Origin of the sequence: Bacillus sp. JJ1562, from assembly GCF_036962705.1 — a bacterium.
Classification (GTDB): domain Bacteria; phylum Bacillota; class Bacilli; order Bacillales; family Bacillaceae_L; genus Ferdinandcohnia.
On sequence record NZ_JBALOQ010000042.1, the window covers coordinates 1 to 57,590 of the forward strand.

A 57,590-nucleotide genomic window follows, 5' to 3' on the forward strand; every position below is an offset into this window, starting at 1 on the left:
GAAGGACTTTCCGATGAGGCTCCGACCGCGTTCGATCCTTCATCACCTCGATGAAGTGGTTTTTGGTGGAGCTCTCTACCCGTTTTCCCCCTCATAACCCCAATGAGGAGGATTTGGCCGAGATCCATAGCCCGTTTCCCCCCTCATAACTCCAATGAAGAGGATTTTGGCCGAGATTCATAGCTCGTTTTCCCCTTCATAACTCTAATGAAGAGGATTTGGCCGAGATTCATAGTCCATTTTCCCCTTCATAACTCCATTAGATATTTTTCATACATTCAAAAAAAAAGATACTAAAGACAATTTTAATAATTGCCCTAGCATCTTCTTCACAACTTCATTTTTCGATAAATCATGGGTGCTCGTTCCTCAACTCGCTTACTATTCGCTTCCTGCACTGCTTTTTCCACAATATGATGGTCTGGCGACAAATAACAGACCGGATCTGTTGCTTCCGCCTCTCCAGTCAGAGCAAACGCCTGGCATCTGCATCCGCCACCGTCTAGATGCAACATGTCACATGACCTGCAGGTTTCCGGCAGCCATTCATCCCCGCGAAAGCGATTAAACGAAACCGATTCATACCAAATTTGATGTAACGACTGCGTCCGTACATTTTCAAAAGAGATTCCTTCAATCATCCCTGCCGTGGGGCATGGAAGGACATCTCCATTCGGTGCCACTGTAAGAGCAATAGCTCCCCAACCGCCCATACACGGTTTAGGAGTTGATTCATAATAATCAGGAATAACCCAAATGATTTCCATTTCTTTGCCGAAGCGCTCTCTTTCTGACTCGAAAGTCTTACTTGCCCGCTCTATCTGCTCTTTACTCGGCAGGAGCCGATCACGATTTAATAAAGCCCAATTATAAAACTGTGTATTAGCTAATTCCAAACGTTCTGCTCCCAATTCATGAGCAAACGCAATAATCTCATCCAATGTATCAATATTTAAACGATGCAACACGACATTTAATGATAAGTGCATTCCCGTACGTTTTACCGCTTCAACAGCCATCCGTTTTTTTTCAAACGCCTTAAATCCACCAATTCGATTAGAAAGCTCTTCTTTCCCTGCTTGGAAGCTGATCTGAACATTTGCTAATCCAGATTCCTTTAGCCGCATAGCCTTTTCCTCTGTTAATCCAATCCCGCTCGTAATCAGATTTGTGTACATTTCTAATGAACTTGCATGTTCGATAAGCTCATCTAGATCTTTCCACAAAAGTGGCTCACCGCCAGAAAAATGAACCTCGACGACCCCAAGATCTGCTGCTTCCGATAAAACTCGACGCCAGTGTTTTGTTGATAATTCCATCTCTTTTAATGTCATTTCAATTGGATTTGAACAGTATGGACAACTTAATGGACAGCGATGTGTTAGCTCGGCAAGTAAAGAGAATGGTGGCTGTACCCTACGTTTCTTTGACTCTAGCATCTTCCATCACCACCCATCCTTCGTCCACCATTTTCAAAATAAACTTCGTGATATCCGCCTTCATCATTTCAAGATCGGGTTTATTCTCAGACTCTAGCGAACTTCTCATTTTTTCGGTGATGGTAAGAATGGATTCATTTCCGTCACAAAGAGCAAGAATCGATGCGGCAGTTTCGTTCAAAACCACCACCTTTTCTGGTAACAAAAGGAGATGCTTTTCTCTTACCTTATCAAATTTCAGTCGCCCCTTTTGTGCGAGTTTTGGAAAGCCACTTGTCAAAATCCCCACCACCAATCCATTACTAGTTAGGAAAAGCCTTTTCGATTGCATCCAGCTGTGCCCATAGAACATCACACTTAAACTGTAATGCCTCAACTGAAAGCTGTTGCTCCTTTAAAGTCTTGCAGGAATCTAGCACAACATTTAAAGCAAATTCTGTATCGCGTGGTGCTTGCGTTAAGCGATTTCTGAAATACCCAAGTCCGCAAACGTCAATCCACGGATACAACCGTTCAAGGATTTTAATTCGCTCTGAAATTAAAATCGGTGAAAATAGTTCTGTTAATGAAGAAGCGACAGCCTCAAGCCACGGTTTTTCCTTCGCAAAATTCACGTAAGCATCAACAGAAAAACGGACAGCCGGTACCACATGTTCCTCACTCAATACTTCTTCGCGCGGTAGTCCCACAACTTCTCCAAGCCTTAACCATGCTTCGATTCCGCCCTCTTGCTCATGGTTACCGTCATGATCAATAATGCGCTGAATCCATTCTTGTCTGAACTCTCTTGTCGGAAGCTTCGATAAAATAACCGCATCCTTAATCGGGACAGACTTCTGATAATAATACCGGTTGGCTACCCAGCCTCTGATTTGTTCCCGACTTAATGTACCTTCGTGCATCGCCACATGAAAGGGGTGTTTGTCATGATAGGAAGAACGTCCGACTTCTATTAATCTTTCTTTGAATTCCTCCCGTGACCATGGCTTTCCCTCTTCATGAGACACCCTCTCTACCCCTTCTTGTTGTGGCATAATCAAACCTCCAATTCCATACCTTCATAGGCAATCTCAATACCGTGTTGTTTTAAGATCCCCGCTTCCTTTGAACCTTTTTTCAAAATAGGATTACTGTTGTTAATGTGGATCAATATTTTTCGCTCAGCAGAAAATGAAGCTAATTTTTCAATAATGCCAGACGGGCCACTAATTGGCAGGTGCCCCATATCTCTTGCATTTCGCTTTGTCGCACCTAACGAAACCAATTCATCCTCAGACCAAAACGTTCCATCTACCAACAAAATATCTGCTTTATGTAAAGCAGACTCAATTTCCAGGGTTATCGTATCTAATGTAGGAAAATAAGCCACACATTTTCCAGACCGTTCATTTTGTAAAAGTAAACCAACCTCCCATATATCCTCATGACCAATATCATTTGACTGAGCATAAAGTGGGGGCTTTCTTGAAACTGGAACAGTCTCGATCAGGATTGATTCCCCAATCCGTTCCCTTACATCTGGCGTAAGTGACTGCCATTCCCAAGAACAGTAGTTTTTTAGCATCGGGAATACTGGAAAAGAGGTGTGTAAACATTCCCTCACTGTTTCCGTACCATAAATCGTTAAGTGGGAACCTTCCCTTAACGACAATAAACCGATCGAGTGATCAAGCTCTGCATCGGTTAAAATCACACCAGCAAGTGGTGTTTCTCTAATTCCAGGGCCCGCATGAAGTGCAGCGAAGGTTTCAATCTGTCTACTTACATCTGGGCCCGCATTGACGAGATACCAGTCCTTTTCATTCGCAGTGATGGCAAGGGAAGATTGTAACATCGGTTTAAGCGCAACATCCCCATCGCGAAGACCGCGACAATTGGGACATGCACAATTCCATTGCGGAAAACCTCCTCCTGCCGCTACTCCTAATACCCTGATTAGAATATTGATTCCATCCCTTCGATCCGACTTAAATGAACTTCCACCTATATCTACTCACGGATGTAGGAATACATTGTTACCTCCGCAGCGGTATTAATCACTTCATACTCAGGAATGATCCACACGCTATTCACCCCCTTTAGTAGCAATGAACGTCCTTTCAAACTATTCTTATGTAGAAAGCCCGCGTAAAATAACCTCGAATTTCGACATAAAGTTGTCCAATTTGCCAAAATTAATAGGATACAAAAAAACATTGCCCCGAAGACTCGTGAGCATTGTTATTAAATAATTATTGTCTTATAGCTGTACCTGTATTGAATAACTCCTTCTTTTTCCATCCTCCCCATTTAAAATAAGAAAAGGAAAAGAGGCTGCTGATGATAAAACTAATTCCGATTCCTAGTGCAATTCCGTTCTGTCCTATTAAATTTGAGCAGAAATAGGTAATCGGATATCGAAGAAGCCAAAAGGACAGGATGTTCAGGATCAATACTTGATACATGGCCCCTGCTCCTCTTACTACTCCATTCAAGATAAAATTAATACCAATGAATGGATAAAAGAATGCGACAATTCTTAAATAGTCCGTACCAAAAGTGACCGCTTCTTTTTCCTGGATAAACAGCCTCGTGAGCCCTTCCGCAAACAAAAATACAACTAATGCAATGGACAACATGATGATTACATTGAATATTGTCCCATATAACGCAATCTGATGAACCCGATCCCATTGGTTGGCTCCAATATTTTGACCTGCCATACTATTTACAGCCGTGCCTATTGCCATCGCCGGAATGATAATTAAACTATCAATTCTTTGCGAAGCACCAAATCCTGCTACCACGGCCCCGTCGAATGAATTGACCACCGATAAAATCGCCGTCACTCCTGCAAAAATCACCATCATCTGGAGCCCAGCAGGAATTCCTAATTTTAATATTAACCAGATGTCCTCTTTACTTGGTAAATAGGGGATTGAATATGGAACAAGCTGGCGTCGTAACGTGTAAACCAATGCCAATAAGAATGCAATTCCTTGCGCAAGCACAGTTGCCCATGCGGCTCCATGCATTCCCCAATCAAAAATGAAAATGAATAATGGGTCCAAAATTGCATTCAACACAACTGCTACAAACACAAACCGCAATGGAGTTTTACTATCACCTAATGCCCTAAGCACAGTACCGATAAAGTTATATCCCATTAAAAACAAAACGCCGAGAAAATTTATTTCTAAATAGGTTTTTGCCTCATTCAACATCTCCGATGGAGTATTCAAAAAGAGTAATAGTGGTTCTGAAAAAAAGTAACCAAACAAACCGACCAAAATAGAAAGAGTGGATAATAAGACAACAAATGCATTTACATATTTTTTTAATCCTTGCTCGTCATTCATCCCTTTTTGTTGAGAAAGAATTGTCAATGTGGCATTGTTAATTCCAAGAATAAACGCCAATACCGTGACCACAACTGTAGAAGAAATCGTAACCGCCCCGAGTGCATTCGCACCTAGTAAATTTCCTACCCACAAACTATCGATAAATTGATAGGATACTTGAAGCAGATTGGTTAACATAATCGGACCTGCAAAGAAAATCAATTGTTTTCGGACTGACCCTTGCGTGAAATCCTGTTGCGTCAATACATATACACTCCTTCTTTTTTCTGAATTATCTGTTCTAGGATACCATAGCTTCTCAAAACTGTCTGATTTGATAGATTTTAACCCTAAATTAAAAAAAGACAAGGTTGAATCCCCTGTCTAAATTGTTACTTTAAATTTAATTTTAAAAATTCACCTGTTCGCTTATAAATATCTTTATATTCATCAAGATGCGTAAATTTACCTAGAAATCCATGTGTCACGCCATCATACCTTTTTAATTCAACAGAAACTTCACATTTTTTTAAATTCGCAGCAAATAGTTCACCTTCATCACGGAATGGGTCATATTCCGCTGTGATCACAAGTGCTGAAGGAAGGTTTTCTAAATTTTCTTCTCGAATTGGTGAAACGAGTGGATTATCTGTATCTACTCCACCTAATAAATAAAAGGAGTTATGTTCTGCTAAACCATCACTTTCTACGAAATAGCCCTTTCCGTTTTCGATTAATGACGGATAACGGAATTCACTGAAATCAAGATCTAGTGATGGATAGAATAATACTTGTTTCGTGATCGCAAATTCTTTTTTGTCACGTGCCAGATAAGTTAGGACGGCAACTAAGTTTCCACCTGAGCTATCGCCAGCAATGGCAAGGTTTTTACCATCCCAATTCAATTCTTCTTGATGCTCGGTTGCCCATTTTGTTACATTGTAGCAATCTTCTAATCCGGCCGGAAAAGGGTGCTCAGGTGCAAGGCGGTATCCAACAGAAATGACCTTATAGCCTGATTCCATACAAATTGGGCGTACGACTTCATCATGACTCTCAATGCTCCCTGAGAAAAAAGCGCCACCATGGAAATACATTAATAGTGGATATGAATCACCTTCATGAGGTGTATAAATTCTCACAGGAATATCTGCTTCTGGTGTCGAAACGATCCTATCTTCAATTTCAAATACCTGTACTCGTTCTTCAACAGGTAATATGGGAGCATCAAAAATCTTTCGATGTTCTTCTGGAATGATTTTGTGTTTCACATCAGTTACTGGAATCGAATCTAATACTTTTTTAATCACAGGATGTACTGGCATCTATGAAACCTCCTCATTTTAAAAGAGGCTGCTAAACAATCAGCCTCCTGTCTTAAACTCTACCAAATTAGTAAAAATCTTTCTCTGTTAATACACTTTCCATCTCTAGTTTTGGGAATACGCGAGATAACTGTTGATAAATCGTTGTAAGTGGCTTTCTTTGGGCCTCATACTTTTGCAATGCTTCCGGAATGGTATCTGATTCACGAATGGCAACGGCTAATGCGCCAGCATCTTGGAGTGCAGCATTTGCACCTTGGCCAATATTGTGAAGCATAGTATGAGCCGCATCCCCAACCAGTGTTACACAATTTGTACTCCAGCGTTCAATTGGATCAATATCATATAACGCGCGACAAGTGAAATCTTCTAAAGTTAGACTTTCTACAATTTTAATCATCGCCGGACTAAAATTCTTTACCGAATCTAAGATCTGTTGTTTTGTTACAACAGGCTTCGGACTGGAATCTGTTGATGGGGCCGTAATATCAAGGGAGACTTGTTTTCGAAGCTGTAATGGCAAGAAATAAACTTGGACATCACCTTCGATTGCAATGCGAAGATTGTTATCTTTCGAAACCCAACCATAGGTTTGTTCTTCACTAACAAGTAGACGATATGCATGGTAGCCAGAATATACAGGCTTACTTTCGCCGAATATTTTATCACGAACAACCGAACGAATCCCATCTGCACCAATGACTAAGTCTGCTTCAACGGAATGGCCGTTTTCAAAATGAACTTCTACATAATCTTCATGGTGTAAAATCTGTGAGCAACGATGGCTCAAATGAACCTGTTCAGGTGGTAATTGGGCAATTAATGTGTCTAATAAGTCTGCTCGATGAACGAATCGTGTATATCGTTCATTTTGATTTTCTGACATAGCTGGCCATCTTTCCTTACTGTGTGTTTCACCTGCACCGGTTAGAATTTCCATATAGTCACTATGTGTTGTTACTTTTTCAAGATCCTCATAAGCCCCCCACTCTTTAAAATAATTGATCGTTGGTGGGCGTAATCCGATACCTGCACCAACCTCTTTTAGCTCTGGTGCTTGCTCATACACATCGGCACGAATTCCTTCCTTTTGTAATGCAACCGCAGCAGCTGCACCACCGATTCCGCCTCCAATAATGACTACTCGTAATTCAGATTTCTCTTTCATATAAATTTCCCTCCTAATTCCGAATTTTTTCTAATAAGTTTTATGCGATTAACGAAAAGAACACCGCTATCATGTTAGAAATACAAATTGAGTTACGAGTATCATTACAAAAGCTTCGATGTAAGCGGTTAAATTTTCGTTCAGTAACAACATCGGTTTAAATGATGCCAATAGATTAATAGAAAGTAAGCGTAATTAAGTCTATTGGCAACATTGAATTTACTTGCAAAGTCCCATTTACCAAAATTATCGATTCACTGTAAAAGAAAACTTATAGTCGTCAGCTATATTTACAGCTTTCCTCCAGCCAACAAGTTGGTTATTTCGTGTATATAATTTCGTTTCCATCACAAGGACAGGGTCTCCAGTGTCAAAACTTAAAATTTTCGCCTCTTCTTTTTTCGCAGCAGATGCATAAATTTGATGATCGCCACGAGAAATAGAGATTCCTAAATCACTTTCTAGTAATTCGAAAACACTCTCTACTTGCTTGAGTTCCCGGATAGTTGGATTAAAATCTTCTGGAACGTCCAAATAGGTTTGTGTCCAAGCAAGAGGTCGCTTGTCTAAAAGAATCAAACGTGAGACTCTTAATACTTTTTCATCTCCATGTAAACGAAGTATCTCGCGTAATTCATCAGTCGGCTCCACTCGATCGATACCTAAAATTTTCGAACGAACATCAGCACCTTGCTGACGAAGATAGTTAACTAATCCTCCTAATTGTAGATTGGGTGGATGAACCGGCAATTCTTGAACAGGAAATGTTCCTTTAGAACGTTCTCGATACACATACCCTTCGTCAGTAAGCTCTTTTAAAGCTTGCCGTACTGGTGCCCGACTTACATGAAATCGGCGAACGAGTTCTCCCTCTGTAATAAAAGGACTCCCTGCCTCACTATCCTGTAGCTCATCAATTAGGATTTCCTTAATTTGTTTGTACAATGGAACTGGCGAATTCCGATCAATCACATTTCTTTTCATAACTTTCCTCATTCTTTTACTCCTAGAATAGTAGATTTTTCCTGATAGGACTCTGATAATTTTAGTGGTGCGCTCGTTTTTTCTTGTACATATTCAAAAGTTACGTCAGGTGCAAGCTCTATAACTTCTAGGCCCTGAACCGTCACATCAATGATTGCTAGATTTGTATAAATACGATTCACACAATTGATCGCTGTAAGTGGATACGTACATTCATCGACAATTTTTGGCTCACCTTTATTTGTCGTATGCTGCATAAAAAGGAAAACACGCTTACTGCCCACTGTTAAATCCATTGCTCCTCCAACACGACCAAGTGGATCTTTTGGAAGTTTCCAGCTCGCGAGATCACCGTACTGAGAAACCTGGAATGCACCAAGGACTGCAGCATCAAGATGCCCGCCACGAATCATTGCAAATGAGTCCGATTGTGAAAAATAGGAGCCACCGGGCTTTAGTGTAATGGGTTCCTTGCCCGCATTTACGAGATCCATATCTTCTTCACCTGGTGCAGGTTTCGGACCTAATCCAAGAAGACCATTCTCACTGTGTAAAATGATTTCCCGACCTTCTGGAATAAAATCCGCGACTAAAGTTGGTAACCCAATACCAAGGTTTACAAACCATCCATCTTCAAGATCAAGGGCTACTCGTGCAGCCAGTTCCGGCATCGACCATCCGATTTTTTTATCATTACTCATTCACTAGTACCCTCCCCTCATGTTGCGGTTCAACTTGGACTAAGCGATGTACGAAAACACTCGGAGTTACAATTGCCTCCGGATCAATTTCGCCTACTTCTACGATTTCACTTACTTCAGCGATTGTAATTTTCGCTGCCGTTGCCATTACCGGGTTAAAGTTACGTTGTGTTTTTCGGTAAACGAGGTTACCCCAACGGTCTGCTTTATCACCTTTAATAAAAGCGAAATCACCTTTAATCGCACGCTCCATTACGTACAAGCGACCATCAAATTCCTGAATTGGTTTCCCTTCTCCAAGTTCAGTATTAACAGCTGTGGCCGTGTAGAAGGCTGGAATACCAGCACCACCAGCACGGATACGCTCTGCTAAAGTACCCTGTGGGGCAATTTCTAGCTCAATTTCTCCTTTTTCAAGGCGTTGAATAAGGTCGTCTGCATGTGGACCGACCGGGAAGGAGCAGATGATCTTTTTCACTTGATTGTTACTTATCAGTGCTGCAACACCGTCGCTAACGGCACCAATATTATTAGAGACAACCGTAAGATTCTTTGCTCCCTGTTCTACAAGCGCTGCGATCAGTTGAGATGGAAGTCCGCTTCCACCAAATCCCCCAACAAGCAAGGTTGCTCCATCATGGATATCGGCAACCGCTTGCTTAAATGTGTCAATTTTTTTCTGAATCACTTAGAATTTCCCCCTTTCTGATACTCAGGTTGTTCTTTCTGATAGCCATTCATCGTCACAAAGAATGCACATGGTAGATTACGAGGGTCACCTGTATAACCAATTTCCTCCGCAATTGATCCGAATGGGCCATATAATCCATCGCTATTTAAAGATTGTCCTTGATTTTCCGATAGGTGACGCTTTACGATTTCTGCTAGCTTCGCATCCATATCTAGGCTTTCTTGGAGTGCAATGGACACCGCATCTCCTTCAAGTTGGGGCATGACAACCTCTGCTTTCGCATTTCTGAAAGGATGCCCTAAATATAAACGCTTCGGACGCACTTCATGAAGAAGATGCTCAACGCTTTTTCGATAAAGCGAAGGGAATTCAATCGTAGGAATTCCACTTCGCTCACCACCGTACATTTGGACCGCATCCGCAGCAAAAGCCCAATCAAGTCTATCTAAAACATAGGTAACTGATCCGATTGAGTGTCCTGGTGTTTCAACGACAGTGATCGATACATCTCCACCTAAAGAAATTTGATTGCCATCTCCGACTTCAAGTGTTGGTTCCAAGTCTTCGCCAATATCACTCAGCATCATTGAGATATGCTTATCATGAAGTTCTGGATCAACAAATTTACCTTGAAGGTTTTTGTAATCTGTAATATGTGCGTTACGGTTACGCAGTAGATTAGCGTCCTTTTTCGGAATAACGATTTCTGCACGTTTTCCTGTCTTTTCCCAAACCGCCCTAGCTCCACCAAGATGATCCACATGTCCATGTGTAAGAAGAATCCAACGAATATCTTCCATCTTCACTCCATGTTCTGCTAGGGCTGGTTCGATTGCATGAACTGCCGATGAAGCAACGCCCGTATCGACTAAAGCAGGTTCTGGGGCGTCAATATAATATGAAAAAGCCGAAATAGGACCGAATTTGCATTCAATTGGAATAACTTTTACCATTTTCCCACCCCTGAAATCATTATTTTATTTGTTTTCTTTAGGGATTACTGGTAAAACAAGTCGTGATGGATGATCTGCATCCCGATAGATTTTATGCATCGTTGCACGACCACTTGGTAAGTGGTAGCTATCTGGTGGTAATAATTTTGCATCTTCTCCATCAAGTGGTTCGTTACATGCAAGCTCTAATTCCACTCGATGTCCTGGTTTAATTAAGAATGAGAATGGATATAAGCGAATCGCATACTCAATAATCTCACCAGGTGGCACTGGAACTGCTCGGTTATGTGGATGCCATGGCTCACCGTATGTTGATTTTTCTTCATCTAATTCACGATGAGATGCTTTTAAATAACCTGATGTCATTAACGTACGTTTGTCACTTGGATCTACATCATAGAGCTTCGCAATGAAGTTCGTATCGTCTGTATCAATTTCTGCAAAAAGATATAATGCACCAGTACCTGTCATTTCTACTGGTTCACGGAATTTATCCGTAGACCATTTCAAGGTTTCCGATTTGGTTGTTACTGTTAAAGGTGCTTGATAGAAGCCATCAGGATGGGCATACTCAGATGTTAATGGTTCTCTTTTCTCACTAATTTTATGGCGAGGACGTAAGTAGAAATCCTTATGTTCAGTATTTGGTAATGGCCATTGTTGCTCTTTACGCCATTTGTAAGAACCTTCTACAGAGAACTGTACAGTTGGTTCATCCATGATTCCTGTGTCAATCCCTTTTAACCAATAATCGTACCAACGGAACATTTCGTCATGGCATTCATGGAATGGTCTTTCTAACATTGGTGGAAGCGCTTGAATTTCAAGTTTCTTCACGCCTTGTACACGGTGGAAGCATTCGATTGTCCCCTCAACATTCCAGCCGCGTCCCCATTTTGCTTGGAAGTAAACAGGAATATCTACTTTATTCGCCACATCGATTGCACTATCTTTTTGCCAGAATGGACCATCCAGTGGATTTAGTAAATAATCCATCCATAGCTCATGCCGGTCCTGATAATGTAAAAGGTGAACAAAATCTGACCAATGTGCAATATCTGGATCATTTAAGCGCTCTTGCGTTATACGTTGTAGCTCTTCTGGTGAATAGACCTTTGAGCTCTTACTTGATACATTATTGAACGCATTTCCACTGTCACCTCCGCGTCCTTCGCGAGATGCACGTGGCATTAACCACATAATTCCTCCGTGATAGCACAGTTCATAAAGGTCGAAGTGACCGCCATTTACAAATATTGCTTTTAAGTGTGGTGGTTTTTCAGCTGCACCTAAAATTTGAACAGATGCAAAGTAAGAAATTCCTATCATTCCTACATTCCCATCACACCAATCTTGCTCGGCCATCCATTCAACAATGTCGTAAATATCTTTACCGTCACCATGTCCACCTGAATTATAGTTACCACACATTTCACCTTCAGAGTGACCAGTACCACGTACGTCAGCGATAATATGTGCATAGCCATTTTCGACAACAGCACGGATATCTCCTGCCTCGATTGCACCATTCCAAAGATGACTTGGACGTGCTTGAGGAGGTAATGTTAACGCTTGTGCTTGAAGTTCTTTACCATATGGGCTAAGAGCAAGTAACGCAGGTACTTTTTCTACACCCTCCGGAAGGTAAATATCCGCTGCAATATGTACACCATCACGCATGGGAATACGTACATTCTTTTTAACTATCATGTTCATTCTCTCCCCTTACGTTTTTTCAGATTTGATTTGATTTATGAAAATTTGATAGATTTTTAGACTTTTAAGCAGGAGTAAAGCATGGAACATAAGGACCTGGATGATCCTGGTCTCCACTTTGCTTGAATACTACTTTTACCCGTTGATCGATGTGGAGTGTATCTAGGTCACAATCGACAAAATTGGTCATGACCCTCGGACCTTCATCAAGTTCAACAAAACCGATAGCATATGGAACACCTCTGCGCATGACACTGTATGTATAGATGGTTCCAGTACCTTTTGCTTCTTTCCATGACGTTTTTTCACTTTGACAATAAGGACATAATAAACGTGGATAAAAATGATATTCGTCACAGTTGTCACACTGTTTGATTACTAATTTTCCTTCTGAGGCGGCATCCCAATATTCTTTCAGTTCAGGCTGAATCTCAGGAATTGCCATCGTTCTAGATTGATACATCGTTGCCATCATCTACACCCTCTCTAAAATAAGAGTTGCACTACCATGACGACTTGCGAGCCCGCCACCTGTTCCGTGAACTAGAGCGATGTCACAGTTTTCCACTTGAACCTTCGGATGTGCTTCTCCACGTAGCTGACGTACAGCCTCTAACACTTTCACGATCCCGCCTCTACCCGCTGGATGGTTGTTATTCAATCCACCACCATCAGTATTGACCGGAAGCTTGCCAATACCTGAAATTAAGTTCCCATCGGCAACAAATTTTCCGCCATCACCTTTTTTACAGAAACCTAAATCCTCAAGCTGCATTAACACCGTAATGGTGAAGCTGTCATAAATGGAAGCATATTTAATATCTAGAGGTGTAACACCCGCCTCCTCGAACGCCTTCGGTCCAGACCATACTGCTCCAGAATAGGTAAGGTCTACTTTGCCACCATTTAATCCTTTCGGTGACTCCCCACTGCCCATCACACGGATAAGAGGACGTTTCAGGCTTTTCGCAATTTCGGGCTTCACAACAACCAAAGCACCACCACCGTCACTTACAACACAGCAATCTAATCGGTGTAAAGGATCGGCAATCATCGGTGATTCGAGCACATCTGCAACTGATACAACATCCCGAAGCATTGCATTTGGATTATATTGTGCATGATGTGAAGCAGCGACTTTAACCCAGGCTAACTGTTCACTCGTCGTTCCGTATTCATGCATATGGCGCATCGCCGCCATCGCGTATTCGTTCACGGCTGTCGGTCCGTAGGGAAGTTCAAACGGTGCATCTGGTACGTTTGCACCGACCACTTTTTGCTTAACACCACTTCTGCCTTCTGAACGCGGACGTCCTGCCATCGTAATCAATGCGACATTGCATTTTCCTGCAGCAATGGCTTGGGCAGCATGTGAGACGTGTGCAATATACGATGAACCCCCTATTTCAGTAGAATCTACATGACGTACATTGAGACCTAAATATTCAGCCATAGACAGAGCGCCACCAGGGGCATCCCCCGCACAAAAGTAGCCGTCAACATCTGCAAATGTAAGTCCTGCATCCTCTAATGCTCCTTTTGCACATTCAGCATGTAAAGCTGCAACAGATTTATCAGGTGCCTTACGGGTTGGGTGCTCAAAAGCCCCCACAATATAAGCCATGCCTTTAATACTCATAATCAATAACCTCCGTTAATTAGCTTTTTTTGATTAACGAGGATCCTGCATCGTTAAAATTTTTGCTGGATTATGAACTAGAAGCTGTTCAAATACTTCTTCACCAACACCAGCTTTACGAAGGTCAGGTAAAAATTCTTCAAACAGGTAATTGACTGAATGTCCTTTCAATCCTGGCCAGCCAAGAGCACAACAGTTGGCGTCAGCAGAAATTAACGCACGATCTACAAAACCTTTTCCTAGGAAACGAAGGAAATGTTCCACACGATCTTGACGAGGACGTGACCAATATGGTGCACCTTCCATCTCACTGTCATAACCGATCGTATCGAAGCCAACCCAACCACCAAGCTCTGCAATCAACGTGTCACGGTTTTCATTAAGATAACCGCCATCGTCGGCATGACCCATAAGGACGCGATCAAGAGGTAGGCCTTCTTCATTGAAAATGGCGATTGCTGTTTCAGCATCTACGCATAAATGTGTAATAATCGGAACACCCGTTTTTAGGGATGCTCGAGCAGCTGCACGATAAATTCGTTTATCAAGCTCGCTTAATTTACCACCACGACTTACACCTACTTTGATAGCCCCAGCCTTTGCGCTCGTACCATCAATTCCAACAGTTACTTCATGTATGAATAAATCTGTTAAATACTCAATGGATTTGTTTCGGAAATAAGGTAGGGCTGAGTCACCTGCAACAAAGCCTGTAACTGCAACAATATGTACACCTGTTTTTCGAGAAAGCACTTGGAAATATTCAAGGTCACGTCCATTTCCAATCCCCGTACAATCTACAAATGTTTTACCACCATGTTCACGGAAGCGACGTAGCTTCTGTACGGTAACTTCAAATGCTTCCTCAGGCGCTTTCCACCATTGAGTATCTAAATCACATCCTGGTAGACCGAACCCAATATGCTCATGCATGGCTACGACCCCTAGATCTTCTGTCGGGATTGTGCCTAAAACTGTATTAACTTTCCCCATTGTTTTGTTCACTCCTTACCTTTAGTTTTGCTCTGTTTGGATAACTGCTTCTTTTTCTATAGTTACTTGAGCATTAACTGTAAGTACACGTTGTGGATTTTCTTCTAATAGAATACGAATTTGTTCGTCTGTTGCACCTGCTTTACGCAAGATTGGTAGGAACGTAGATAGTAAGTATTCGTATGCAAGCTCTTTCGCATCATGGCCTTTAGCAACTCCAACTGCATTTGTTGAAATAAGGACACGGTCTCCATAACCTTCATCGAACAGTTCTAGTATTAACTCAGCACGTCTAGTATCGTTTACAAAGCCTTCTTCTGATGACCAACCAACATGGTCTAAAGCAACATAAGCTCCACGGCTTGCAATAGCGAATGCTTCTTTCTGCCGGTCCGCATCTAGACGGTCAAGTCCTCCGATAATGACTCGGTTAGGAGAAACACCTTCCCCTAATAAAATTTCTAAATCATTTTCAGCATCTTCACCATATTGAACGGATACGGGTACTCCTGTAACGAGAGCCGTTTGTGCTGATCCGCGGAATAGATTCGTTTCTTTTTCAGTAATCCCACTTTGACTAGCGATTGAAGTGACTATGCCTGCGGAACTTGAACGTTCAACACGTGGTACAACAATCCCTTCTATTACCTCTTTTGTAAACAAACTAGAAAATTGTTCAGCTGACCACGGTGTTGGTGGGTTCTTTTGTGGTGTAACAAAATATCCACTTAACATTGGTTCAGGCCCTAAGCCCGTTGACGCAATAATATGTACACCAGTTGATTTAGAAAGAGTTTCATATAGCTTTATATCACGACCGTGGAACATACCACTTCGATCAACGATTGTTTTACCACCTAGTCGACGAAACTCTATAAGTTTACTTTTTATAGTTTCAAAGATTTCACTTTTATCCATCTTAATTTCCGGAGCGAATTCTGCACCTGGTACGACTGATAGAAGTGATTCATGAATGAGTACAACACCCAATTCATCTGCTGGTACTAATCCAAGAACAGTACGAACAACACCTGACTTTTTTTCATTATGTGCCATAATGAACCTCCCATCATTTAACTTGTTCTTCGTAAAAATTGAAAAACAATGATCATTTCTAGTTAATCTAACAACCATTTCAACAACACAACCAACCCTTAAAGGATAGGAGAGTCTACAATTTAATAAGCGGAAACTCCTATTTGTAATCGCTTTCTATAAACTAAATGCCCACTCTTTTGCAGACTCTAATGTTGATATTTAAACATTATAATATTGNNATTGTTATACCAAAGTCAAACGAATTTTTAAATAATTCCGAATATAAGTAATTCTAAAATTATATCATTATTATTTTGATATATTACTAATATCTATTTTAAAAGGGGATTTCATTATAGAATCAAGCATTCTAATAGAAGATAAATGGTTAATAAAGCTTTTCTTTGAATTGCATCTAAATTATATTAAATAAAGCAAAATAATTTCTTTTTACTTCGCCTTTTGGATCATAAATGAATACATTTGCTCTATCCTATGTACTTTTGTCGAAAGTTTTATCCATTAATTTTAAAAATAAGTTTCATATTATTCAGATTCTTTGGTATATTAGTCCTAACAACCAAACCTTAAAGTGTAAACGATTTCAAAAAACTGAATAAATGCCCTTAAAAATAACTTTTAAGGGAGTTGATAACACATCAAATAATCATTTTTTGTTTCTTGTCTCTTCTGTTTTAAAGACATTAAAAAAGGATGTGTTATTAAAAATGGAAAAAAGAAAGTTTTGGAGTTACGAAAATCAATTAACAGTTATCTTCTTCTTTGCAATTGGGTTTGTATTTTTTGATAGACTCGCGATTAACTATTTATACCCATTCATGCAAGGGGACTTTGCGATTTCGAATACAGAAATCGGGTTAGCAAGTGGAGCTCTAGCATTAACATGGTCGATTGCCAGTCCACTTGGAGGCTATTTATCTGATAAAGTAAAAAATCAAAAACTACTTTTAGCAGTCATCGTTATTCTTTTTTCAACAGTATCTTTATTACATGGGTTTATTTCAACTGTCGGGATGCTTTTCTTTTTACGTTTAATGATGGGGATTGCAGAAGGACCAATCATTCCAATTGCACAATCTATTATGGCGATTGAATCCTCTGAAAAACGTCGTGGCTTTAACACGGGGATCACAATGAACACAAGTAATGCGATTCTAGGTGGTTTGTTAGCACCAATCATCGTCGTAGCATTAGCGGAAAAATTCGACTGGCATATGGCATTCTATTTAACAATTATCCCTGGGATTGTTTTAGCATTCTTCATCCTTAAAACAATGAAAAACAAACCAGATTACAAGAATTCAGTTGCCCAAGCACAGGAAAAGGTTAGTTTTAAACAAGTACTTAAAACTCGTAATATTTGGATTGGTGTTATTCTATTCAGTTTATACATGACATCCTTAATGGCATTTCAAATTTACACACCGTCTTTCTTAGTCGGATTTAGAGGATTTACGCCAAGCACAATGAGTATTATCATGGCTTCATTTGGTCTAGGCTACGCGATTTTCGGTATGGTCATTCCTGCTCTATCTGACCGTTTCGGACGTAAATCGGTTATCGCAATATTCTCTTTGTTCATCATTACAATGCCGCTTTTAATTGCAAACTTAACGGCTTTACCAGCGCTCATGCTTGTCGTTTTCTTTTTACCAGCAGGCTTCAGCTTAGGTTCAATATTCATGTCTACTATTCCTGCTGAATCTGTTTCCTTCAAACTAGCAGGTGCTGCGATTGGTATTGTTACAGGTTTAGGAGAATTATTTGGTGGGTTCTTAAGTCCAATTATAACTGGGATAGCAGCGGATCAATTTGGTCTTCAGGCACCGCTATTCATTAGTGCCGGTGCGGGAGTATGTATTTTATTAGTTTCATTCTTACTTATTGAATCTGCTCCATCGAAGGTAAACACAAAACCAGCACAAGACGTGAACAAACAGATTCATGCTTAATTTTTACGTTAACCATTATGAAAAAGTATTAAACTATTAAAAAGCAAAAAATCCTCACAAAATATTGTGGGGATTTTTGCTTTTATATTCGATTCTTTATCTAAAAAAGAACGTGAGGCTTTTCCTGGTTTTTCTTAAAAACGACTAATTGTCAAACATACTTTTTCATCTCAATCGCACGGGAGGGACGACATGGTGTAAGATCCAGTTCAATCTCTTCATCTTGAATCATTAAAGCTGCTAAACTACCAATATATGGACCGAATGTAAGCCCAGAAGCCCCTAATCCAGTAGCAAGTAAAACTCCTTCTAGTGTATCAACAGCTCCTAGAATTGGTAATATATCTGGTCCCATTGGTCGAAATCCGATTCGAACCTCTTCCAAAGTTCCATCCTCTAAACCAGGCGCAACCTCGAGAGCTTCTGTAAGTACCTCATTCACCCCACCGGCAGTCAATCGGTAATCAAATCCTGACCCAGTTTCCCTTGTCGCCCCTGCTACGATTCTACCATCATCAAATGGGACAATATAATGGCTTGCCTGTGGTATAATAATCGGCCAATCAGAAGTATCCTTTTCAGGTAATTTAATATGAGCGATCTGACCACGCTGTGGATTAACGTTTAAATGGATACCAAACGGCTCCAATAATTTGGGAGCCCAGGCCCCTGTAGTGATGAGTACTTTATCAGCAAAAATAGTTTTTTTTCCAACAGTAACTCCAATTACTTTCTCGTGCTCATGAACTAATTCTGCTTCACCTTCTACAAGCTCAGCACCGTTACGTTGTGCAGCGCGTTTTAGAGCATCGCGTAATAAAGAACCATCTACTCTTGCCCCTCCTGAAACATACAAAGCTTCCAGGTCTTTGTTAAGCGGTGGAAATACCTCCCTTGCCTGTTCTCCAGTGAGACGAAGAATATCTCCAATTTCAGGTGCTTGCTTCCGCTTGTTTTTCACTCGCTCTTCAATTTCATCCAATTTACCTGGGTCCGTCGAAACGCATAATGCCCCAACTTTTTTATAGCCAACTTCATCTTCGCCCTCTTTTTGTAAGGCAGAAATTAAATCGGGATAGAAGAGAAAACTTTTCTTGGCGAGGCTATACCAAATCTCATCATCAACCTCTTTTAACCAGGGACAGACAATTCCCGCTCCAGCAGAAGTTGCCTTACCCTCTTGTTTTTTATCTATCATTATGACTTCCAGATTATTTTTGGCCAAGTGATAGGCGGCGCTTGCACCTACAATTCCTGTTCCGATTACAATAACTTTCATTTAATCACTCCCTCTACATAATTAATACCAAATTTATGGACCAACCTTTCAATACCCTATTTCCTATTTACTTGCATGACGGATTGTTTAAATACAGTTACTAATCGTTCCATGCCTATACTTATCTGTTCTGGGCTTGAATGGGTAAAGTTAAGGCGTAGCGTATTTTGCTGTGGGTTCTCAACATAGAATGGACTTCCAGGTACATATGCGACACCATGCTCTAATACCTTTGATAATAATTCTAGTGTATTAATACTCTCATGGACTTTAACCCAGATAAACATTCCACCTTTTGGTTCAACCCAAGTTACAAAATTAGGATCTAATGTTTTTAAATAGTCTTGCATAATGTTCATATGTTGGGCGTAATTTTTTCTCAACATACGGATATGTGCGTCTAAGTCCATATCTTTCATTAAGTAATAAAGAGCTTGCTGGTTAAGGGGACTAGACATAAGATCTGCTGCCTCTTTAATTTGCGATAAATATTTTAGAACATCATCAGGTCCTGTTACCCAGCCGATCCGCAAAGAAGGAACCACTGTCTTTGAAAAAGTGCCTGTATATACGACATGTGATTTCTGATGATCCATAGCTGCAATAGGGATATATTGATCTTTCTCATTGAATTGAATATCTCCATACGGATCATCTTCTAAAATGAGCGTATTATATTTATAAGCGAGTTCCAATAATGCTTTACGGCGTTCTTGACTCCACACTCTACCCTCTGGATTCGAAAATGTAGGGACAACATAGATAAATTTCGGTTTGTATTGAATTAATTTGGATTCTAACTCATTAAGATACATTCCGTCTTCATCACCATTTACGCCAACTACGTTCGCTTCATACGATTCAAATGATTGAACTGCTGCAAAAAATGTTGGATTTTCAGTAAGAACGACATCACCTGGAGATATCATAATACGGCTAAATAAATCGATCGCTTGTTGGGCACCTGTTGTTAATAGGATATTTTCTGGCTCTGATTGTATTCCTTTATTTAATACACGTTGGCTTATAAGCTCTCTTAACGGCATAAACCCAGGAGTCATTCCATATTGCAAACTTCTGTTTCCAGATTCAAACACTTTATCAAATGCTTTCTTGATATCTGCCGAAGGAAAGTAAGGTTCATACGGATTTCCTCCAGCAAATGAAATGACCTCACTTCTTTTTTTTGAATTAGGCCTGCTATTTCACGAATAGGAGAAGACTTAAACCATTTTCGTTCGTTCTGCAAAGCGATTGCTCATATAGATGAGCCTCCCTTCAGTTCTATTTGTAAGTAAATGTTATAACTTTATAACTTTTAAGAAGTAGCGAAACTCTTGCCATTCAGATAATACGCAGATTCCAAAAATGGACTAAAAGCAACCTCTACCTCGGGAATTCCGAGTGCTTGAATTTGTGTGGTTACAATAGTAGCAAATTGGTCTTGGATTTCCTGTCCGCGTTCAAACCACTTTACTTCGATAAATGGATATCCAGGTACTTCCACTCCATCATATACATAGGTAGAATGGACAAGTTCTAAGGTGAAATTGTCCGTTCCACAATCACATAAATTCGCCAATTCTTGTACAAGTGCTGGACTAATTTTTTTTACCTGCTCAGTCGAAACACCTTTAATAATTAAATGTGGCAATTGAATTCCTCCTATTGTTTTATAACTGGACCCAAAGGGCAGGGTGATGCTTAATGTACAAATACTAGTTTTTCGACCCAAATATTTTCCCTATTCCTAATACCCTTTCGATGACAATCATTAATACAAAAGTCAAAAGAATCACAATACTAGAAACGGAGGTAATGATTGGATCGTACTGGTATTGCATGTAGGTATAAATACGTACAGGCAGCGTAACGACATCAGTACTGACTATAAAAAGAGCCACAGTTAAGTCATCAAATGAAGTAATAAATGCAAAGATAGCTCCGGCAATCACACCTGATTTTATAATTGGCAGTGTAATTTGAAAAAACACCCTTATGCTTCCCGCACCCAGATTCATCGCTGCTTGTTCGATTGTGCGATCAAAGCCTACTAAACTAGCAACCACTAAGCGCATGACAAACGGGATTGTTAAGATAATATGACCAATTACTAAAGCCATTGGACTCGCTGCCATACCAATCCAGGAATAAAACTGCAACAATGCTACTCCAAAGACGACAGATGGGATCAAAAGAGGAGAGCCGACTAGCTGCATAATCACTGTTTTCCCTCTAAATTGATACCTGATAACAGCAATTGACGCCATGGTTCCGATAACCGTTGAAACAATTGCCGTTCCAAAAGCAACCCCAATACTGAGCATGAACGACTGCATAAATTCAGGATGATTGACTAATTCGGTATACCACCTTAATGTGATGCCCTTAGGAGGAAACACGATATACTCAGTAGTTGTCAACGAAGATAATAAAACAACAACAATAGGAGCAGCCAGAAAAATGTACACGATCAGACAAAAGAGATTTAAGCCGAATTTAGGTAATCGTTTCTTCATTGAATGGCCACTCCTTTCTTAGAAGTCGTCAACAATTTGCTATAAATTAGGATTGTAATTGTAGCAATTAAGATTAGTAGAAACCCAATCGCAGATCCATAAGGCCAATTCAACATGACGGCAACCTGTTCATATGTAAGGTAAGACATCACTTTTACCTGTGGACCCCCAAGTATCGAAGGAGTAACAAAAGAACTTACTCCTAAGCTAAAAACCATAACGGAACCAGCAAAAATGCCTGGCAATGTCAACGGTAAAACAATGGAGAAGAATGTTCGAAACGGACTAGCACCTAGATTTTGGGAAGCTCGAATAACAGATGTGTCAATTCTTTCCAGAGATCCCATAATACTTAAAACCATATAAGGAAATAGAACGTGAACCATTCCGATAACCACACTAAACTCTGTGTAAAGCAAAGTTAGCGGTTTATCAATTAACCCAAAATTTAGTAATGCATTATTAATAACACCATTATTGTTTAACAAGATAACCCAACCATAGCAGCGAATAACCATACTTATTAACAGTGGCGACAGAACTAACATCGTTAAATAATTTTTTATTCTTCCATTTGCTCTTGAAATTTGATAGGCAACTGGGAACGAAATGACAATGGCAACTAGGGTAGTCAATAAAGCTATTTTTATTGTCCGCCAAATCACCCCAAGATAAGATTTATCGGAAAGAAACTTTATATAGTTCTGAAGAGTCCAGTCATCGCCTATCCCACTAGTTGCATCAAATGTCTTAAAGCTCGTTATAAAAAGGAAAAACAACGGTAGCAAAAAGAAGAATATAAAGATACCAAGGGTCGGGAGTAATAAGAGCATATAATCAAGCTTTTTCTTTGTTAAATTCTTTTTCTTCTGCTTGATTAACAATTCCTGTTCTTGATATGTAGTTTCAGCTTGCATGTATGTCGTCACCTCACTTTTTGGTTGCTAACAAATCCTCTGGGTTCCACTTAATAAATACATTTTTACCCTCTTGGACCTGATCAGGATTTAAAAACGTATTCGAAATATCAGCAATGATATGTTTGTCCTTATGCTGTAAAATGTAGCGCGTTTTTGCTCCTAAAAACATTTTTCTTTCGACCTTTACTTCAAGGCCTTCTGTCTTTTCCACCGAGATTTGAATTTTTTCAGGACGAATATAAAAATCAATAACATCATCCTCTGATAAATACCCTGTTAAAATCTGTTCAAATCCATAAAACGAAACTAAACTTTCCTTATTATTAATGGTCCTAACAACGTTGCCCTGTATCTGGTTTACTTCCCCAATAAACCTGGAAACAAAGTCAGTTTGAGGATGGTTATAGATAGCTACAGGCGTATCAAGCTGCTCAATTCTTCCTTCATACATAACAGCTATCCGATCTGAAATGGCAAGTGCCTCTTCCTGATCATGGGTGACAAAAATAGTCGTGATCCCAACCTTTTTTTGTATTTCCACAATTTCTTCACGCATTTCTTGACGTAACTTCGCATCCAAGTTACTTAAAGGTTCATCAAGCAATAACACTTTCGGTTTGATCACAAGTGCTCTAGCCAAAGAAACACGCTGCTGCTGTCCACCAGAAAGTTCCTTCGGATAGCGTTTTTCATAGCCTGTCAGCCGGACCATCTCTAACGCCTCTGCTACTCGTGTGTTAATCTCACTCTTATTAACCTTACGAAGCCTTAAACCATAGGCGACATTGTCAAACACAGTCATATGGGGAAATAGAGCATAGTTTTGAAAAACCATTCCCATCTCTCTTTTACTCGGGGGAAGCAAGTGGACGGGCTTCCCGTCCACCACGATTTTTCCTCCGTCTACTTCCAGGAACCCGGCAATCATGTTCAGGGTTGTTGTTTTTCCACAGCCTGATGGGCCAAGGAAAGAAACAAGCTCTCCCTGGTTGATTTCAAGGTTCATCTTTTTCACGACTTCTGTTTTATTAAAGGTCTTGACTACATTTTCAAGGCATAAATAGCTCATTTCTTTCACCTCTCTTAGTGGGCTACTTCAATTTCTTTATTGGCTCGTTCTGTCCATTCAGCTCTTTTTTCATTGATATATTCCCAATCCACTTTATACAACTTCGCAATATCTTCTTCACCATACGTCACTTTATTGATGATATCCCCTTCAAGTTTTGCGTTCTTGTTTACTGGTCCGGTAAATAAGGCGTTTGAGAATTCCACTTGTAACTCTTCACTTAACATAAAATTAATAAACTGTTGTGCAAGCTCTTCATGCGGTGCCCCTTTTATAACACTTGTTGTTCCAAGTAGAGCAGGTGCGCCTTCCTCAGGAATCACATACTCGATTGGGAAATCACTATCTTGTAAAAGGTACACCCTGCTACTACTCCAAGCGCTTGCAACAGTTTGACCTTGTAAGAAATAGTTAGAAACATCAGCTGTTTTATCAAATGTCACAGCGTTTTTAGCAATTTCCTTCATTTTTTCAAACCCAGGTTCAATATTTTCTTCGCTTCCCCCATTTGAAACCGCTGCCATAATAAGCATATGCACCCCAAACGTATTGGCAATGGATGGTAAAACTAATTGTCCTTTAAACTTTGAATCGGCTAGGTCATTCCATGATTTAATTGGCTCCCACCCATTTTGTTCAAAGGTTTCTTTGTTATAAGCCAAGCCTGTTGAAAGGATCGAAGTACCAACTCCAATATTGTCCTTATCCTTTGCAAGATCATATACATCCTTCAGGTTCGTCACAATACTTTCATCCAATTCCGCTAATAAGCCAAAGGCCTTTGCCTGCGCTTGTGGTCCATCATCTAAGAATGCAACGTCTATTTGTGGTTTGTCCTTTTGTGCCTGTAGCTTTGCCACGGTATCAACGGAACTTCCAGTAATATAACTTACTTTTGCTCCATACTCCTCTTCGAACATTGGAATGAGAGTTTCTTTCATTTTCTTTTCAAAACTTCCACCGTATCCTGCCACTACTAATGTTTTGTCGCCTTCATTTTTTGACTTTTCGGGTGATGAAGAATTTCCAGTCTCGCTGTTACATGCAGTCATGAATCCAAGCACAAGACAAATAAATAAGATTAAAGACACTTTTCTCTTTTTCAAAATGATTCCTCCCTAATAAAAATATTTTTTTAATATGGACAAAACGAAAACTATACCCTCCATTCCTTGTTCAATTTTTAGGTTTATTTTATACGAATATAATATTTGAATTTTCAGATAATAATCCTTAAAAATATAACATTATAATCTATTAAGTTATAATGTTATAATCTTGTTCTCATCTGAAAACTTTATCTAGTTGTTGACTAAAAAACAATCTCTGCATAATAGGTAACCTTGTCAGGACGTATGTAAAACTTTGAGTATTCTATTACTTTTCCCTGCTTGGTATAAGTAAACCTCTCCCACTCAAACACAGGCGTTCCTGATTCAATTTGAAGTCTCTCCGCCATTTCACCAACAGCAATATATGGCTTAACAAATGAACGAGCCCTTCCTAATGTAATCTGGAATTTATTCTTTAATATGCTGTAGATCAACTCATTATTAATATCGCTAGCTGTCAAATCAGGGCATTTATCAAAAGGCAGATATGAATATTCCAAAGCCACTGGTATGTCATTTTCAATTTTTAAACGCTTGATTTTAATGAACCTTTCATCAGTTTGTAATTCAAATTTACTTGCCACTTCGTCATCCCCATTTTCAATTGAAAAACTAATTAATTCATGTGGATGCTCCCCCTCTACACCTGTTAATGACATCAATTTATTAATATCCTTTTCATTGGTGGTTCCTGCTACAAACGTCCCCTTCCCACTTCTTCGGTAAAGGTACCCTTTGTTCACCAACTCAAGAACAGCACGTTTAACAGTAATTGTACTAACACCAAAGTGGTCAGCTAATTCCTGTTCAGTCGGCAGCTGATAGCCATATTCCCACTGCTTGGAAGTAATTTTTTCTTCTAACACCTCTTCTACTTGACGATATAGAGGTACATGATTATTTTTATCAATCCTCATAGAATCTCACCTAATTTATAATATTATAATCTTATATTGTAAACACTATTACAATCTTTTAAATATTATTACTATTTTCACTATTAATACATAATTTACTGTGTTTGTATCTTGTTGTCAACAATATCTTTTTTAAATTTTCCAAAAAATAAGTTTACTGTAAATTCTAATCGCTCTCAACTGGTGTCTGAATAAACATCTCCCCAGACATTCTCACAAACTCACGGACAGAAAAAGGTAGATAACGAGATTTTTTCCAAATCATCCCCATCTCTAGTTTAAGAGATGTGAGGTGTAGATCTAGGGCGATAATATCCTGTTCTGCAATATTTCGGCATATTTTTCTTGGTAATAAAGCGACCCCTATTTTACCTTTTACCATTTCAATCATAAATTCTTTTTGAGAACTTTCACATACAATATTCGGAGAGAAGCCATGTTTAGAGCACTCCTCGATAATTCGGTCGTATAGGGAGAAATCATTCCTATAAAAAATAAACGACTCATGTTCAAGGTCCGAAATAGATACGTTCTTTTTTTGTGCTAATGGGTTTTCATGATGAACAACTAACATGAGAGGGTCATTTAGTATCTTTATAATGTCAAAATGTTCATTGTCAGAGGGTAAATTACATATTAATCCGATATCGAGTGAACCATCCATCACACCTTGTTTAATATTTTTCGTTCCGAATTCTGACAAGTTTAAATGAATAAAAGGATATGTCGCTTTAAATTGACTAATAATGGTTGAAAAAAAGGTGGCACCTACAATAGGAGGAATTCCAATATGGATTTCTCCTTTTTTAAAGGATGTAATATCTTCTAATTCTGAAGTTAAATTTTTAAATGCTTGTAAAACTTGTCGTGCATTGATTAGAACAGCATGACCGGCATCTGTTAATTCGATATGCTTTGATCCTCGAAAAAATAAAGGAACTCCTAATTCTTCTTCAATATTCTTAATCGCTTTACTTAAAGATGGTTGAGAGACGTGTAAAGTCGCTGCAGCTTTTGTAAAGCTCAGTTGTTTCGCAACCTCTGAAAAGTATACTAAATGTCTGATATCCAAATTAGTTCACCTCCTATAACAAAACTGCATGACACCTATTCAAAATATGTATTTTCATTATACTATTCTTTTAGATAGAATTAATAACAGAAAATATAATTAATTCAAAATAATTAACGTTAATACGCGCAACAAGTGAATATTAGAAGGAGGAAATTGTATGGCAGAGTATGTAAAAGTAGGAAGTCTTCAAGTTGATAGAGTGTTATACCAATTTATCAATGAGGAAGCACTCCCAAAAAGTGGGGTGACAAATGAAGACTTTTGGACTGGTTTTGAGAAGATTATAGATGAATTTACACCTGAAAATCGCTTACTTTTAAGGAAAAGAGACCTATTACAACAAAAAATCAACTACTGGCATAAGGAAAATAAAGATAAGTTTGATTTTACAACCTATAAGTCTTTTTTACAGGAAATTGGCTATTTGGAACCAATTGCAGATGATTTCAAGGTTACAACTGAAAATGTTGATGAAGAAATTACACGTCAAGCCGGACCACAATTAGTTGTACCTGTAAATAATGCCCGCTATGCACTCAATGCTGCGAACGCAAGATGGGGTAGTTTATATGATGCTCTATATGGGACAGATGTTATTAATGAGGAGGAAGGAGCTCAAATTGAGGAAACCTATAATCCCATCCGAGGTGGGAAGGTAATTGCCTTTGCTAAGGATTTTCTTGATCAAGCAGTCCCACTTCAAGGAATCTCTCATAAAGATGTGATTCATTATAGCGTGTCTGAAGGTAGATTATTTGCTATTTTAGCAGATGATCAATCAATCGAACTCAAAGCCCCATCACAATTCATCGGCTATCAAGGAAACGAAGATGAACTGTCTGCAATCTTATTAAAAAATCATGAGCTCCACATTGAAATTCAGATTAATCGGAACCACCCTATCGGTCAGTCTGATCCGGCAGGCGTGAAAGATATACTAATAGAATCAGCAATCACTACGATTATGGACTGTGAAGATTCTGTCGCAGCTGTTGACGCAGAAGATAAAGTACTTGTTTATCGTAATTGGTTAGGTTTAATGAAAGGAGATTTAACAGCATCATTCACAAAAAGTGGGAGGACTATAACAAGGACGCTTAATCCTGATCGAGTCTACAAATCACCTATTGGAGGACACATATCGTTATCTGGACGTTCACTCATGTTAGTCCGAAATGTTGGCCATTTGATGATGACTAACAGTGTATTGGATAAGCATCAGCAGGAGATACCAGAGGGAATTTTAGATGCTATTGTCACGAGCTTAATCGCCAAACATGATCTTTTAAACAATGGCCGGTATAAAAACTCTTCACAGGAGTCTATTTATATTGTAAAGCCTAAAATGCATGGTTCAGAAGAAGTAGCATTTACAAATAAATTATTTAATGCGGTAGAAGACTTGTTAAATCTCAAACGTCATACGCTTAAAATTGGTGTCATGGATGAGGAACGAAGGACGACATTGAATCTTAAAAACTGTATTAAAGAAGTAAAAAATCGGATTGTATTTATTAATACTGGATTTTTAGACCGAACAGGTGATGAAATACATACATCGATGGAAGCAGGTCCAATGATCCGCAAAAATGAAATGAAATCATCTAACTGGCTTCAACATTATGAAAAATCAAATGTCATGGTAGGACTGGAATGCGGTTTACAAGGTCGTGCACAAATTGGAAAAGGTATGTGGGCAATGCCAGACTTGATGGCGGCCATGCTCGAACAAAAAATGAGCCAGCTTGAAGCTGGTGCGAACACAGCATGGGTACCATCCCCCACTGCAGCTACTTTGCATGCACTTCATTATCATCAAACAGATCTTGAAGAGGTTCGTAGCCGGTTATTCACAGAAGACTTTGTTAATCACATTTTAGAAATTCCTGTCGCAAAGGAACCGAATTGGAGCAGTGAAGAAATTCAGGAAGAACTCGATAATAATGCACAAGGAATTTTAGGATATGTTGTACGTTGGGTTGACCATGGAATCGGTTGCTCGAAAGTACCTGATATTAACGACGTCGGTTTAATGGAAGACCGTGCCACTTTACGAATTTCTAGTCAACATATGGCAAACTGGTTGCATCATGGAGTTTGTACGAGCGAGCAAGTCATGGAGACGATGCAACGCATGGCAAAAGTCGTTGATATACAAAATGCGAACGTTCCTGCTTATAAACCGATGGCACCTAATTTTGATCAATCACTCCCATTTCAAGCTGCTCTTGATCTTGTTTTTAAAGGATACGAACAACCAAATGGTTACACAGAACCAATTTTACAGGCAAGACGCTTAGAAGCAAAAGCAATGATTGCTGTAAAGGAATATTTTTAAATTTACATCATTATTTGTGCTGAATAGAAAAAAGGTGAACAGGGTATTAACACGACTCTGTTCCCTTTTTTCCTATTTAAGTTTTAGGGTTCGGATTCAACTCCGTAAGTTGAGATCTTTATGTAATAATCAAAATAGGAGCAAGCTGCAAGTTTTTGAAACAGTTACAGCCGCTCCCCCTTTAAACACATATTAAGTTACAGGCATTTTTACAAAACGGTCATAACGTAAAGGATCTAACGGAATGACTGTATCCTCTTTTTCACAAATTAACTCCTCTACCAATTTTCCGGTAACTGTTGCCAAGCTTATTCCATCACCTTCATGTCCTGCCGCAATAAAAAATCCAGGTACTTTCTCAACTGCTGAGATTATCGGTAAATGGTCTTCTGTCCAAGGTCTAAAACCAGTATATGTTCGAATCATATTAAAATCGTTTATTTTCGGGAAAAATCGGAGTGCTCTTTTGGCCATTGTTTCCACAACATTAATATCGACACGTCCATCATAGCCCACAAATTGACGACTACTACCAAGTAAGAAGTTTTGGCTTTCTGTCGGTTCTAGCACTAATGCGACTCCGTGTTCCTTTGTTTGTGGGTCTACTTGTCGTTCGCGTCCAAATTTATTCATTAAATACCCAAACTCCATCACATTTCTCATCATAATTGGTTGCTGCCTTGCTCCTACTAGAATATGTCCTTTTCTCGGAATAATTGGTATATCGATATCTAGCATTTTACCAATAAAAGGAGCCCAAACCCCAGCAGCATTCACTACTTTTTTTGCAACATATGTTCCACTTGTTGTTTCAATCGAAAAATCTTCTTTCTTAGTAATTGCAGTAACTTCAGAATGCGTACGCAATTTTAATCCATATTGCTTCGCTTTATCAATTAAGGAATAGCAAAATAAAAATGGATTTATCAGTGAGTCTGTTTCACAAACCAATCCTCCAGGTATATCATCAGCAAAAAATGGGGATTCCTGACGTATATCTGTTGGATCAAGAACATTAAATTTCAATCCCGCTTTTCGTTGCGTCTCTACCCACTTTTTTGCAGCATCCATTTCTTCATCATTATCACAAACGAGTATACTCCCTAATGCTCGATATTCAAATGGTAAATCAAGTTCTCGATACAAATCAACAATAAGTTCCTGACTCACCAATGACATTTGGCTATCAAACCCAGGATCTTTATCAACGATTGTGACATTACCATCACACCTTGAAGATGTACCGCTTACGAGATCCCCTTTTTCAATTAACATACAATCTATTCCAGCTTTTGAAACATAGTACGCAATCGCGCAACCAACAATCCCACCACCGATTATGGCTACTTCTGTGTGGTTACTCATATTCATATCTAGGATCCTCCCTGTAGTTATTACTACAAATAATAGAAAAAGAGACAAACACCCTGGACAAATTTTACATTAACTGTTCGTATGCTTGATAAGCTCTTTCCATTTTAGCTCGTCCCTCATTGATTTCTGGATGGAATTGAATGGCTGCATCGCTTCTAGTCGTTTTCACGTTTTCCATAGCTTGAATCACTCTATCGCTTATGTCAGCTACGTCTTTCAATTGTCTCTTAGCGATAGACAGTCCTGCGAGTGCACCCTGTGCACCGGCGACTTTTGCACCTTCGATTCCTGTAATGTTTCCAGCGACAAATAAACCTTCAATCGGAGTTTCCATTTGTTCATTATGAACTGGAACATGTCCACCAAGTTCTTCAATATATTGAAATGGGCAACCGATAACAGAAGCAAGTTCTGCAAGTGGATAGAGGCCACCAGCTATACAAACAAAATCCACATCAATGGTTTCTTCACTCCCTTGTATGCACTCCCCATCAGGAGTAAGTTTGCAGATCGTTACAGATTCAACTTGGTCAGTACCATTTATTTGTACGATTGCTTTACGTATGTTAATGGGCATCCCCCACATTTTCATACCCTGTCTTGGATAAAATTTTACAGCTAAATCACGTACCCAAGTAGCTTTTGCAAATTTACTTCCAAAACGAAGAAAAGCAGAAGGAGCTAGATGTGCTACACGGATTAATCCTTCCATTACCCGCTTGGGATTTCCAGCTTGTTTCGTGACTGAATTAACGGATGGCAAAACCATACTATGAAGCTCAATACCTGCCAATTGCAGTTCTCGTGCGATGGCTACTGACAAAACATTAATCCCCGCGATAATCCCTTTCTTCCCTACACGAACCCGCTGTACATTCGTCATGACTTGTGCTGCACCGATTGACATTACCCCAGGTAAAGTCCACCCCGGTATTGGAGCAGGGGTTTCTGCGGCACCAGTTGCAAGCAGAAGGTTTGCTGCATTAAATCTACCTTTGTTTGTATGTACACAAAAACCAGTACTTGTTTTTTCAATATGGTGAACGGAGACACTACATCTAATATCAGTTTCCAATTCAGTTGCCTTTTGCAGCAGCTTTTTTGTTTCTTCCAATCCATTCCACCATTCTCCATTGGTCTCCTGGTAAAGCTGTCCAAGTAATCTGCCACCTGGTTTTGGGTATTCATCTATGACTAGAACGTGTAAATCCCATTCACGGCAAGCGATAGCTGCTGACAAGCCTGCCGGCCCCGCACCAATGACAACAACATCATACATGTGAACCTTCCTCCTTATTAACTTTGCCTTTTTTAGTGAATTCAGCATATGTTCGAGGCATGTCATCTGCACTAATCGTTTGCGAAAATGGTAGCGGTTGCATTTTTCCGCTTTCAATATTCATATCTTCCTCTAGCTCCGTCAAGCATGCACGCACTCCTGACATTTCATTGACAGTCATTCGACATTCAAAGCAATGGCCTATATTACAATAAATCCCACGTGACGTCCCACTTTGTTCATGTACACGAAGGAGACGAATACCGTTCGCAAGTAGTGCTGAAGCAATAGTATCTCCTTCAATCCCGCGGAGAACTTTCTGATCATATGTAAAAGTAATCGGTTTTTTGTTTTCTAATTCACCTAAAACAGGATGATTTACGATACGGTTATGATTCATGATTGACCTCCTAATGCTGATAATGAAACTGGTCGGACAGGTGGTTTAATATTTAATGGAATTTCATTACCAGGTTTTTCGCCTTTTATCTCATGCAAAACGGCGTCTACTGCAGTCCGGCATACTCGTCCGCCACAATACCCCATCCCGGCTCTTGTTCGCAATTTTACTTCACGGGCAGAGCAATCATATTTAATAACTGTATTTTTGATGTCGTCTAAAGTCACTTCTTCACATCTGCAAATAATTAGGTTATTCATTAGGTTGAAATCCTCCTTTTTCAAAAAGTGGTATGTTTGAAACATCTTCTAATACATGACACTATTTTTCCATAAAGCTATTCATAAACAGCAATAAGTAGAAGAAAGTTAAACGCTTTCTTCTACTCTATAATACTATGATTTAATTATAGTTAAACCCCAATATTTTTATTATCTTTATTGTCCTCCGCTAGAGCTAGAGATTTAACTGGCTCTCCATCACTTCCCACATAAGTCCTTCCCCAGCCAGTTATGACAGAAAAGATCATAACCGCTAACAAAGCCCAACAATAGATAATCCAAATTCCTAGTTGTCCGGTAGATAAGATAGGAACCATCTCTCCATACACACCATTAGCTTCTTCCGATAGAGACTTAACTAAAAATAATGCAGGTGACCAAGGTACGATGAAGCACAAAGTATTTGCAAAAGCATCTAATATATTGGCTATTCGATATTTATAAACTCGATATTTCTCTGCCATGGGCTTTGCATAAGAAACGCCAATCGCAAGTATTGGAGGTGCATTCAGCCCCATCACAGAAGTCAATGCTAAGGTTAGAGCTCCAATAGAAGCTTCTACTCCTCTAGCAGTTGATATGAATTTTTCTGCAATACTCATTAATGCTTTATCACCTTTTCCTACTTTCATAATATTTACACAGGCCATAATCAATAAAGCAAAAATACAAATATCGACCATCCCTGCGACTCCATTTACAAACACCCCTTGTACAGCACCATCCTGGATATAAAATAAATTTGAAAAGCTATTTAAATTAAATAGATGGGCAATGATTATTCCCACTACTGTTCCTATTGTTGTTGCACTAATTAAATGAGCACCTTTAACTGCAAATATGATTGTTATTATTGCAGGTATGATCATCACTAAACCTAATGGGTTCATATGTTTACTTAATTGTTCATAGGGAAGTACCTCTTGTGATGAGCCACCTCCACCGAAAATAGCTATAAGAATTATAGTTATAATGGTTGCAGGAATTACATATTTAATCCTTGATTTCACGACACCACCTACATCTGCATCTTGACTCGCTGCAGATGCAATTGTTGTGTCTGAAATCGGTGCAATATTATCTCCAAAGGCAGCACCACCTACAATTGCACCTGCCAATATAATAGGATCAGCACCTAATAAAATACCCGCTGGATATAAAACGGATATCCCTGCAATAATTGTTCCAAAAGAAGTTCCTGTCGCAGTTGCAAAAAGTGCGCTGGCTACAAAGGCGATAATAACAAAAAATGTACCCGTTGCGCCTATATGATAGGCAGCCCAAAGAATGCCGTCTACTAATCCCGATTCTTTTAATACTTGCGCAAATACTCCAGCAAATATCCAACATACAACTGGAATTATTGCTATCTTATCAGCCATTCCTTCAATAACAGCCATTGAATATTTTTCTTTTTCTTTACTTAGGAAATATGTAACCATAATTCCAACTAAGGCTGCGACCCACATTCCCCTTAAGTCAGGAGCCTTAAGCAAAGAAATGATAATTGCTATAGTAATGAAAATGCCAAAAGGTATTAATGAAACAAACCGACCACCATAAAATTGCACATTAGTAATATCTTTATTCATTAGCTTTACTCCCTCGATTATTTATTTACATTGGCCAAGTCTGTCTCTCCAAGGTGTGATTCCTGATCATATTTCACTTTGGAAATAAACGGTGAAATCATGGCTTTATAGAGAAGCAATCCCGCTTTTATGAGTAAGTTTGTATAATTCATCTTGGATTTTCTTCGTAACTTCACCTATCTCAATCGTTGTTCCATTGACTTTCTGGATCGGTATAATACCTAAAAATGTTACGGATAAAAATGCCTCATCTGCATTTAATAAAAAATCCTTATTAAAAGTCTCTTCAACTACTTCAATATCATTTTTTTCACAAATTTCAAGCACAGTTTGTCTGGTAATACCGTTTAAAATATAGTTATCTGCTGGATGTGTGTAAAGTTTATTCCCTTTTACAACAAACACATTGGATGAACTACCTTCTGTTATCGTTTCACCTCTATGCAGAATAGCTTCAAAACAATCATTTTTAATGGCAGTTTCTTTTGCTAAAACATTAGGTAACAAATTTAAACTCTTGATGTTGCATCTAAGCCATCTAATATCTTCTACAAGCATCGTTTTTACACCATCTGTATAATAGTCTTCTGGTAATCTAGTTGATTCCGTCGTAAACGCGATTAGTTTAGGTGATACCTCTATTTGTGGAAAGTGATGTGTTCTTGGTGCAACTCCTCGGCTTATTTGTAAATAAATAAAGCCAGTAAATAGATGATTCTTTTCAATAAGTTCTAGTAAATTTTTATTTAATTCCTCTAATCCGTATGGAAGGTTTAGTTCAATCTGATCAGCACTGTATTGGAGTCTGGCTAAATGTTTCTCTAATTTAAAGGGTGTTCCATTATAGACGCCAATCACTTCATAAACACCGTCGCCAAATACATATGCTCTGTCTAAGAAATCAATTTTCACATTTTCCCTTAGAGCAATCTGGTCATTATCAAGAACATAACTCATCTTATAACAACTCCCTCAATCAAATTCTTAAATGCAAATAAGACAACTTTTACTTTTTAAAACTATTACTAATATCATGAAAATTAAGATTACTTATCTTGCATTTTTACTATTCACTCATAAGTTATGAACGTTTTTTAATTTGAGGCATCCATTTCAAAAGTGTTACTGCTAGAAAATTTACTTTTTAGGATAAATACAACCAAAACAAGTAGTAGTATTGTCGATAGAAGACCAATAATCACACTGTTAGTAAAGCCTAGGATCATGTAACCAAAAATGGAAACAACTCCACAAATTAATGCATATGGCAATTGCGACATGATGTGATCAATAGCGTGTACACCGCTTCCAATAGAAGAAAGAATAGATGTGTCTGATAACGGAGAGCTATGTTCACCAAATATACAACCTGCAAGAACAGCGCCGAATACTGGTATAACAAATGTAGGGTCTATGATGGCAATGATTTCAGCACCGATAGGTAACATTAAAATTAAAGTACCAAATGTACTTCCCGTCGAAAATGACATAATAGCTGCTAAAACAAAGAAAATAACCGAGAACCATGAAATCGTCGTTGAATCACTAAATAATGTTGCTAAATATGTCCCAACACCTAACTCTCCAATAATTTCAGCTGTAATAAGAGCTAGGAATAAGATTAACACACTTGGTAATGTGGTTTTCAAACCTGAGAACATTGCTGTTGTTACATCTTTTGATGATGTTTTCTTAAAAAATAATTTTATCAAAGATACAATACAAGCTAGTAAACTTCCGTACACAAGACCAGTCGTAATATCCATGTTTGTTAAAATTCCACTACCGGTGATTGGTCCATCAATATTCGAAATACCGATCCAAAGTGCAATCGCTATCGTAGCAACCACAAGAGTGATCACAGGAAGCATTAGGTCAACAACCTTCCCGTCTTTTCTAGCCGGTAATTTATTATCACTTTGTCCTGGTACGACTCCTCTTGAAGTATCAAATAAAACTCCTTCTTCGACTGCACGCTTTTCATCACGACGCATTTGTCCAAGATTAATTCCAAAATAAGCGACCAAAAAGGCCATTAAAAGACATGTAATTGCGTAATAATTGAACGGTATTGTTAGGATAAAAGCTTCAAAAGCTCCATAGCTAGTAATCCCATTGTCGGATAATAGCCCACCCATAATAGCGGCAACTGCAGCCGCCATACCTGATAATGGTATTATTAGGATAATAGGTGCAGAAGTTGAATGAACTAAATACGATAATTTAGAGCGCGAAATTCGATAATTATCAGTGATTGGTCTTACTACGTTTCCACGAAGCAAACAACTAGCAGCATCATCGAAAAAAATGACAAAGCCTAATAAAAGAGTAACCATTTTCGCTTGAAATTTTGTTTTGACCTTATTAATTGCCCATTCTGAAAAAGCTAGAATCCCACCTGAAAGATAGATAAGTGAAGTCATTATTCCTATCAATAAAACAAAGATAAGTATTTTGCTATCTCCTTGAAGTACACCCTTCATAATCTCTAAAATAGTAACAACACTTGCAAAAACATTCCACTGTTCAATGAGTATTGCGCCTAAAACGATACCTGTTCCCAACGATAAGAAAATTCTACGGGTGAAAATAATTAAAGCGATTGTGATAACCGATGGTAGCAGAGAAATGATAGTTCCTTCCATAAATTAACCTCCGTTTCTGTACTTGAAAAATTCACAACCTCTACTTTATTCACAATCTGACATCTAGGAGCAAATATATTCTCGCATCCCCCCTCACACGAAAACGATTACATTTCATTGAACATACAGTCTGTTTATTTACATTTAAAAAGAATGTGCGGATACCCTTACCTATGTCAAGCCTATCCACACATTCGAGTTGTTTTCTTTCTTTGATGGAGTCAACCTCTCTCGGGTGCTCTTAATTATTCAAGCACATTCGTAAGAGTTCCTAAATTTTCTATAGACATTGTAATTTCATCACCAGATTTTAACCATATCTGTTCTTTTTCAGGATAACCCACAATAACTCCAGATGGAGTGCCAGTGAAAATCAGATCACCTGGCTTTAATGTCATGTATTGCGAAGCGTAACTTACGATCTCCGCACAATTAAAAACCATGTCTCTTGTATTCTCTGATTGGCGGATAACGCCATTTACTTTACATTCAATTTTCAAGTTTTGCACATCAGCGATTTCATCAGCTGTAACGAGATAAGGACCTACAGGGGCGTACTTATCACCAGTTTTTCCTAGTAGCCACTGACCGGTACGAAATTGGAAACCACGTTCTGTGAAATCATTCCCAACACTGTAACCAAACACATAATCAAGTGCATCTTCTTCACTTACATTTTTCGCTGTTTTACCTATCACAATTACTAGTTCCACTTCATAATCAAATTTCTCTCCATTTTTCGGGAGCTCAATGATTTCTTTGTGTGCAGCAAGTGCATTATTAAATTTACTAAACAACACAGGAGAAGTAGGAATTGGAAGATTCGCCTCTGCTGCATGTTTTGCATAATTTAAACCTACGCAAATAATCTTCTCAGGATTTGTAACAACTGGTGCATAAGTAAGAGTGGATTCATCCACGTATGAAACAGTAGCATTTTGTATAGCATCTTGAAGCTCTGTGAATGCTTCAGGTCCTTGAGAAATAACTTCTTCCATCGTAATAAGGCTATCAAATATAGTGGTAGTATCAATGATTCCTTCTTCCGTTTTAATTCCTAAGCGAATTTCTCCATCTTGTTTAAAATTTAATAGTTTCATATCTTTTCTCCTTATCAGTAAATTTTTTTTAATACTAGATTCTATTAAAGTAGTTGTTTAACTATAGATGTTCCTACTATCAGTTGGGTATTTCTTCATAAAGAGTCAATCATTCATTTTGAAATAAAGTTGCTCTTTTGTTCGTCTGTAATAGCTCGGGCAAAGTATATTTTATTTAAAATTCATTTATATACTTATCAAAATCTTCCCCATATCGATTCTCTATTTCTTCCTTAAATTCAGACGTCATTCGGTTAACAAGGATGTCATGACGAATATAGTTACTAGTGGTCATCACTGTGGATGGATGGCTTGAGATTACAGCATGAGCGCCGTCTCCATCACTTAAAGTTTTGAAAACAATTGATTTTTCATTGTCAATAACGATACAAAGTTCGCCTGTATGACGGCGTAGCGCACTATCAACTTGATAGTGGGTAATGTTTTTCCAAGGTACCTTCAAATCTGTTTTATCAAATGTTAGAGTAACAATGGCAACACCACGGTTAAACGCATCCTGTAAAGTCTCCATCAAAATCTTTAATTCCTTCGTCCAACCATTCAAAAGAATTTGGGTTTTGGAATTTTCTATTGCAGATTGAATCGCCTCTATGGATGCCGTGTAACCATGTATCGTAAAAAGCTCTGTCCAATTCGTATCACTTATCGTAGAGATTTCTTCAAGAGCCTTTTCTAAAAAGTTCATGTTTTCTGAGAACGCTTTCTTTTTTTGGTCAAGTAGATCTTGATAAGAGGTTGGTATGTACCCGATTTTGTTTCCTTTGTCTCCCCCTGAAACACTACTAACAATTTCACGTTCCTGCATTTTTCTAAGTGTCTCATATACCTTTGGAGCTGGCACACCTGATAGTGTAGCAATGATATTGCCGTTTGATGGATGAGAACGCAAAAGGGCGATATAAACTTTTGCCTCGTACTCTGTAAATCCAAATTCTTTTAAACTATTTATAATTCGTTCAATTTTCAATTAATTCAACTCCTTAAATAGATTTTACTACCCTTGTAGTAAAAGTGTCAATATATATTATTATAACTTTTTAGTATGTAGGAAAAGCCGCTATATTTTAAAGGATTAGAGACCAACTTGAGCTTTTAGAGAGTAAAGAAAAATAACGACGACTCCCCTTGTCGGGAAATCGTCGTTAACTTGACGTTATCAGTTGATCAAACAAAATATCATACACACTTTTTCCATTAGTGTGTGTCCCTATTAATTTACCTCTTCAAGAACTTTCTTGTATCCATGGAATTGGTCTACATACTTGTAATCCTTGTCTGTACGATTCTCTAATATCTTGTCGCGGAGTAATTTTGTGATAGGGTTGGTTGTATGGATAATTTCTCCCCAGTTTCTAGCACTTGTTTGTACATAGGACGTCCGCGGTAGACGTTCTTTTTGGTATTCTATAAATGCTTCGCTAAAATTATCACCATGTTTTCTGACCATATCAGCTAAGTAGCCAGCATCCTCTAATGCCTGACAAGCCCCTTGGGCCAAGTATTGAAGCATCGGATGAGCAGCATCCCCTATCAGGGTAATGTTTCCTTGCGTCCAGTTTTCAATTGGATTACGGTCATACATCGGCCATCTTCTTTGTCTTGAAATATATGAAATAGCCGTCCTTACTCTATCACATTTATCCTTAAAAAACTCGTCCATTTCTTCTGGAGTTCCCCACTGGTCCGTATGCTCGATTTCTTTTCTGTACTGGCTACTCTTAAATACAACGACTTGGTTATATAGCTCTCCACGTCTGACTGGATATTGAACAACATGCATGTTTGGACCAATAAACATATATACATCTTCCGGATCTCCGACATTCGCATTCGCTACTTCTTCCATAGGGATAGCTCCACGATATGCTACATACTCAGAGCAAATTGGCTCATCATCGACGAATAATTTACGTGTCTTCGACCATATCCCATCTGCACCAATAACGGCTGAACCTGTAAAGGATTCACCAGCTGCAGTAAATACTTCTACAGAATCTCCATTATCAGCCGCCGTTTTGATTTCTTGATTGGTAACAAGCTCTACCTTTGGATGTGCTTTACATGCATCAAGAAGAGCCTTATGAAGATCTGTCCGATGCAATACAATATAAGGTGCACCATATCTTTCTAGATACGCTTGATCGATATCAAGTGCGGATAATTCTTTACCTGTATACGCATCCATTAATACTAAACGTTTTGGAAAAACGGCATTTTCACTGATTTTATCCATTACACCTAGTTTTTGTAATACATTCGTTGCATTGGCCGCAAGCTGAATTCCTGCGCCTACTTCTCCAAATTCCGGTGCTTGTTCTAATACTTTTACATATTTATCGGCTTGGGCAAGTCCAAGTGCTGTTGCCAACCCGCCTATTCCTCCGCCCACGACGATAATTGGATTTTGTGTGCTGTTTGTCATATTTGTCCTCTCCAATCTAGTGAAATACGTAGGGAAAACAACATGATTGTTTCCCCCTGTAAAATGAACTTATCTAAAGTCAAGCTTGAATTCTCCGGTGACTGTTTGATGTCCATTGTTTTTCTCGTATTGTTCTTCTCTTTCTAGTTCAAAGCGGTCCATAATTGGAAGATCATTAACTGAGAATAGATAAGAATCCTCCGCAGAAACATGTTCATACCATGCCCAGTTTGGTACAACGAAGTAATCCCCTGCTTTCCAATCATAGCGGACACCATTAATAACCGTATAACCAGATCCTTTATATGCATGATAAATGGTTGAATGTGTATGACGAAGTGCTTTCGTGTTGAACGCTTTTGGAAGGAACTGCATCCGTGTACCCATTGTTGGATTTGCAGACTTCCCAGTAGTTGGATTAATATAGTCGACAGCAAAGCCATGGTTAGGATTTGGATCAAATTCCATTAACCCTTTAATCGCATCAACAGTACGACTCCATTTATAGTTTGCTAATGGTGCAACATCATATTTTTCATCACCAACTGGACGTACCATTCCACCTCTGTATCGTTTTTCGGAGAAGTTGTCAGGAACATTCGGTTGTTGTAAACCATCTGCATATGGCTCAAAGAATGTGCCACCAAGATTGTAAATCGTCGGGATATCAAGCGCATCCATCCATATCATACGTTTATCACCAAGATGGCCATGTCCATGCCATAGATTTTTTGGCGTGATGAGGAAATCTCCTTCTTCCATAAAGATTCGTTCCCCTTGAACAATCGTATAAGCGCCTTCCCCTTCTGTAATAAAACGAAGCGCACTTTGTGTATGGCGATGAGATGGTGCTTGTTCCCCAGGTAAAAGAAGCTGAACGGCCGCATATAAAGTTTGTGTAGTTGAAACATGACCCCATGGCTGACGGTATGTTAACCCAGGATTTTGAAAATAGATGGCGCGACGTTCTCCACCACGTTCAGGAGTAAAAATTTCTGTTGCTTCCATTAACTTCTTATCTAGCAATTCCCCAGTCCATAAATAAGCTTGTGCATGAGGTTCTGGAGTTTTGTTCATTACTTCCGGAATCGCTTCCCATAATGGTCCAAGATTGTACTGCTGAATATCCTTCGTAAAATCCTTAACATCTTGATCTTTAAGGTAGCTTGCTTTTTCAGCCATATTAATCCTCTCCTCTTTTTAATTTATTTTGAACTTTTACTACTTAACTTGGAAAGATTGCGCTGGATCTGACCTTCATGTTTGTTCACATGCTGATCAATTAAATGCTCAATAATAAATGACAACGGTTTCGTTCCGAAGTTTGGATTTACGCTTGTCGCTACTGCTGCCAGCTGTTCCTCGGTCAAATTTTCTATTCCGGCTTGAACCGTTTGTTTTACCTTTTCAAGCTCCTTCACCATTTCGATTACAGAAATTGCTTCAACTGTTTCAGGCTTAACAGCCTCCAAGCGCCCCTCATGCAGATGGTTTCTCCCCCACTCTTTTCCTGGTGCTTCAACAAGCTGCTCGATTTCTTCTACCCAATAAGGCAATGCTTCAACAATATGGGCGATAATTTGCATAATCGACCACTCATCTTGTGTTGGTTGCCAACGAATTGTTTCTTCAGATAAACCATTCACTGTTTCTATGATTCTATCAATCGATTCATTTACAGAAGTAATATTTTTTTGCGTCATGTTTCCTATTCCTCCCTCGTTTTTCTAACTGTGTTTTCTAACACACCTACTTGCTCGATTTCCACACGTACAACATCGCCGTCCTTTAACCAGACTTGTGGCTCCATTGCTTGAATAACACCTCCAGGAGTTCCGGTAATCACAATATCACCCGGCTCTAGAGTTACTAGTTGAGATAAAAAGGATACTAAACGTTTTACTGTAAACACTTGGTTAGCTGTGTTCGTTCGTTGACGCTCTTCACCGTTAACGGTTAAAACCATTTCTAATGTTTGCGGATCCTTGATTTCATCTGCAGTAACTAGCCATGGACCAAGCGGTAAACTACCATCTACTGTTTTACCTTGAAGCCATTGTAGGGTGCGTCGTTGAATATCACGATACGTAACATCATTTGCGACTGAATATCCTGCAACATAATCAAGTGCATCTTCTTCCGATACGTTTTTCGCACGTTTTCCGATGACAAATGCGTATTCCGCTTCATAATCCAGTTGTTCTGAAATCGGATGGAATGGAATATCATCCTCTGGACCAATAATGGTATTCGCGAACTTTGCAAACAAGACTGGATGTGTCGGAAGCTGACGCCCCATCTCTAAAATATGTTCACGGTAGTTATGTCCAACCGCAAAAATTTTCCCTGGCTTCGTTAATGGTGCTTCGATTCTAACGTCTTCCTTGTTATAAATGAGTTGATGTGTATATGTATCTGGATTCTCTAATGCGTATTTCACTGCATTCCTTGCAATTTCAATACTTTCTTTACCACCTTGTAAAAACGCTTCCATTGTAGATGGTACAAAAGCCTCTGCGATTTCCTTAAAGCGATATTTTCCTTCACTTTGTAATTGAGCTTGATATGCATAATTTAGATCGATTATTTTATTGTCGTCAGTGATTGCTCCAATTCTTGAAAAACCGCCTGTAGTAAAAGTAATAAGTTTCATCGTATTCTCCCTTTTGTTAAATTTTTTTGCTGAAATAAACATTTACACGCTAATTATGATGAAAATTGTTCAGCACTTTTTACAGTAAGATCACCCACCTCAAAAATTCAATTCCACTATTGTGATAATGAGTTATACTATATATAATAATTATATGTCAGAATTTTTCATAAAGTCAATGTCAAAATAATTTAAATTTTTTCAACAGTGCTGAAAAAATTTAAAGCCTCCGGCGGATGCCACAGATTTTCAGAGGAAACTTTTCGAGCTCACTCGAAAAAATCTGAGCGCAAATACGCTATGGCGTATTTGATATTTACTGATAAATAAGGAGAAGTGTAATGGAAACTAAAAAAAGTAGAGACACCATTCAATCATTAAGCATTGGAATTTCAATTTTAGATGTGATTGCGAAAGCGAAGAGACCGCTCTCGATTCCAGAAATACAAGAAGAGACAAACATTACAAAAAGCAATTTATATAAATATATCAATACCCTCGTCCAGGATGATTTAATTTTTCGAGATCAGAATAGTGGATTGTATCACTTAGGTTCAAAATTAATCCAATATGGAATGACAGCCATGGGGAATCAAGATGTCCTAGCGATCATTTCGCCTTATTTACATTCGATAAGTGAACATACAAACAATACAGCATTATTTTCTGTACCGACATTTAACGGACCTGTGATTGCAAAAATCACCCGCTCCAATCAAGTCTTAAACATTGGTGCAGAGATTGGAACGCTCCTTCCTCCATATTCTGCGGGTGGAAAGATTTTCAACCTATTTGCAGAGCAGCATAAAACAATGAATTGGAAAAAAAACTACGATTCTACCATCATGGATGATCTAGATGAAGTCGAAACCATTCGGAAGGAAAAAATTGCTTTTGCAAAGGAACCTTTAATAGCTGAAGTGTCATCCGTCGCTCTACCTGTTCTGAACTATATCAATGAACTAATCGGGATTATTACAATTGTTGGTTTTTCTTCCGATATACCTGACACAATTGAAGACCCACAAAGTAAATTCCTACAAAAAATGCAGATAGAAATATCAAAGAATTTTTAAAAAAACGCACCCAAAAAACACCTTTACACAATTGTTAAAGGGTTTACTTCAGAGGTGTATTATTTAAATCGTCCTTTTGTTAATACTATGCAAAATAACAGGAACATAGGAGGTTTGAAATTTGAGGATCCAAAGAATAGATCATGTTGGTGTAATCGTAAATGATCTCTCTGCAGCTAAAGTGTTTTTTCTCGATTTTGGACTTGAGGTGAAAGGGGAATGGGAAATGGAAGGAGAGTTGATGGGTTATGCAATTGGGCTTAATGACGTTAAGGTAGCATGTGTAGGATTGGGAACGCCAGACGGTCAGACATGGATAGAGCTAATCAAATTTTTTACACCCTCAAATGAAAAAGATATTCAGCAACCCTTTGCAAATACACTGGGTATCCGACATATTGCATTTACTGTTGAAGATATCGAAGCTGTTGTTGCCAAATTGAAAAAGAAGGGTACGGAAATCTTTAGTGAGATACAGCAATATGAAGAAAGGTATAAATTATGCTACGTTCGTGGTCCAGAGGGAATTATTTTGGAGTTGGCTGAGGAAATCAAATAAGTAATATTAATTAAAATTGTACGACTCCTTGTTACTTTCTATTTTTTTAGTTTGTGAAAAAATGTACTTAAACAAATGGGTGCAATAACTAAAGTTGAGATCGCCGCTGCGGTTGCATTTATGCAAACAACGGTGACAATATTAAGTCACTAAGCATAAAAATTATGAAATGAACTCAATAAATAAAAAAGCGATTCATTTTAGGAGAATCTTCCAAAATGAAACGCTAAAATCTGTCTTTAATTAAAGGGCAGCAATACGTTCACGATCGTTAGCTGTTAGTTGAAAGTCAAAAATATCTAAACTTTGTGCTTGACGATCTTTATTATGAGACTTAGGAATGACGATAACATCACGTTCAATTTGGTAACGTAATACAACTTGTGCGTATGTCTTTCCGTACCGGTTACCAATTTCTTCTAGAACCTGCTTAGCATTTTCATCGATACCGCCTAATGGAGACCATGCTACAGTTGCGATATCATTACCTTTATTATATGCTATTAATTCTTCATTCCATTTTCCAACGTGGGATTCAATCTGGTTAACAGCTGGTTTAATTTTGCCATTTTTAAGAATTAAATCAAGATATTCTTTTTCAAAGTTCGAAACACCAATTGATCTAAACACACCTCGGTTATAGTAGTCTTCTAAAACATTCCAAGCTTCCAAAATTTCATCATTATTATCCCATGGGAAATGGATTAGGAACAAATCGAAATAGTTAGTTTGTAATTTCTCTAAACTTTTTTCAATTTCAGCATGCGCCCATTCTGCACCACCGAATCCTTCATATGTATTTAACTTAGTAGTGATAAAGAAATCTTCACGTGGTAGAGAGGATTTTTTTAACCCTTTTCCGACAACTTCTTCATTGTGATAAATTTGAGCAGAGTCAAAATGACGGTAGCCATTTTCAATTGCCCAGTCGATCTCTTGAGTGTCTCCTCTTAAGGCACCTGAGAATTGGTTTCCCTCTTTACCGTAAGTATTTGCACCGCTACCAACAATAGGAATTTCAACGTCATTGTTTAATTTAATATTTTTCATCTTAATTCCTCCTATGCTATATAACCTAGGTGATCCTTTTACGATTACCTAGGCCCTAATGTAAGTACATTGCTATTTTCGAGTCTAAAGGCTCTCCATTAAGCAAAATTATTTGTCAAAAACTTTTACTTGAACGTCTGCATCGATATGTTCTTTTACGCCAACTTCTTGTTCAACTGAGCCAAATGGCATTTGTGCAAGCATCTCGTATGATTCTGGTAGATTGAACATTTCTTTCGTTCCTTTATCGAAACCTTGTTCATAGCCAACATTAAAGTGTTGTAAGCTTGCGCCTAAGTCCATTTCTGTTAAAGCTAACCAAACAGCGTATTGTGCGTTCGCATTGTTGTTTTGTTTATAAGCTTCTTGACGGATTCCTCTTGCAGGCATTTCTTTAACTGCATCCATATCTTCAAAGAATAGAACTGTACCAATCCCATTTTTTGCACCTGTCATAATTCCTGACATCATATCCCACATTTCACCTTCAAGAACTTCTTTTTGAACATTATAAATGTGATCCCAGAATTTAACGTTCGCTTCATCAAATAATACAACAACACGTGTTGTTTGGCTGTTGAAAGCTGAAGGTACTTGTTTAACGACCTCGCGAATTCTATCCGAAATTTCCTTTTTTGAATACTGGAAATTAGTTCCTAATGCGTAAATCGAACGGCGTTTTTCTACTAAATCTACAAATGTTGACATAATCAATCTCCTTTAATTTGAAATATTTATTTGTCTTTTCTTTTCCTTCTTTGACTTACAATGTCATAACCTCTTTCTTTGAGTCGTTGAAGCTTATAATTAGAATCAAAGTAAAAGCTGCGCATCTTAGCCTCACTTATAGTGTAGAATAATTAAAACTGGATATCAAAATTAGTCTATCTAGTTTCACTATGTGGAACTAGATGATCCAAAATTCTTATTAATGTCCAAAATTAAAGGTGTTTTTAAAATGTTATTTATATGGAGTTAAGTATACAGGTTTCATATGTCTCATTAATAATTAGGTAGCTATTCTTTTGGAAATCTATACATTAAAATGAATTTTGTTCGTTATTTCTTTATTGAACTATCGGGACGTTAGTGAAATAAGTAAATATAAAAAAAGGCATAGAGAATTTATTCTCTATGCCTTTTTAATGTGATTTATACTGCGAAACCAGTTGCAAAAATCGTGTGAATTACCTTGTGAGCTACGGTAGGAATTATCATTTTGCACCTCACAAGTAAACCCGTTACACAATTGTATAGGTGTTTTTGGTTTAGACCGTTTCTTTATCCTTAAATCGATAGGACATTGGGGATAGCCCATAATACTTTTTAAATGTCTTTAGAAAATAGCTTTTACTTTCGAAGCCTAACTCAAATGCGATATCAACGACTGACTTTGTTGAATGGTCCAGCAATTCCATCGCTTTTACCATTTTCATTTTTGTGACATATTCAACAAAGCCTTCTCCTGTCTCCTTTTTATACATCCTACTAAAATAACTTGGATTTAAATGTAAATGCTCTGCGACATCCGTCAATGAAATCTTTTCACTAAGATGGATTTGTACATATTTTTGTGCTTTTAAAATATCTTCATTTCTAGTCGTCAAATTAATGGATTGGATTTGTTTGCGTAACGAATTAAATATATCTTCTAATACACTTTCTAAATGTTCAAATGTCTCGACATCTTGAATGGCAGCAGCTATTTTTTCATTTGATTGTGCTTCAAAATACTTTAAGGCGTTTACGTATAATTTAACATCAGTAATGAGTTTCATGACCCAGTCTTTAATGACTTGTGGAGAATAATTCTTTTCTCTTTTAAGATTAAGTTGCTCGGAAAGAAACGCGACTAATTGAGCTTTCTCATCCTTTAAGATCAACTCTTTTATTTTCTGTGAAACCTCGATATAATCTTTAAAAATAGAATCACTTGTATAAAGGACCGGACGATAATATTGAATACTATCATATTGATAATATAAGCGATGCTCTTTAGCATTTAGTAACACTCTCATGTTTTCGATTAATTCTTGGCCCTGCACATTCTGTTCTCCTAAACACGAGGTAATCGAAATTTTTAATAAAGTTCGTATTTTATTATGTATTTCCTTTATGATGGATTCTATAGTACGTTGTTTGTCCATCGTTTTATTCGTTTGAAAAAGCATAAAAAATTCACCTTGCATAAAGAAAATCTGTACCTCTGGCAGCATTTCCACAAGTACTTCTTCTAGCAGATTATTTAAACCAAATTGAAGCAAGGTTTCATTTTCATAATACTGGATGGTGTCTTGATATTGATCGATAAAGCATAGGACTGGTGTATATTGTTCGATTGAAAAGTCCATTCCCAAGAGTTCCTCTTGCTCCTTGAACCAGACCGTTTTTTCTACATTTTGCTCTTTCATGAGCTTTTCGATGAACTTTGATTTTAATGTTAAATGATTCTTTTCTAAGAAATGGGTCATGATTAAGTGCTGATTATTTGTAAAATGCTCCTGATCGAGCTTTTCCTTTAATCTTTCCAGTAAAGCAATGATATTCGACTCTTCCATTGTTTCTTTTAAAATATAATCATAGACTTCTAATTTTAAAGCTTGTTGTGCATAGTGAAACTCATCATGACAGGAGAGGATAATATTAGGTGAGTTAATTTTTGATTCTTTCAGTTGCTCGATTAATTCAATTCCATTTAATTTTGGCATCCCAATATCAGTAATCAATACATCATATGCATTTTTCGTGAGATAGGCAAGCGCAAGACTACTATCCTGAAAATGGCCAACCACTTTAAAACCATAGTCCTCCCATGGAATGAATCTCTTCAAAAACTCAATCACAATTACATCATCATCTACCAAAACAACTTCATACACGCTACTCACTCCCTATTTACCGGAATTTGAAAGTTGACCGTAGTCCCTTCTCCTTCTCTACTGTCGATGCTCATATGAAAATCTTCCCCATAAATCAACTTCATCCTTTGGTAGACATTTTGCAATCCGATTCCGTTAAATGATTGATTATTTTTCACATTGTCATGACTAGTTGTTTGATAGATTTTCTCTTGCAATTGTTCTAATGTGGGCTTATCCATACCTCTACCATTATCAGAAATGATTAATTGTAAGTGAGCCCCTGTTTGTTCGACGGCATTTATTTCAATCGTTTCGTTTCGATCCGTATTACCATGTATGATAGCGTTTTCGATTACTGGTTGCAAGAAAAACCTTGGTACTTTTATACTAGAGGTTGCAGCGCTGACATGAATCTTCAAGTCTACATCGTGCCGGTGACGAAAATTCATTAAATCAACATAATGCTTCACAATCGATATTTCTTCTTCCAATGGAATAAACGCATTGTTCCGATTGATCGTCATCCTAAGTAAAGCAGATAAAGAATAAATCAGTGAAGCACTTGCATGATCGCCCCCCATTTTTATTTTTAAGCGAATTGCATTTAATACATTAAATAAAAAATGTGGGTTAATTTGAGCTTGAAGCATGTCCAATTCCGCATTTCGCTTCGCTTCTTCTTGTAGCTTGACCTGCTCGATCATGTGCTCAATGGTATCTAGCATATGATTAAAGGAACGGCCTAACTCTGCAACATCATTATTTCCTGATATCTGTGTCCTTGCTGATAAGTCTCCCTGATTGATGGCTTTTGTCACATGATTTAAGCGGCTGATTGGTTTCGTGAATTCACGTACAAGCATAATAAGTCCAATTAAAAAAAGAACTAAGAACCCACCTTGAATTAAGATAGTCGTTTTCGTCACCTTATTGATCGACCCAATTGTATCTTCATAAGGAACAAGGCTAGCCAATCTCCAATTCGAATAGGAAACGGGATAGGAAACTAATAAATGCTTCTCATCCTCATAGTCTACAATTTGATAATGAGAGTCCGTTACTCCATAGGGTAATTTCGTGCCTATTTCATCCGAATTCAAACTTGAATAGACGTCCCCATTCGTGTTGGTCAAATAAAATTTTGCGCGGCTGTCACTTTGATATTGATCTAAAAGTCGCTTAATCTCCTGTTCTCTTAAACTAATAATTAAATAAATATTGGAGGAATTCGCTTTTTGTATCCTTCTACCAATTGTAATCAGATAGGGGTAGGAATTGTTTTCTTCTTGGATGTAGGTAGGATCTGCCCCTAGCCAAAAGGTTTCGTAAAAACTTAAGTTAATCAATTCCTCAAACCATGGTTTCTCTTTAAATTGTAAAGGATTAAAATCGACTAGAGAGTAATTGGTGTAATAGAGATCATTATCAAACAAGATTGTTATATACATCGGCATGAGTAAATCAGTAATACTAACCAATTCATTTGATATATGAATATAGTGAAGAGCCGTTTCTTGTTTTACGTTTGGAGAATTAGAATCAATTAACTCATGTGATTTTAGTAGCTGACTCATTTTTGAATTAAACTGAATATAATTAGAGGTATACATTACATCATCTAAAATATTCTTGATTCCTAATTCAATCATTCGTAAATCATCTTCTGATTGTTCGGCAGCTCGTTGTTCCAATACATCCTTTGTAAAATAGTTTGAAACGATATAAGTACTTACCCATGGAAATAGAATACAAAGAATAACGGAAATGATTAATCGTGTTCTTAGTGACATTTGTTTGATCTTTTTCCATAACAGCTTCATTGATGTTCACCACTTCATATTGAAAAGTATGATTTCTAAAAATAAAAATAGAGAGAAAACAAGTGTCTTCTCTCTATTATATCATTGATGTATGAATATTCTAATTACTTATTCGCATCTACAATAGCTTGTACTTTTTCTTCAATATTTTTCATTGTTTTATCAAGATCCTGCTCACCAAGAAGATATAATTCTGCCTCAGCGGCAAATTCATTATTTGCTTCAGACATATATCCTGGTGGTGCATATACTTTAACAGAACTAACAGATGTAAGCGTGTGTTTCAAAGACTCCAAATGAACGGCTTCTGGTTTTGCAGTTGCATTTACAACGGATTCTAATGATTTACTCATGTCGGCTTCCTTCCATGCAGGAGTCCAGATTCCTTGTTCAACAATCCCTTCTGTCGTGATCCAACGCATGAAGTCATAAGCTTCTTGTTTATGCTTTGAGTTTTTTGCAATGGTAATTAAATCGCCACTCATTGGTGCAAGTGCCTCATCGCTCGTATTACTTTTCGGATATGGTGCCCAAGCAATTTCAAATTCCGGTGTAAATTGACCCCATTCATTAATCATAAAGCTACCAGTAGGAGTCATTGATGCTGCTTGACTAAAGAATTGCTGACGGTAATCAAGCTTTTGCGATAAAATTTCAGTAAATGGAACGGATGATTTATCTACATTTTCTAACCTGTTTCGTAATTCCAAAGAAGCACGTAACGCTTCGTCATCTGCATTAGATGTTCCATCTTCACTTATAATTAAATTGTCATCTTTCTTACCCATTAACATTACCTGAGAGTGGAACCAATGCCAAGAGTGTAAATAAGATCCAAAGTGATCGTCTGTAGTTAGCTTTTTAGCGTATTCTGCATACTCATCCCAGGTCCATTCTGTCGGGATTTCTAAGCCGGCTTCATCAAGATGTGCTTTATTAAGCATGACAAGCATAGTGATATTTTTCATCGGCAAGCCATAGTACTCCCCATTAAAAGCTGGAAAGGGATTATTATACACATCATTAACTTCAATGCCTTCTGATTTAGTAAATTCGGTGATCGGATCAACCAGTCCTGCATCAATTCGCTTCGCTAATTCTTGTGGAGTGTTGAATAAAATCATATCCATATCATCACCCGCAGAAGCCATTAAATCTAACTGCTTGTAATAATCCGTAGCATTCATGTTTTCGACAAGTGGGATGGATTCTATTTTTATTCCTGGATTCGCCTCTTCATACTTTGCGATTACACTTTCCCATTTTCCAACATCCTCATTAATCCAGTGGACAAATTTTAACGTAATTTCTTCATCAGATGACTTTGATCCAGAGTCAGATCCTTTTTCATCTGTTGAAGCATCATCCTTTCCTGAACAAGCGACCAATATAAACATTGTCAAAAGTCCAACTAGTAACAAGAGCCCCCATCTTTTCATTTTTAAAGCCTCCCTTTATTTTTTATTGTATATCAACTCTATCTAAATCGAGAGAGTAAATACCTAACCCTTCACTCCACCAAGCTGTATACCCTCAATGACATTTTTCTGCCCAATAACGAAGATGATGAGTAATGGTAGAATGGCAGAAACAGAAGCAGCCATCATTAATGAGTAGACACTCCCATGCTGATCCGCAAAGCTTTGTACACCAAGTTGAATCGTAAATAATTCTTTTGACCGTAGGAAGATTAATGGATATTGGAAGTCATTCCAGGTCCAAATAAATCGTAATATCGCATACGTCGCGATCGCGGGTCTAACCAACGGCAAGGCAATCGATGCAAAAATGCGAAAATGACCCGCTCCATCCATCCTTGCTGATTCAATGATTTCGTTACTAATTCCGAGATAAAATTGACGAAGCATAAACGTTCCAAACACACTGAAACTATTTAATAAAATGAGACCCATGTGAGTATCATAGAGACCTATCCATCTATATAAAAGAAATTGTGTAACTAACAAAGTTTGTGGTGGAATCATAAAGGTTGCCAAGACAATTAGAAAGATCCAATCTCTTCCTTTAAAATTAATTTTGGCAAATCCATATGCCGCTAAGGCTGAAATCGTACAAGAGATTAATGTGGTAAGAATCGTAACCTTAATAGAGTTCCAGTATAATAGTAAAAACGGCATTGACCCTGTCCAGACCTCTTTATAGTTTTCAATCGCATTCCAGGTTTCCGGAATCCATTGAATTGGAAACGTTAATACTTCCTTTTCAACTTTTAAAGAAGCAGAGATCATCCAGAAAAATGGCATGAGAAAAGCAATCCCTATTAGAGCCATAATGACTGTTATTATCAATTTTCGCGTATCTAATCTTGCTACCATATCGACTGCTCCTTTCTACTTAATAGTTCACCCATTTTTTCTGACCAATAAATTGAATATAGGTAATCACCAATATAATGACAAACATGATTAGCGAAATCGCAGATGCATAGCCTGTTTTTAATTCAAGGAATGCTTGCTGATACAAATAGACAACCGGTGTTATTGTTGAATTTGCAGGTCCACCATTTGTCAAAACAATTATGAGATCGAACACTTTAAAGCTCTGAATAACACCTGTAACAAACAATAAGAAGGTTGTAGGTGACACTAATGGAATCGTAATCTTTATAAATTGAGACCAAGCACTTGCCCCATCCATTTGTGCGGCTTCATATAATTCTTTTGGGATGTTCTGCAAGCCTGCCAAGTAAATAATAAGGTTAAACCCAATGCCCGTCCAAATCATAATTAACATTACGGATGGTAAGGCATAGGTAACGTCTGCTATCCAACCAGGGGGATTATCGATCCCAATAAATTGAAGGAATTGATTAATCGGTCCTTTCGTTGGATGGAATAGCACTTGGAAGACAACCGCTACAGCTACAACGCTTGAAATAAACGGCATAAAATAAACCACTTTAAACATATCTTTCAAATACACATGCTTGTTAATGATCACAGCTAATCCTAGAGAAAACAATAAAGTAACAGGTATTGCTAAGAGCAAAAGAATATTATTTATTAATCCTTTAATGAATAATGCATTTGTAAGTAATTTCAAGAAATTCTCGAATCCTATAAATTTAGCGTCTTGATAACCAGCGACAAAATTCCAATCTGTAAAACTTAAAACAAATGATGCTAGAATCGGAAATAATACTAATACGGAAGTCCCAATAAACATGGGCGCTATAAAGGCATAGCCTGCTAAATTCTCCTTCCATCCACTAAAAGGACCACTCTTCCGTTTTTTCGTCCGCTTTTGTACTTTTGATTTTTGTACAAATTCGATGTCGGCCTTTACTTCGCTACTCATGATTTTCACCTCTTCTTCTTAGTTGGAGATTGAATCAAATGCGCTTTGGCGTATTTGCGCCTGATTTTTTTAGGCCCACACGATGTGGGTCACAAAGACGTTGCCACAGGACGTGGCGTTCTTAGTCTTTGATCCTTGCCTCGAAAAATTTCCTTTAATAAATCGTGGCATCCGCCGGAGGCTTTAACTTTATTCAGTCCGGTTAAAATCACTAATGAATTGTATACATTATTTGCATTCATTCTCCACCTATGAAGTAGGGATTTTTGCTGAATAAAGTTAAATTTTGAATGTAGCCTTAGTATAGGATTTGTAACCGTTACCAACAATCGATATTTTTTACATAATTGACAAAATTTTTACTACTTTCCACCAATTTTTTTACACCTGCTCTACATATAGGACATTCCGCCTAGTTCGTGGTTTTATTTTTACTTTTTGGATAATATTTTTACCTCATGACAAAAAAGAAAACGTTTGAATTCATTGCATGATATAGTATCGATAAGGAGGGAGCACGATGCAATTAGGGGCATTTTCAGGTATGATTTATACAATTTGTGAATGGATAGCAAGATTGGCCTATTTAAATCTATTATGGATTCTTTTTACATTAAGTGGATTCGTGGTGTTTGGTTTTTTTCCGTCTACCATTGCGTTGTTAGCAACATTAAGACAGTTTCTGAACAAGAATCACCCACCGATTTTCAAAACCTTTTGGCACTATTATAAAAAAGAGTTTTTAAATAGTAATAAATTAGGTCTCATAATCGTCATCATCGTTTTAATTTTTTATATTAATATCCAATATTTACAGTCTACTTTTAATGAAGGAACAGGCTTTCTGTTTTATTCAAGTATGATCATTAGCTGTATGTATTTGCTGATCATTTGTTATACGCTAGCTTCCTATGTTGAATTTGAACAACCACTTGGAACTCATATAAAAAATGCACTTCTTATTACGGTCTACAGTCCGATACCAAGTCTCTTTTTGATTTTTGGATTTGCTGCCGTCTATTTTGCTGTTACGAAAATTTCTGGATTAGGCTTCTTTTTTAGTGTGAGCATATTAGGTCTTGTGATTCTATCCTCAGCAAATCTGGCCTATAAAAGAGTATCAAGAAAACAAGAGCAATTAGGTAATCGAGTGGGATAAAAGTATATGAAGGATTTGATATATAGGGCAAAATAGCTTCATCTCAGTCCCATTTGAGACTTTGATGAAGCTAATTTTATGAAGAAATTAGATCAGTTCCTTATAAAGGTTAAGTTCTGTACTTTCTCGAAATTTTCTTAGCTCAGGTACAATTTCTACCACATGCTTACTTTTATCATGTTGATTTAAAGCCTCTTCATCTTCCCATTCCTCAAGCATCGAAATGATAGTTGGATCATTGATATCTTGATTAAGAGTATATGTGATACAACCTTTTTCTTTACGGGTTTCTGTCACAACTTTTCTAGCTAGTGTTAAATATTCCTCAATATTTGTTTCTGGCTTTAGTTTGATTTTACAAACACCTTTAATCATATCATTTGCTCCTTTTTATTTAATTTTGGGAAATAGAAACTTCTTATTTAGTATAACTACCAAACAAAATGGATGCTATCAAAATTTTCGTGATTTTCTTCAGAAAAAGACACGAAGTCCAAAAGAAAATTATTGGCATATTTGCCTTGATTCTATTAATATAAGTATTATCAAAAAAATGAATAAATAGTTTACAATGCTATTTAGCTTTTTCGATATTTTTTTGATCGAAATTCGAGGTAAAAGGAGAAATGTATATGAGCAACAAAATCAGACTAGGTATCGTAGGATACGGTAATCTTGGAAAAGGTGCAATTAAGGCTATTAAACAATCTCCTGACATGGAATTAGTAGCGGTTTTTACAAGAAGAGAGCCTGAAAGCCTAAATCTTGAGGATGCGAATGTAAAGGCTGAACATATTTCAAATGCAAGTGATTATCAAGGTAAAATTGATGTGATGCTACTTTGTGGAGGATCTGCAACAGATCTACCTGAACAAACTCCACAATTCGCTAGCATATTCAATACTGTAGATAGTTTTGATACACACGCAAAGATTCCTGAATTTTTCCAAGCTGTCAATGAAGCTGCAAAAAATACAACAGCCATCATCTCTGTAGGCTGGGATCCAGGTCTATTCTCGATCAATCGTGTGATGGCTGATGCGATTTTACCAAATGGTGAAAATTATACTTTCTGGGGAAAAGGCCTAAGCCAAGGTCACTCTGATGCAGTTAGACGTGTTGCAGGTGTTAAAAACGGTGTCCAATATACGATTCCTTCAGAGGATGCAATGGATAAAGTTCGCAGTGGTTCAAATCCTGTACTAACAACTGCTGAAAAACACCGTCGCGTTTGCTATATTGTTGCAGAGGAAGGCGCAGATAAAGCAGCAATCGAAAATGAAATTAAAACAATGCCAAACTACTTCGCTGATTATGATACAGAAGTGAACTTTATTACTGAAGAAGAATTAAATCGTGACCACTCTAAAGCTCCACATGGTGGGTTTGTGATTCGCGGTGGACAAACAAGTGAAGACACTACACAAATTTATGAATTCTCTTTAAAACTAGACAGCAATCCTGAGTTTACTTCGGCTGTATTAGTTGCATATGCAAGAGCTGCATATCGCCTAAGCCAAGAAAAGCAATTTGGTGCAAAGACGGTATTTGATGTAGCGCCAAGCTATATCTCTCCTAAATCACCGGAGGACTTAAGAAAAGATTACTTATAAAAATAACAAAAAATCACTCACAATTTATGAGTGATTTTTTTTATTTATTCATCACTACCTTTATACCTTCTATATGGCAGTGGGTTCCAATCCGGTATTGAAGATTCTCTAAACCCTACATAAAAATGATGGTTTAAAAGAATGGATTTTCGCATTAATTTCGTAATAAATTTATATTTTCTTATCATTCGCCCCTCAAATATAACCAAAATCTTAACATTTATATGTATTTTCATTAAAATAATTCGTTATTTTCACTTGCGTAACCTCCATTTTATATTTATGATTATTATGTTGTTAAATTTCACGTAGGAGGATTAATATGAAGCTAACTTACACTGGTAAAACAAAAGATGTCTATGAGTTGCAGGACGGAAATTATTTACTACGATTTAAAGACGATGTAACAGGCGTTGATGGTGTTTTTGATCCAGGTGCAAATACAGTTGGTTTAACAATTGAAGGTGCAGGACGTGCTGGATTAAAATTAACAAAATACTTTTTCGAATTATTAAATGAAAAAAGTGTTCCAACTCACTATATTGACGCTGATATCGAACAAGCAACCATGACAGTAAAACCGGCTGAAGTTTTTGGTAGTGGGCTTGAAGTTATTTGTAGATATCGTGCTGTAGGTAGCTTTCTACGCCGATTTGGCTTATATGCTGAAGAAGGACAAGCCTTGGATGCTTTTGTTGAAGTGACCTTAAAAGATGACGGACGTGAAGATCCTCCAATTAGTGAAGACGCTTTGGATATGCTTGGCATCTTGTCTAAAGAAGAATATCAAGTATTAAAAAGCCTTACCCAACAAATTGCTGGTATCGTAAAAGATGAGCTTGCGAATAAGGATATCGAACTCTATGATATAAAATTCGAATTCGGACGTACTGGTGATGACAGACAAATCGTTCTAATTGACGAAATCTCTGGTGGAAACATGCGCGCCTACAAAGACGGCGAATACATCGAACCACTAGAATTAGAGAAATTGTTTTTATAATCGGGACATAGATCCCTTGCTCCATTTAACGAAATTATTACAATGTATGCACAAAAACACCTCTTATTGATTAGAATGGGTTCTGTTTTAAGGTACTTTTCTAAAAATCATCACCGAAATGACAATCCTTTTGACATCGTAAATGGCATATAAAAAAAGCAAAACTCGCCCCAAAAATGAAGTGAACCAAAAAAG

At 37.9% G+C, this 57,590-nt stretch carries 52 protein-coding genes and 1 pseudogene; 7 read left to right on the plus strand and 46 right to left on the minus strand.

Features of this window, described 5'->3' with window-relative positions; translation table 11 throughout:
- Positions 1 to 329: 329 nt before the first annotated feature.
- The 16 genes from pqqE to V7097_RS20750 all read right to left on the minus strand — a co-directional run bounded on the left by pqqE (position 330) and on the right by V7097_RS20750 (position 15,985).
- Positions 330 to 1,439 (minus strand): pyrroloquinoline quinone biosynthesis protein PqqE, encoded by a 1,110-nt coding sequence (gene pqqE, locus V7097_RS20675; RefSeq protein ID WP_335705531.1) that lies wholly within the window; start codon positions 1,437 to 1,439, stop codon positions 330 to 332.
- Positions 1,417 to 1,719 carry a pyrroloquinoline quinone biosynthesis peptide chaperone PqqD gene (pqqD, locus tag V7097_RS20680; RefSeq protein ID WP_335705532.1) on the minus strand — a complete coding sequence of 101 codons (303 nt, stop codon included), beginning with the start codon at positions 1,717 to 1,719 and terminating at the stop codon, positions 1,417 to 1,419. The genes pqqE and pqqD overlap by 23 nt, the downstream gene beginning before the upstream one ends.
- 22 nt (positions 1,720 to 1,741) lie before the next feature.
- The gene (gene pqqC / locus V7097_RS20685) at positions 1,742 to 2,473 is read right to left on the minus strand and encodes a pyrroloquinoline-quinone synthase PqqC (protein WP_335705533.1); all 732 of its coding nucleotides are present in this window, start codon (positions 2,471 to 2,473) and stop codon (positions 1,742 to 1,744) included.
- A gap of 2 nt (positions 2,474 to 2,475) precedes the next feature.
- Positions 2,476 to 3,426, minus strand: coding sequence for a pyrroloquinoline quinone biosynthesis protein PqqB (gene pqqB, locus V7097_RS20690; protein WP_335705581.1), 951 nt, complete (start codon positions 3,424 to 3,426; stop codon positions 2,476 to 2,478).
- A gap of 244 nt (positions 3,427 to 3,670) precedes the next feature.
- Positions 3,671 to 5,023: an MATE family efflux transporter gene (locus tag V7097_RS20695; RefSeq protein WP_335705534.1), complete on the minus strand. Its 1,353-nt coding sequence runs from the start codon at positions 5,021 to 5,023 to the stop codon at positions 3,671 to 3,673.
- Between the two features lie 128 nt (positions 5,024 to 5,151).
- Positions 5,152 to 6,084 (minus strand): alpha/beta hydrolase, encoded by a 933-nt coding sequence (locus V7097_RS20700; protein WP_335705535.1) that lies wholly within the window; start codon positions 6,082 to 6,084, stop codon positions 5,152 to 5,154.
- A gap of 67 nt (positions 6,085 to 6,151) precedes the next feature.
- Positions 6,152 to 7,252 (minus strand): FAD-dependent oxidoreductase, encoded by a 1,101-nt coding sequence (locus V7097_RS20705; protein ID WP_335705536.1) that lies wholly within the window; start codon positions 7,250 to 7,252, stop codon positions 6,152 to 6,154.
- 246 nt (positions 7,253 to 7,498) lie between these two features.
- Positions 7,499 to 8,248: a GntR family transcriptional regulator gene (locus tag V7097_RS20710; protein WP_335705537.1), complete on the minus strand. Its 750-nt coding sequence runs from the start codon at positions 8,246 to 8,248 to the stop codon at positions 7,499 to 7,501.
- Positions 8,245 to 8,937 (minus strand): 3-oxoacid CoA-transferase subunit B, encoded by a 693-nt coding sequence (locus V7097_RS20715; RefSeq protein WP_335705538.1) that lies wholly within the window; start codon positions 8,935 to 8,937, stop codon positions 8,245 to 8,247. The genes V7097_RS20710 and V7097_RS20715 overlap by 4 nt, the downstream gene beginning before the upstream one ends.
- Positions 8,930 to 9,625, minus strand: coding sequence for a 3-oxoacid CoA-transferase subunit A (locus V7097_RS20720; RefSeq protein WP_335705539.1), 696 nt, complete (start codon positions 9,623 to 9,625; stop codon positions 8,930 to 8,932). Before V7097_RS20720 ends, V7097_RS20715 begins: the two co-directional genes overlap by 8 nt.
- A complete protein-coding gene (locus V7097_RS20725; protein WP_335705540.1) occupies positions 9,622 to 10,581 on the minus strand; it encodes an MBL fold metallo-hydrolase in 960 nt (319 codons plus the stop codon). The genes V7097_RS20720 and V7097_RS20725 overlap by 4 nt, the downstream gene beginning before the upstream one ends.
- A 24-nt stretch (positions 10,582 to 10,605) precedes the next feature.
- Positions 10,606 to 12,291: a CocE/NonD family hydrolase gene (locus V7097_RS20730; RefSeq protein WP_335705541.1), complete on the minus strand. Its 1,686-nt coding sequence runs from the start codon at positions 12,289 to 12,291 to the stop codon at positions 10,606 to 10,608.
- A gap of 70 nt (positions 12,292 to 12,361) precedes the next feature.
- On the minus strand, positions 12,362 to 12,769 hold the full coding sequence (locus V7097_RS20735; protein WP_335705542.1) for a Zn-ribbon domain-containing OB-fold protein: 408 nt from the start codon (positions 12,767 to 12,769) through the stop codon (positions 12,362 to 12,364).
- A 3-nt stretch (positions 12,770 to 12,772) separates the two neighbouring features.
- Positions 12,773 to 13,936: a thiolase domain-containing protein gene (locus V7097_RS20740; protein WP_335705543.1), complete on the minus strand. Its 1,164-nt coding sequence runs from the start codon at positions 13,934 to 13,936 to the stop codon at positions 12,773 to 12,775.
- 33 nt (positions 13,937 to 13,969) lie between these two features.
- Complete coding sequence (locus tag V7097_RS20745; RefSeq protein ID WP_335705544.1) at positions 13,970 to 14,929, minus strand: phosphotriesterase family protein; 960 nt, start codon at positions 14,927 to 14,929, stop codon at positions 13,970 to 13,972.
- 21 nt (positions 14,930 to 14,950) lie between these two features.
- On the minus strand, positions 14,951 to 15,985 hold the full coding sequence (locus V7097_RS20750) for a phosphotriesterase (RefSeq protein ID WP_335705545.1): 1,035 nt from the start codon (positions 15,983 to 15,985) through the stop codon (positions 14,951 to 14,953).
- Positions 15,986 to 16,695: 710 nt separating this feature from the next.
- Between V7097_RS20750 and V7097_RS20755 the strand changes: the two genes are divergently transcribed.
- Entirely contained in the window at positions 16,696 to 17,940 is a 1,245-nt protein-coding gene (locus V7097_RS20755; RefSeq protein ID WP_335705546.1) for an MFS transporter, read from the plus strand.
- A gap of 151 nt (positions 17,941 to 18,091) precedes the next feature.
- Here V7097_RS20755 and V7097_RS20760 read toward each other — a convergent pair whose 3' ends face one another.
- From V7097_RS20760 to V7097_RS20800, 9 genes are all read right to left on the minus strand, one after another.
- On the minus strand, positions 18,092 to 19,219 hold the full coding sequence (locus tag V7097_RS20760) for an NAD(P)/FAD-dependent oxidoreductase (protein ID WP_335705547.1): 1,128 nt from the start codon (positions 19,217 to 19,219) through the stop codon (positions 18,092 to 18,094).
- Between the two features lie 56 nt (positions 19,220 to 19,275).
- A complete protein-coding gene (locus tag V7097_RS20765; protein WP_335705582.1) occupies positions 19,276 to 20,388 on the minus strand; it encodes a PLP-dependent aminotransferase family protein in 1,113 nt (370 codons plus the stop codon).
- Between the two features lie 149 nt (positions 20,389 to 20,537).
- Entirely contained in the window at positions 20,538 to 20,873 is a 336-nt protein-coding gene (locus V7097_RS20770; RefSeq protein ID WP_335705548.1) for a DUF1904 family protein, read from the minus strand.
- 64 nt (positions 20,874 to 20,937) lie between these two features.
- Positions 20,938 to 21,738 carry an ABC transporter permease gene (locus V7097_RS20775; protein ID WP_335705549.1) on the minus strand — a complete coding sequence of 267 codons (801 nt, stop codon included), beginning with the start codon at positions 21,736 to 21,738 and terminating at the stop codon, positions 20,938 to 20,940.
- Positions 21,735 to 22,655: an ABC transporter permease gene (locus tag V7097_RS20780; protein ID WP_335705550.1), complete on the minus strand. Its 921-nt coding sequence runs from the start codon at positions 22,653 to 22,655 to the stop codon at positions 21,735 to 21,737. Before V7097_RS20780 ends, V7097_RS20775 begins: the two co-directional genes overlap by 4 nt.
- 13 nt (positions 22,656 to 22,668) lie before the next feature.
- On the minus strand, positions 22,669 to 23,727 hold the full coding sequence (locus V7097_RS20785; RefSeq protein WP_335705551.1) for an ABC transporter ATP-binding protein: 1,059 nt from the start codon (positions 23,725 to 23,727) through the stop codon (positions 22,669 to 22,671).
- A 14-nt stretch (positions 23,728 to 23,741) separates the two neighbouring features.
- Positions 23,742 to 24,833, minus strand: a complete 1,092-nt coding sequence (locus V7097_RS20790; RefSeq protein ID WP_335705552.1) for an ABC transporter substrate-binding protein — start codon at positions 24,831 to 24,833, stop codon at positions 23,742 to 23,744.
- 206 nt (positions 24,834 to 25,039) lie between these two features.
- The gene (locus V7097_RS20795) at positions 25,040 to 25,756 is read right to left on the minus strand and encodes a GntR family transcriptional regulator (protein ID WP_335705553.1); all 717 of its coding nucleotides are present in this window, start codon (positions 25,754 to 25,756) and stop codon (positions 25,040 to 25,042) included.
- A 166-nt stretch (positions 25,757 to 25,922) separates the two neighbouring features.
- Entirely contained in the window at positions 25,923 to 26,828 is a 906-nt protein-coding gene (locus V7097_RS20800; protein ID WP_335705554.1) for a LysR family transcriptional regulator, read from the minus strand.
- A gap of 160 nt (positions 26,829 to 26,988) precedes the next feature.
- Here V7097_RS20800 and V7097_RS20805 point away from each other — a divergent pair, with 160 nt between their 5' ends.
- Positions 26,989 to 29,169, plus strand: a complete 2,181-nt coding sequence (locus V7097_RS20805; RefSeq protein ID WP_335705555.1) for a malate synthase G — start codon at positions 26,989 to 26,991, stop codon at positions 29,167 to 29,169.
- A 192-nt stretch (positions 29,170 to 29,361) separates the two neighbouring features.
- Here V7097_RS20805 and V7097_RS20810 read toward each other — a convergent pair whose 3' ends face one another.
- The 13 genes and pseudogenes from V7097_RS20810 to V7097_RS20870 form a co-directional block, all read right to left on the minus strand.
- Positions 29,362 to 30,540, minus strand: a complete 1,179-nt coding sequence (locus tag V7097_RS20810; protein WP_335705556.1) for an NAD(P)/FAD-dependent oxidoreductase — start codon at positions 30,538 to 30,540, stop codon at positions 29,362 to 29,364.
- Positions 30,541 to 30,607: 67 nt separating this feature from the next.
- Positions 30,608 to 31,822, minus strand: a complete 1,215-nt coding sequence (locus V7097_RS20815) for an NAD(P)/FAD-dependent oxidoreductase (RefSeq protein ID WP_335705557.1) — start codon at positions 31,820 to 31,822, stop codon at positions 30,608 to 30,610.
- Positions 31,823 to 31,916: 94 nt separating this feature from the next.
- Positions 31,917 to 32,222, minus strand: a pseudogene (locus V7097_RS20820) ((2Fe-2S)-binding protein); the annotation flags it as partial.
- Entirely contained in the window at positions 32,219 to 32,482 is a 264-nt protein-coding gene (locus V7097_RS20825) for a (2Fe-2S)-binding protein (RefSeq protein WP_335705558.1), read from the minus strand. The gene V7097_RS20825 and the pseudogene V7097_RS20820, both read right to left, overlap by 4 nt.
- A gap of 152 nt (positions 32,483 to 32,634) precedes the next feature.
- Positions 32,635 to 34,095 (minus strand): Na+/H+ antiporter NhaC family protein, encoded by a 1,461-nt coding sequence (locus tag V7097_RS20830; RefSeq protein ID WP_335705559.1) that lies wholly within the window; start codon positions 34,093 to 34,095, stop codon positions 32,635 to 32,637.
- A 105-nt stretch (positions 34,096 to 34,200) separates the two neighbouring features.
- On the minus strand, positions 34,201 to 35,052 hold the full coding sequence (gene dat / locus V7097_RS20835; RefSeq protein WP_335705560.1) for a D-amino-acid transaminase: 852 nt from the start codon (positions 35,050 to 35,052) through the stop codon (positions 34,201 to 34,203).
- Positions 35,053 to 35,189: 137 nt separating this feature from the next.
- On the minus strand, positions 35,190 to 36,740 hold the full coding sequence (locus V7097_RS20840; RefSeq protein WP_335705561.1) for a Na+/H+ antiporter NhaC family protein: 1,551 nt from the start codon (positions 36,738 to 36,740) through the stop codon (positions 35,190 to 35,192).
- A 245-nt stretch (positions 36,741 to 36,985) separates the two neighbouring features.
- Positions 36,986 to 37,840, minus strand: a complete 855-nt coding sequence (locus V7097_RS20845) for a fumarylacetoacetate hydrolase family protein (protein ID WP_335705562.1) — start codon at positions 37,838 to 37,840, stop codon at positions 36,986 to 36,988.
- Positions 37,841 to 38,015: 175 nt separating this feature from the next.
- A complete protein-coding gene (locus V7097_RS20850; RefSeq protein WP_335705563.1) occupies positions 38,016 to 38,828 on the minus strand; it encodes a TrmB family transcriptional regulator in 813 nt (270 codons plus the stop codon).
- A gap of 243 nt (positions 38,829 to 39,071) precedes the next feature.
- On the minus strand, positions 39,072 to 40,283 hold the full coding sequence (locus V7097_RS20855) for an FAD-dependent monooxygenase (protein ID WP_335705564.1): 1,212 nt from the start codon (positions 40,281 to 40,283) through the stop codon (positions 39,072 to 39,074).
- A gap of 69 nt (positions 40,284 to 40,352) precedes the next feature.
- A complete protein-coding gene (locus tag V7097_RS20860; RefSeq protein WP_335705565.1) occupies positions 40,353 to 41,465 on the minus strand; it encodes a cupin domain-containing protein in 1,113 nt (370 codons plus the stop codon).
- A gap of 23 nt (positions 41,466 to 41,488) precedes the next feature.
- Positions 41,489 to 41,986 (minus strand): DinB family protein, encoded by a 498-nt coding sequence (locus V7097_RS20865; RefSeq protein ID WP_335705566.1) that lies wholly within the window; start codon positions 41,984 to 41,986, stop codon positions 41,489 to 41,491.
- 5 nt (positions 41,987 to 41,991) lie between these two features.
- Positions 41,992 to 42,936 (minus strand): fumarylacetoacetate hydrolase family protein, encoded by a 945-nt coding sequence (locus V7097_RS20870; RefSeq protein WP_335705567.1) that lies wholly within the window; start codon positions 42,934 to 42,936, stop codon positions 41,992 to 41,994.
- A 341-nt stretch (positions 42,937 to 43,277) separates the two neighbouring features.
- Here V7097_RS20870 and V7097_RS20875 point away from each other — a divergent pair, with 341 nt between their 5' ends.
- Entirely contained in the window at positions 43,278 to 44,012 is a 735-nt protein-coding gene (locus V7097_RS20875) for an IclR family transcriptional regulator (protein WP_335705568.1), read from the plus strand.
- 121 nt (positions 44,013 to 44,133) lie between these two features.
- A complete protein-coding gene (locus V7097_RS20880; RefSeq protein ID WP_335705569.1) occupies positions 44,134 to 44,571 on the plus strand; it encodes a VOC family protein in 438 nt (145 codons plus the stop codon).
- A gap of 243 nt (positions 44,572 to 44,814) precedes the next feature.
- On the opposite strand, the gene V7097_RS20885 is transcribed toward V7097_RS20880, so the two are convergent.
- From V7097_RS20885 to V7097_RS20915, 7 genes are all read right to left on the minus strand, one after another.
- Positions 44,815 to 45,621, minus strand: a complete 807-nt coding sequence (locus V7097_RS20885; RefSeq protein ID WP_335705570.1) for an aldo/keto reductase family protein — start codon at positions 45,619 to 45,621, stop codon at positions 44,815 to 44,817.
- Between the two features lie 108 nt (positions 45,622 to 45,729).
- Positions 45,730 to 46,329 carry a nitroreductase family protein gene (locus V7097_RS20890; RefSeq protein WP_335705571.1) on the minus strand — a complete coding sequence of 200 codons (600 nt, stop codon included), beginning with the start codon at positions 46,327 to 46,329 and terminating at the stop codon, positions 45,730 to 45,732.
- A 560-nt stretch (positions 46,330 to 46,889) separates the two neighbouring features.
- Positions 46,890 to 48,500 carry a response regulator transcription factor gene (locus V7097_RS20895; protein WP_335705572.1) on the minus strand — a complete coding sequence of 537 codons (1,611 nt, stop codon included), beginning with the start codon at positions 48,498 to 48,500 and terminating at the stop codon, positions 46,890 to 46,892.
- 5 nt (positions 48,501 to 48,505) lie between these two features.
- On the minus strand, positions 48,506 to 50,302 hold the full coding sequence (locus V7097_RS20900) for a sensor histidine kinase (protein WP_335705573.1): 1,797 nt from the start codon (positions 50,300 to 50,302) through the stop codon (positions 48,506 to 48,508).
- Between the two features lie 104 nt (positions 50,303 to 50,406).
- Positions 50,407 to 51,741, minus strand: coding sequence for an ABC transporter substrate-binding protein (locus V7097_RS20905; RefSeq protein ID WP_335705574.1), 1,335 nt, complete (start codon positions 51,739 to 51,741; stop codon positions 50,407 to 50,409).
- Between the two features lie 63 nt (positions 51,742 to 51,804).
- Positions 51,805 to 52,638, minus strand: coding sequence for a carbohydrate ABC transporter permease (locus tag V7097_RS20910; RefSeq protein WP_335705575.1), 834 nt, complete (start codon positions 52,636 to 52,638; stop codon positions 51,805 to 51,807).
- A gap of 19 nt (positions 52,639 to 52,657) precedes the next feature.
- On the minus strand, positions 52,658 to 53,620 hold the full coding sequence (locus tag V7097_RS20915; RefSeq protein WP_335705576.1) for a carbohydrate ABC transporter permease: 963 nt from the start codon (positions 53,618 to 53,620) through the stop codon (positions 52,658 to 52,660).
- 520 nt (positions 53,621 to 54,140) lie between these two features.
- On the opposite strand from V7097_RS20915, the gene V7097_RS20920 reads away from it, so the two are divergent.
- Positions 54,141 to 54,779, plus strand: a complete 639-nt coding sequence (locus tag V7097_RS20920) for a YesL family protein (RefSeq protein WP_335705577.1) — start codon at positions 54,141 to 54,143, stop codon at positions 54,777 to 54,779.
- Positions 54,780 to 54,866: 87 nt separating this feature from the next.
- On the opposite strand, the gene V7097_RS20925 is transcribed toward V7097_RS20920, so the two are convergent.
- Positions 54,867 to 55,154, minus strand: coding sequence for a putative quinol monooxygenase (locus V7097_RS20925; RefSeq protein ID WP_335705578.1), 288 nt, complete (start codon positions 55,152 to 55,154; stop codon positions 54,867 to 54,869).
- A 257-nt stretch (positions 55,155 to 55,411) separates the two neighbouring features.
- Here V7097_RS20925 and V7097_RS20930 point away from each other — a divergent pair, with 257 nt between their 5' ends.
- Both V7097_RS20930 and V7097_RS20935 read left to right on the plus strand, forming a co-directional pair.
- On the plus strand, positions 55,412 to 56,392 hold the full coding sequence (locus V7097_RS20930; protein WP_335705579.1) for a diaminopimelate dehydrogenase: 981 nt from the start codon (positions 55,412 to 55,414) through the stop codon (positions 56,390 to 56,392).
- Positions 56,393 to 56,714: 322 nt separating this feature from the next.
- Positions 56,715 to 57,395, plus strand: a complete 681-nt coding sequence (locus V7097_RS20935; RefSeq protein ID WP_335705580.1) for a phosphoribosylaminoimidazolesuccinocarboxamide synthase — start codon at positions 56,715 to 56,717, stop codon at positions 57,393 to 57,395.
- Positions 57,396 to 57,590: the final 195 nt, after the last annotated feature.

What these genes read in the sequence shown, in the direction of transcription:
- V7097_RS20925 (WP_335705578.1), bottom strand. Translation starts at nt 55,154, where the DNA reads ATGATTAAAGGTGTTTGTAAAATCAAACTAAAGCCAGAAACAAATATT.
- V7097_RS20755 (WP_335705546.1), top strand. Translation starts at nt 16,696, where the DNA reads ATGGAAAAAAGAAAGTTTTGGAGTTACGAAAATCAATTAACAGTTATC.
- V7097_RS20705 (WP_335705536.1), bottom strand. Translation starts at nt 7,252, where the DNA reads ATGAAAGAGAAATCTGAATTACGAGTAGTCATTATTGGAGGCGGAATC.
- V7097_RS20810 (WP_335705556.1), bottom strand. Translation starts at nt 30,540, where the DNA reads ATGAATATGAGTAACCACACAGAAGTAGCCATAATCGGTGGTGGGATT.
- V7097_RS20815 (WP_335705557.1), bottom strand. Translation starts at nt 31,822, where the DNA reads ATGTATGATGTTGTTGTCATTGGTGCGGGGCCGGCAGGCTTGTCAGCA.
- V7097_RS20740 (WP_335705543.1), bottom strand. Translation starts at nt 13,936, where the DNA reads ATGAGTATTAAAGGCATGGCTTATATTGTGGGGGCTTTTGAGCACCCA.
- V7097_RS20780 (WP_335705550.1), bottom strand. Translation starts at nt 22,655, where the DNA reads ATGCAAGCTGAAACTACATATCAAGAACAGGAATTGTTAATCAAGCAG.
- V7097_RS20930 (WP_335705579.1), top strand. Translation starts at nt 55,412, where the DNA reads ATGAGCAACAAAATCAGACTAGGTATCGTAGGATACGGTAATCTTGGA.
- V7097_RS20725 (WP_335705540.1), bottom strand. Translation starts at nt 10,581, where the DNA reads ATGGTAAAAGTTATTCCAATTGAATGCAAATTCGGTCCTATTTCGGCT.
- V7097_RS20870 (WP_335705567.1), bottom strand. Translation starts at nt 42,936, where the DNA reads ATGAAACTTATTACTTTTACTACAGGCGGTTTTTCAAGAATTGGAGCA.
- V7097_RS20935 (WP_335705580.1), top strand. Translation starts at nt 56,715, where the DNA reads ATGAAGCTAACTTACACTGGTAAAACAAAAGATGTCTATGAGTTGCAG.
- V7097_RS20795 (WP_335705553.1), bottom strand. Translation starts at nt 25,756, where the DNA reads ATGAGGATTGATAAAAATAATCATGTACCTCTATATCGTCAAGTAGAA.
- V7097_RS20885 (WP_335705570.1), bottom strand. Translation starts at nt 45,621, where the DNA reads ATGAAAAATATTAAATTAAACAATGACGTTGAAATTCCTATTGTTGGT.
- V7097_RS20890 (WP_335705571.1), bottom strand. Translation starts at nt 46,329, where the DNA reads ATGTCAACATTTGTAGATTTAGTAGAAAAACGCCGTTCGATTTACGCA.
- V7097_RS20730 (WP_335705541.1), bottom strand. Translation starts at nt 12,291, where the DNA reads ATGATAGTTAAAAAGAATGTACGTATTCCCATGCGTGATGGTGTACAT.
- V7097_RS20900 (WP_335705573.1), bottom strand. Translation starts at nt 50,302, where the DNA reads ATGAAGCTGTTATGGAAAAAGATCAAACAAATGTCACTAAGAACACGA.
- V7097_RS20865 (WP_335705566.1), bottom strand. Translation starts at nt 41,986, where the DNA reads ATGACGCAAAAAAATATTACTTCTGTAAATGAATCGATTGATAGAATC.
- pqqE (WP_335705531.1), bottom strand. Translation starts at nt 1,439, where the DNA reads ATGCTAGAGTCAAAGAAACGTAGGGTACAGCCACCATTCTCTTTACTT.
- V7097_RS20700 (WP_335705535.1), bottom strand. Translation starts at nt 6,084, where the DNA reads ATGCCAGTACATCCTGTGATTAAAAAAGTATTAGATTCGATTCCAGTA.
- V7097_RS20875 (WP_335705568.1), top strand. Translation starts at nt 43,278, where the DNA reads ATGGAAACTAAAAAAAGTAGAGACACCATTCAATCATTAAGCATTGGA.
- V7097_RS20710 (WP_335705537.1), bottom strand. Translation starts at nt 8,248, where the DNA reads ATGAGGAAAGTTATGAAAAGAAATGTGATTGATCGGAATTCGCCAGTT.
- V7097_RS20845 (WP_335705562.1), bottom strand. Translation starts at nt 37,840, where the DNA reads ATGAAACTATTAAATTTTAAACAAGATGGAGAAATTCGCTTAGGAATT.
- V7097_RS20805 (WP_335705555.1), top strand. Translation starts at nt 26,989, where the DNA reads ATGGCAGAGTATGTAAAAGTAGGAAGTCTTCAAGTTGATAGAGTGTTA.
- V7097_RS20860 (WP_335705565.1), bottom strand. Translation starts at nt 41,465, where the DNA reads ATGGCTGAAAAAGCAAGCTACCTTAAAGATCAAGATGTTAAGGATTTT.
- V7097_RS20905 (WP_335705574.1), bottom strand. Translation starts at nt 51,741, where the DNA reads ATGAAAAGATGGGGGCTCTTGTTACTAGTTGGACTTTTGACAATGTTT.
- V7097_RS20715 (WP_335705538.1), bottom strand. Translation starts at nt 8,937, where the DNA reads ATGAGTAATGATAAAAAAATCGGATGGTCGATGCCGGAACTGGCTGCA.
- V7097_RS20745 (WP_335705544.1), bottom strand. Translation starts at nt 14,929, where the DNA reads ATGGGGAAAGTTAATACAGTTTTAGGCACAATCCCGACAGAAGATCTA.
- V7097_RS20840 (WP_335705561.1), bottom strand. Translation starts at nt 36,740, where the DNA reads ATGGAAGGAACTATCATTTCTCTGCTACCATCGGTTATCACAATCGCT.
- dat (WP_335705560.1), bottom strand. Translation starts at nt 35,052, where the DNA reads ATGAGTTATGTTCTTGATAATGACCAGATTGCTCTAAGGGAAAATGTG.
- V7097_RS20910 (WP_335705575.1), bottom strand. Translation starts at nt 52,638, where the DNA reads ATGGTAGCAAGATTAGATACGCGAAAATTGATAATAACAGTCATTATG.
- V7097_RS20920 (WP_335705577.1), top strand. Translation starts at nt 54,141, where the DNA reads ATGCAATTAGGGGCATTTTCAGGTATGATTTATACAATTTGTGAATGG.
- pqqC (WP_335705533.1), bottom strand. Translation starts at nt 2,473, where the DNA reads ATGCCACAACAAGAAGGGGTAGAGAGGGTGTCTCATGAAGAGGGAAAG.
- V7097_RS20775 (WP_335705549.1), bottom strand. Translation starts at nt 21,738, where the DNA reads ATGAAGAAACGATTACCTAAATTCGGCTTAAATCTCTTTTGTCTGATC.
- V7097_RS20855 (WP_335705564.1), bottom strand. Translation starts at nt 40,283, where the DNA reads ATGACAAACAGCACACAAAATCCAATTATCGTCGTGGGCGGAGGAATA.
- V7097_RS20760 (WP_335705547.1), bottom strand. Translation starts at nt 19,219, where the DNA reads ATGAAAGTTATTGTAATCGGAACAGGAATTGTAGGTGCAAGCGCCGCC.
- V7097_RS20735 (WP_335705542.1), bottom strand. Translation starts at nt 12,769, where the DNA reads ATGGCAACGATGTATCAATCTAGAACGATGGCAATTCCTGAGATTCAG.
- V7097_RS20750 (WP_335705545.1), bottom strand. Translation starts at nt 15,985, where the DNA reads ATGGCACATAATGAAAAAAAGTCAGGTGTTGTTCGTACTGTTCTTGGA.
- V7097_RS20915 (WP_335705576.1), bottom strand. Translation starts at nt 53,620, where the DNA reads ATGAGTAGCGAAGTAAAGGCCGACATCGAATTTGTACAAAAATCAAAA.
- V7097_RS20785 (WP_335705551.1), bottom strand. Translation starts at nt 23,727, where the DNA reads ATGAGCTATTTATGCCTTGAAAATGTAGTCAAGACCTTTAATAAAACA.
- V7097_RS20830 (WP_335705559.1), bottom strand. Translation starts at nt 34,095, where the DNA reads ATGAATAAAGATATTACTAATGTGCAATTTTATGGTGGTCGGTTTGTT.
- V7097_RS20825 (WP_335705558.1), bottom strand. Translation starts at nt 32,482, where the DNA reads ATGAATAACCTAATTATTTGCAGATGTGAAGAAGTGACTTTAGACGAC.